The 49,177-nt window shown below is 70.4% G+C and carries 77 protein-coding genes and 2 tRNA genes (2 of these 79 only partly in view); 17 read left to right on the forward strand and 62 right to left on the reverse strand.

The window, feature by feature from the left end:
* Window positions 1-949, forward strand: partial view of a hypothetical protein gene (locus tag PATMI_RS0120785; RefSeq protein WP_026912287.1) — the end only. Its footprint begins 5,282 nt before the window's first position; the window shows 949 of its 6,231 coding nt (coding positions 5,283-6,231); its start codon lies beyond the left edge, outside the window; the stop codon is at window positions 947-949.
* A gap of 95 nt (window positions 950-1,044) precedes the next feature.
* Here PATMI_RS0120785 and argC read toward each other — a convergent pair whose 3' ends face one another.
* The 3 genes from argC to pheS are packed head-to-tail and all read right to left on the reverse strand — an operon-like array spanning window position 1,045 to window position 5,769.
* Window positions 1,045-2,130, reverse strand: a complete 1,086-nt coding sequence (gene argC / locus PATMI_RS0120790; RefSeq protein WP_084270131.1) for an N-acetyl-gamma-glutamyl-phosphate reductase — start codon at window positions 2,128-2,130, stop codon at window positions 1,045-1,047.
* A gap of 56 nt (window positions 2,131-2,186) precedes the next feature.
* A complete protein-coding gene (gene pheT / locus PATMI_RS0120795) occupies window positions 2,187-4,679 on the reverse strand; it encodes a phenylalanine--tRNA ligase subunit beta (protein ID WP_026912289.1) in 2,493 nt (830 codons plus the stop codon).
* A gap of 16 nt (window positions 4,680-4,695) precedes the next feature.
* Window positions 4,696-5,769 carry a phenylalanine--tRNA ligase subunit alpha gene (gene pheS, locus PATMI_RS0120800; protein WP_026912290.1) on the reverse strand — a complete coding sequence of 358 codons (1,074 nt, stop codon included), beginning with the start codon at window positions 5,767-5,769 and terminating at the stop codon, window positions 4,696-4,698.
* 248 nt (window positions 5,770-6,017) lie between these two features.
* On the opposite strand from pheS, the gene PATMI_RS0120805 reads away from it, so the two are divergent.
* On the forward strand, window positions 6,018-7,481 hold the full coding sequence (locus PATMI_RS0120805; protein ID WP_026912291.1) for a hypothetical protein: 1,464 nt from the start codon (window positions 6,018-6,020) through the stop codon (window positions 7,479-7,481).
* A gap of 87 nt (window positions 7,482-7,568) precedes the next feature.
* Here the strand turns inward: PATMI_RS0120805 and PATMI_RS0120810 are convergent, their stop codons facing one another.
* The 4 genes from PATMI_RS0120810 to infC form a co-directional block, all read right to left on the reverse strand.
* Window positions 7,569-8,297, reverse strand: a complete 729-nt coding sequence (locus PATMI_RS0120810) for a TrmH family RNA methyltransferase (RefSeq protein WP_026912292.1) — start codon at window positions 8,295-8,297, stop codon at window positions 7,569-7,571.
* 141 nt (window positions 8,298-8,438) lie between these two features.
* On the reverse strand, window positions 8,439-8,810 hold the full coding sequence (rplT, locus tag PATMI_RS0120815) for a 50S ribosomal protein L20 (RefSeq protein WP_026912293.1): 372 nt from the start codon (window positions 8,808-8,810) through the stop codon (window positions 8,439-8,441).
* Window positions 8,810-9,007 carry a 50S ribosomal protein L35 gene (rpmI, locus tag PATMI_RS0120820; protein ID WP_026912294.1) on the reverse strand — a complete coding sequence of 66 codons (198 nt, stop codon included), beginning with the start codon at window positions 9,005-9,007 and terminating at the stop codon, window positions 8,810-8,812. The genes rplT and rpmI overlap by 1 nt, the downstream gene beginning before the upstream one ends.
* A 303-nt stretch (window positions 9,008-9,310) precedes the next feature.
* Window positions 9,311-10,012, reverse strand: coding sequence for a translation initiation factor IF-3 (infC, locus tag PATMI_RS32110; protein WP_245604243.1), 702 nt, complete (start codon window positions 10,010-10,012; stop codon window positions 9,311-9,313).
* A gap of 206 nt (window positions 10,013-10,218) precedes the next feature.
* On the opposite strand from infC, the gene PATMI_RS0120830 reads away from it, so the two are divergent.
* Window positions 10,219-10,695 (forward strand): low molecular weight protein-tyrosine-phosphatase, encoded by a 477-nt coding sequence (locus tag PATMI_RS0120830; protein ID WP_026912295.1) that lies wholly within the window; start codon window positions 10,219-10,221, stop codon window positions 10,693-10,695.
* A 30-nt stretch (window positions 10,696-10,725) separates the two neighbouring features.
* On the opposite strand, the gene thrS is transcribed toward PATMI_RS0120830, so the two are convergent.
* Complete coding sequence (gene thrS / locus PATMI_RS0120835; protein WP_026912296.1) at window positions 10,726-12,744, reverse strand: threonine--tRNA ligase; 2,019 nt, start codon at window positions 12,742-12,744, stop codon at window positions 10,726-10,728.
* 146 nt (window positions 12,745-12,890) lie between these two features.
* Here thrS and PATMI_RS0120840 point away from each other — a divergent pair, with 146 nt between their 5' ends.
* Complete coding sequence (locus PATMI_RS0120840; protein ID WP_026912297.1) at window positions 12,891-13,976, forward strand: aminotransferase class V-fold PLP-dependent enzyme; 1,086 nt, start codon at window positions 12,891-12,893, stop codon at window positions 13,974-13,976.
* A gap of 15 nt (window positions 13,977-13,991) precedes the next feature.
* On the opposite strand, the gene PATMI_RS35200 is transcribed toward PATMI_RS0120840, so the two are convergent.
* Entirely contained in the window at window positions 13,992-14,669 is a 678-nt protein-coding gene (locus PATMI_RS35200) for a hypothetical protein (protein ID WP_026912298.1), read from the reverse strand.
* 83 nt (window positions 14,670-14,752) lie between these two features.
* Here PATMI_RS35200 and PATMI_RS0120850 point away from each other — a divergent pair, with 83 nt between their 5' ends.
* Window positions 14,753-16,168, forward strand: coding sequence for an ArnT family glycosyltransferase (locus tag PATMI_RS0120850; protein WP_026912299.1), 1,416 nt, complete (start codon window positions 14,753-14,755; stop codon window positions 16,166-16,168).
* A 20-nt stretch (window positions 16,169-16,188) separates the two neighbouring features.
* Here the strand turns inward: PATMI_RS0120850 and PATMI_RS0120855 are convergent.
* Window positions 16,189-16,259 (reverse strand) — tRNA-Cys (locus PATMI_RS0120855).
* Window positions 16,260-16,363: 104 nt separating this feature from the next.
* Between PATMI_RS0120855 and PATMI_RS0120860 the strand changes: the two genes are divergently transcribed.
* Window positions 16,364-16,437: transfer RNA gene (locus tag PATMI_RS0120860), tRNA-Val, on the forward strand.
* Window positions 16,438-16,485: 48 nt separating this feature from the next.
* On the opposite strand, the gene PATMI_RS0120865 is transcribed toward PATMI_RS0120860, so the two are convergent.
* The 27 genes from PATMI_RS0120865 to PATMI_RS36925 are packed head-to-tail and all read right to left on the reverse strand — an operon-like array spanning window position 16,486 to window position 25,956.
* On the reverse strand, window positions 16,486-17,661 hold the full coding sequence (locus PATMI_RS0120865; RefSeq protein ID WP_026912300.1) for a tyrosine-type recombinase/integrase: 1,176 nt from the start codon (window positions 17,659-17,661) through the stop codon (window positions 16,486-16,488).
* Window positions 17,658-18,017 (reverse strand): helix-turn-helix domain-containing protein, encoded by a 360-nt coding sequence (locus tag PATMI_RS36910; protein ID WP_036726223.1) that lies wholly within the window; start codon window positions 18,015-18,017, stop codon window positions 17,658-17,660. The genes PATMI_RS0120865 and PATMI_RS36910 overlap by 4 nt, the downstream gene beginning before the upstream one ends.
* A complete protein-coding gene (locus PATMI_RS36915) occupies window positions 18,014-18,235 on the reverse strand; it encodes a hypothetical protein (protein ID WP_026912301.1) in 222 nt (73 codons plus the stop codon). Before PATMI_RS36915 ends, PATMI_RS36910 begins: the two co-directional genes overlap by 4 nt.
* Window positions 18,232-18,447, reverse strand: a complete 216-nt coding sequence (locus PATMI_RS36920) for a hypothetical protein (RefSeq protein WP_157260889.1) — start codon at window positions 18,445-18,447, stop codon at window positions 18,232-18,234. Before PATMI_RS36920 ends, PATMI_RS36915 begins: the two co-directional genes overlap by 4 nt.
* On the reverse strand, window positions 18,440-18,886 hold the full coding sequence (locus tag PATMI_RS0120880) for a hypothetical protein (RefSeq protein ID WP_026912302.1): 447 nt from the start codon (window positions 18,884-18,886) through the stop codon (window positions 18,440-18,442). The genes PATMI_RS36920 and PATMI_RS0120880 overlap by 8 nt, the downstream gene beginning before the upstream one ends.
* Window positions 18,873-19,061 carry a hypothetical protein gene (locus PATMI_RS0120885; RefSeq protein ID WP_026912303.1) on the reverse strand — a complete coding sequence of 63 codons (189 nt, stop codon included), beginning with the start codon at window positions 19,059-19,061 and terminating at the stop codon, window positions 18,873-18,875. The genes PATMI_RS0120880 and PATMI_RS0120885 overlap by 14 nt, the downstream gene beginning before the upstream one ends.
* Complete coding sequence (locus PATMI_RS0120890; RefSeq protein WP_026912304.1) at window positions 19,058-19,282, reverse strand: hypothetical protein; 225 nt, start codon at window positions 19,280-19,282, stop codon at window positions 19,058-19,060. The genes PATMI_RS0120885 and PATMI_RS0120890 overlap by 4 nt, the downstream gene beginning before the upstream one ends.
* A 57-nt stretch (window positions 19,283-19,339) precedes the next feature.
* Window positions 19,340-19,531 (reverse strand): hypothetical protein, encoded by a 192-nt coding sequence (locus PATMI_RS0120895; RefSeq protein ID WP_026912305.1) that lies wholly within the window; start codon window positions 19,529-19,531, stop codon window positions 19,340-19,342.
* Window positions 19,528-19,938, reverse strand: coding sequence for an HNH endonuclease (locus PATMI_RS36155; protein WP_084270134.1), 411 nt, complete (start codon window positions 19,936-19,938; stop codon window positions 19,528-19,530). Before PATMI_RS36155 ends, PATMI_RS0120895 begins: the two co-directional genes overlap by 4 nt.
* The gene (locus PATMI_RS0120900) at window positions 19,935-20,231 is read right to left on the reverse strand and encodes a hypothetical protein (RefSeq protein ID WP_026912306.1); all 297 of its coding nucleotides are present in this window, start codon (window positions 20,229-20,231) and stop codon (window positions 19,935-19,937) included. Before PATMI_RS0120900 ends, PATMI_RS36155 begins: the two co-directional genes overlap by 4 nt.
* Window positions 20,232-20,456: a hypothetical protein gene (locus PATMI_RS0120905; RefSeq protein ID WP_026912307.1), complete on the reverse strand. Its 225-nt coding sequence runs from the start codon at window positions 20,454-20,456 to the stop codon at window positions 20,232-20,234.
* Window positions 20,453-20,785, reverse strand: coding sequence for a hypothetical protein (locus PATMI_RS0120910; protein WP_026912308.1), 333 nt, complete (start codon window positions 20,783-20,785; stop codon window positions 20,453-20,455). Before PATMI_RS0120910 ends, PATMI_RS0120905 begins: the two co-directional genes overlap by 4 nt.
* Window positions 20,775-21,053, reverse strand: a complete 279-nt coding sequence (locus tag PATMI_RS0120915) for a hypothetical protein (RefSeq protein ID WP_026912309.1) — start codon at window positions 21,051-21,053, stop codon at window positions 20,775-20,777. Before PATMI_RS0120915 ends, PATMI_RS0120910 begins: the two co-directional genes overlap by 11 nt.
* Window positions 21,050-21,928 (reverse strand): hypothetical protein, encoded by an 879-nt coding sequence (locus PATMI_RS35205; RefSeq protein ID WP_026912310.1) that lies wholly within the window; start codon window positions 21,926-21,928, stop codon window positions 21,050-21,052. The genes PATMI_RS0120915 and PATMI_RS35205 overlap by 4 nt, the downstream gene beginning before the upstream one ends.
* Window positions 21,925-22,296 (reverse strand): hypothetical protein, encoded by a 372-nt coding sequence (locus tag PATMI_RS0120925; RefSeq protein ID WP_026912311.1) that lies wholly within the window; start codon window positions 22,294-22,296, stop codon window positions 21,925-21,927. Before PATMI_RS0120925 ends, PATMI_RS35205 begins: the two co-directional genes overlap by 4 nt.
* Window positions 22,293-22,565 (reverse strand): hypothetical protein, encoded by a 273-nt coding sequence (locus tag PATMI_RS0120930; RefSeq protein ID WP_026912312.1) that lies wholly within the window; start codon window positions 22,563-22,565, stop codon window positions 22,293-22,295. The genes PATMI_RS0120925 and PATMI_RS0120930 overlap by 4 nt, the downstream gene beginning before the upstream one ends.
* Entirely contained in the window at window positions 22,562-22,840 is a 279-nt protein-coding gene (locus tag PATMI_RS0120935; RefSeq protein WP_026912313.1) for a helix-turn-helix domain-containing protein, read from the reverse strand. Before PATMI_RS0120935 ends, PATMI_RS0120930 begins: the two co-directional genes overlap by 4 nt.
* Complete coding sequence (locus PATMI_RS0120940) at window positions 22,837-23,127, reverse strand: hypothetical protein (protein WP_157260890.1); 291 nt, start codon at window positions 23,125-23,127, stop codon at window positions 22,837-22,839. The genes PATMI_RS0120935 and PATMI_RS0120940 overlap by 4 nt, the downstream gene beginning before the upstream one ends.
* Entirely contained in the window at window positions 23,124-23,315 is a 192-nt protein-coding gene (locus PATMI_RS0120945) for a hypothetical protein (RefSeq protein ID WP_026912315.1), read from the reverse strand. Before PATMI_RS0120945 ends, PATMI_RS0120940 begins: the two co-directional genes overlap by 4 nt.
* Window positions 23,312-24,067: an AAA family ATPase gene (locus PATMI_RS0120950; protein ID WP_026912316.1), complete on the reverse strand. Its 756-nt coding sequence runs from the start codon at window positions 24,065-24,067 to the stop codon at window positions 23,312-23,314. The genes PATMI_RS0120945 and PATMI_RS0120950 overlap by 4 nt, the downstream gene beginning before the upstream one ends.
* Window positions 24,064-24,231 (reverse strand): hypothetical protein, encoded by a 168-nt coding sequence (locus PATMI_RS37680; protein WP_169738404.1) that lies wholly within the window; start codon window positions 24,229-24,231, stop codon window positions 24,064-24,066. The genes PATMI_RS0120950 and PATMI_RS37680 overlap by 4 nt, the downstream gene beginning before the upstream one ends.
* Window positions 24,228-24,542, reverse strand: coding sequence for a hypothetical protein (locus PATMI_RS37685; protein ID WP_026912317.1), 315 nt, complete (start codon window positions 24,540-24,542; stop codon window positions 24,228-24,230). The genes PATMI_RS37680 and PATMI_RS37685 overlap by 4 nt, the downstream gene beginning before the upstream one ends.
* A gap of 28 nt (window positions 24,543-24,570) precedes the next feature.
* Window positions 24,571-24,771: a hypothetical protein gene (locus PATMI_RS0120965; protein ID WP_026912318.1), complete on the reverse strand. Its 201-nt coding sequence runs from the start codon at window positions 24,769-24,771 to the stop codon at window positions 24,571-24,573.
* Between the two features lie 6 nt (window positions 24,772-24,777).
* On the reverse strand, window positions 24,778-25,248 hold the full coding sequence (locus PATMI_RS0120970; protein WP_026912319.1) for a single-stranded DNA-binding protein: 471 nt from the start codon (window positions 25,246-25,248) through the stop codon (window positions 24,778-24,780).
* 2 nt (window positions 25,249-25,250) lie between these two features.
* Window positions 25,251-25,496 (reverse strand): hypothetical protein, encoded by a 246-nt coding sequence (locus PATMI_RS0120975; protein ID WP_026912320.1) that lies wholly within the window; start codon window positions 25,494-25,496, stop codon window positions 25,251-25,253.
* Window positions 25,493-25,708, reverse strand: a complete 216-nt coding sequence (locus PATMI_RS0120980) for a helix-turn-helix domain-containing protein (protein WP_026912321.1) — start codon at window positions 25,706-25,708, stop codon at window positions 25,493-25,495. The genes PATMI_RS0120975 and PATMI_RS0120980 overlap by 4 nt, the downstream gene beginning before the upstream one ends.
* On the reverse strand, window positions 25,705-25,956 hold the full coding sequence (locus tag PATMI_RS36925) for a helix-turn-helix transcriptional regulator (RefSeq protein WP_157260891.1): 252 nt from the start codon (window positions 25,954-25,956) through the stop codon (window positions 25,705-25,707). Before PATMI_RS36925 ends, PATMI_RS0120980 begins: the two co-directional genes overlap by 4 nt.
* A gap of 82 nt (window positions 25,957-26,038) precedes the next feature.
* On the opposite strand from PATMI_RS36925, the gene PATMI_RS0120990 reads away from it, so the two are divergent.
* The gene (locus PATMI_RS0120990) at window positions 26,039-26,395 is read left to right on the forward strand and encodes a helix-turn-helix domain-containing protein (RefSeq protein ID WP_157260892.1); all 357 of its coding nucleotides are present in this window, start codon (window positions 26,039-26,041) and stop codon (window positions 26,393-26,395) included.
* Here PATMI_RS0120990 and PATMI_RS36930 read toward each other — a convergent pair.
* The gene (locus tag PATMI_RS36930; RefSeq protein ID WP_157260893.1) at window positions 26,331-26,729 is read right to left on the reverse strand and encodes a hypothetical protein; all 399 of its coding nucleotides are present in this window, start codon (window positions 26,727-26,729) and stop codon (window positions 26,331-26,333) included. The two genes, PATMI_RS0120990 and PATMI_RS36930, sit on opposite strands and share 65 nt — an antisense overlap.
* 367 nt (window positions 26,730-27,096) lie before the next feature.
* Here PATMI_RS36930 and PATMI_RS0120995 point away from each other — a divergent pair, with 367 nt between their 5' ends.
* Both PATMI_RS0120995 and PATMI_RS0121000 read left to right on the forward strand, forming a co-directional pair.
* Entirely contained in the window at window positions 27,097-27,468 is a 372-nt protein-coding gene (locus PATMI_RS0120995; RefSeq protein WP_026912323.1) for a hypothetical protein, read from the forward strand.
* A gap of 2 nt (window positions 27,469-27,470) precedes the next feature.
* The gene (locus PATMI_RS0121000; RefSeq protein WP_036726228.1) at window positions 27,471-27,974 is read left to right on the forward strand and encodes a hypothetical protein; all 504 of its coding nucleotides are present in this window, start codon (window positions 27,471-27,473) and stop codon (window positions 27,972-27,974) included.
* A 15-nt stretch (window positions 27,975-27,989) separates the two neighbouring features.
* Here PATMI_RS0121000 and PATMI_RS38825 read toward each other — a convergent pair whose 3' ends face one another.
* The 13 genes from PATMI_RS38825 to PATMI_RS0121065 all read right to left on the reverse strand — a co-directional run bounded on the left by PATMI_RS38825 (window position 27,990) and on the right by PATMI_RS0121065 (window position 34,977).
* Complete coding sequence (locus PATMI_RS38825; RefSeq protein WP_425415944.1) at window positions 27,990-28,526, reverse strand: RusA family crossover junction endodeoxyribonuclease; 537 nt, start codon at window positions 28,524-28,526, stop codon at window positions 27,990-27,992.
* Window positions 28,469-29,134: a lysozyme gene (locus PATMI_RS32135; RefSeq protein WP_084270136.1), complete on the reverse strand. Its 666-nt coding sequence runs from the start codon at window positions 29,132-29,134 to the stop codon at window positions 28,469-28,471. The genes PATMI_RS38825 and PATMI_RS32135 overlap by 58 nt, the downstream gene beginning before the upstream one ends.
* Complete coding sequence (locus tag PATMI_RS0121015; RefSeq protein ID WP_026912325.1) at window positions 29,131-29,439, reverse strand: hypothetical protein; 309 nt, start codon at window positions 29,437-29,439, stop codon at window positions 29,131-29,133. The genes PATMI_RS32135 and PATMI_RS0121015 overlap by 4 nt, the downstream gene beginning before the upstream one ends.
* 8 nt (window positions 29,440-29,447) lie before the next feature.
* Window positions 29,448-30,068, reverse strand: a complete 621-nt coding sequence (locus PATMI_RS37690) for a M15 family metallopeptidase (protein ID WP_026912326.1) — start codon at window positions 30,066-30,068, stop codon at window positions 29,448-29,450.
* A 115-nt stretch (window positions 30,069-30,183) separates the two neighbouring features.
* Window positions 30,184-30,855 carry a collagen-like domain-containing protein gene (locus PATMI_RS38595; protein WP_051472112.1) on the reverse strand — a complete coding sequence of 224 codons (672 nt, stop codon included), beginning with the start codon at window positions 30,853-30,855 and terminating at the stop codon, window positions 30,184-30,186.
* Window positions 30,852-31,100: a hypothetical protein gene (locus PATMI_RS0121030; RefSeq protein WP_026912327.1), complete on the reverse strand. Its 249-nt coding sequence runs from the start codon at window positions 31,098-31,100 to the stop codon at window positions 30,852-30,854. Before PATMI_RS0121030 ends, PATMI_RS38595 begins: the two co-directional genes overlap by 4 nt.
* Window position 31,101: 1 nt before the next feature.
* Window positions 31,102-31,458, reverse strand: a complete 357-nt coding sequence (locus PATMI_RS0121035; protein WP_026912328.1) for a hypothetical protein — start codon at window positions 31,456-31,458, stop codon at window positions 31,102-31,104.
* Window positions 31,455-31,709, reverse strand: coding sequence for a hypothetical protein (locus PATMI_RS0121040; RefSeq protein ID WP_026912329.1), 255 nt, complete (start codon window positions 31,707-31,709; stop codon window positions 31,455-31,457). The genes PATMI_RS0121035 and PATMI_RS0121040 overlap by 4 nt, the downstream gene beginning before the upstream one ends.
* Window positions 31,710-31,714: 5 nt before the next feature.
* The gene (locus PATMI_RS0121045) at window positions 31,715-32,518 is read right to left on the reverse strand and encodes a hypothetical protein (protein WP_157260896.1); all 804 of its coding nucleotides are present in this window, start codon (window positions 32,516-32,518) and stop codon (window positions 31,715-31,717) included.
* 8 nt (window positions 32,519-32,526) lie between these two features.
* Entirely contained in the window at window positions 32,527-33,210 is a 684-nt protein-coding gene (locus tag PATMI_RS0121050) for a hypothetical protein (RefSeq protein ID WP_026912331.1), read from the reverse strand.
* Window positions 33,207-34,379 (reverse strand): hypothetical protein, encoded by a 1,173-nt coding sequence (locus PATMI_RS0121055; protein WP_026912332.1) that lies wholly within the window; start codon window positions 34,377-34,379, stop codon window positions 33,207-33,209. The genes PATMI_RS0121050 and PATMI_RS0121055 overlap by 4 nt, the downstream gene beginning before the upstream one ends.
* Window positions 34,379-34,705 (reverse strand): hypothetical protein, encoded by a 327-nt coding sequence (locus tag PATMI_RS0121060; RefSeq protein ID WP_157260898.1) that lies wholly within the window; start codon window positions 34,703-34,705, stop codon window positions 34,379-34,381. Before PATMI_RS0121060 ends, PATMI_RS0121055 begins: the two co-directional genes overlap by 1 nt.
* The gene (locus tag PATMI_RS0121065; RefSeq protein ID WP_026912334.1) at window positions 34,705-34,977 is read right to left on the reverse strand and encodes a hypothetical protein; all 273 of its coding nucleotides are present in this window, start codon (window positions 34,975-34,977) and stop codon (window positions 34,705-34,707) included. The genes PATMI_RS0121060 and PATMI_RS0121065 overlap by 1 nt, the downstream gene beginning before the upstream one ends.
* 99 nt (window positions 34,978-35,076) lie before the next feature.
* On the opposite strand from PATMI_RS0121065, the gene PATMI_RS0121070 reads away from it, so the two are divergent.
* Window positions 35,077-35,406: a hypothetical protein gene (locus PATMI_RS0121070; RefSeq protein WP_026912335.1), complete on the forward strand. Its 330-nt coding sequence runs from the start codon at window positions 35,077-35,079 to the stop codon at window positions 35,404-35,406.
* On the opposite strand, the gene PATMI_RS0121075 is transcribed toward PATMI_RS0121070, so the two are convergent.
* Genes PATMI_RS0121075 through PATMI_RS0121110 form a run of 8 tightly spaced genes read right to left on the reverse strand, consistent with a single transcriptional unit; the run spans window position 35,403 to window position 43,149 of the window.
* Window positions 35,403-37,406, reverse strand: a complete 2,004-nt coding sequence (locus tag PATMI_RS0121075; RefSeq protein WP_157260899.1) for a hypothetical protein — start codon at window positions 37,404-37,406, stop codon at window positions 35,403-35,405. The genes PATMI_RS0121070 and PATMI_RS0121075 overlap by 4 nt on opposite strands.
* A gap of 16 nt (window positions 37,407-37,422) precedes the next feature.
* Window positions 37,423-38,202 (reverse strand): LysM peptidoglycan-binding domain-containing protein, encoded by a 780-nt coding sequence (locus PATMI_RS0121080; protein ID WP_026912337.1) that lies wholly within the window; start codon window positions 38,200-38,202, stop codon window positions 37,423-37,425.
* The gene (locus tag PATMI_RS37700; RefSeq protein ID WP_169738406.1) at window positions 38,199-40,310 is read right to left on the reverse strand and encodes a phage tail tape measure protein; all 2,112 of its coding nucleotides are present in this window, start codon (window positions 40,308-40,310) and stop codon (window positions 38,199-38,201) included. The genes PATMI_RS0121080 and PATMI_RS37700 overlap by 4 nt, the downstream gene beginning before the upstream one ends.
* Window positions 40,310-40,462: a hypothetical protein gene (locus PATMI_RS36940; RefSeq protein ID WP_157260900.1), complete on the reverse strand. Its 153-nt coding sequence runs from the start codon at window positions 40,460-40,462 to the stop codon at window positions 40,310-40,312. Before PATMI_RS36940 ends, PATMI_RS37700 begins: the two co-directional genes overlap by 1 nt.
* A gap of 29 nt (window positions 40,463-40,491) precedes the next feature.
* A complete protein-coding gene (locus PATMI_RS0121095) occupies window positions 40,492-41,052 on the reverse strand; it encodes a hypothetical protein (protein ID WP_026912339.1) in 561 nt (186 codons plus the stop codon).
* On the reverse strand, window positions 41,049-41,465 hold the full coding sequence (locus PATMI_RS0121100; RefSeq protein WP_026912340.1) for a hypothetical protein: 417 nt from the start codon (window positions 41,463-41,465) through the stop codon (window positions 41,049-41,051). The genes PATMI_RS0121095 and PATMI_RS0121100 overlap by 4 nt, the downstream gene beginning before the upstream one ends.
* Window positions 41,466-41,484: 19 nt before the next feature.
* A complete protein-coding gene (locus PATMI_RS0121105; RefSeq protein ID WP_026912341.1) occupies window positions 41,485-42,933 on the reverse strand; it encodes a hypothetical protein in 1,449 nt (482 codons plus the stop codon).
* A 3-nt stretch (window positions 42,934-42,936) separates the two neighbouring features.
* Window positions 42,937-43,149: a hypothetical protein gene (locus tag PATMI_RS0121110; RefSeq protein ID WP_026912342.1), complete on the reverse strand. Its 213-nt coding sequence runs from the start codon at window positions 43,147-43,149 to the stop codon at window positions 42,937-42,939.
* Between the two features lie 104 nt (window positions 43,150-43,253).
* Here PATMI_RS0121110 and PATMI_RS0121115 point away from each other — a divergent pair, with 104 nt between their 5' ends.
* From PATMI_RS0121115 to PATMI_RS36945, 7 genes are read left to right on the forward strand one after another with little or no spacing between them, the layout of a single operon-like run.
* Window positions 43,254-43,616 (forward strand): helix-turn-helix domain-containing protein, encoded by a 363-nt coding sequence (locus tag PATMI_RS0121115; protein WP_026912343.1) that lies wholly within the window; start codon window positions 43,254-43,256, stop codon window positions 43,614-43,616.
* A 47-nt stretch (window positions 43,617-43,663) separates the two neighbouring features.
* The gene (locus tag PATMI_RS0121120) at window positions 43,664-43,900 is read left to right on the forward strand and encodes a hypothetical protein (protein WP_157260901.1); all 237 of its coding nucleotides are present in this window, start codon (window positions 43,664-43,666) and stop codon (window positions 43,898-43,900) included.
* Entirely contained in the window at window positions 43,897-44,172 is a 276-nt protein-coding gene (locus PATMI_RS0121125) for a hypothetical protein (RefSeq protein ID WP_026912345.1), read from the forward strand. The genes PATMI_RS0121120 and PATMI_RS0121125 overlap by 4 nt, the downstream gene beginning before the upstream one ends.
* Entirely contained in the window at window positions 44,162-44,650 is a 489-nt protein-coding gene (locus PATMI_RS0121130; protein WP_157260902.1) for a DnaJ-like cysteine-rich domain-containing protein, read from the forward strand. Before PATMI_RS0121125 ends, PATMI_RS0121130 begins: the two co-directional genes overlap by 11 nt.
* On the forward strand, window positions 44,643-45,179 hold the full coding sequence (locus PATMI_RS35220; RefSeq protein ID WP_051472113.1) for an HNH endonuclease signature motif containing protein: 537 nt from the start codon (window positions 44,643-44,645) through the stop codon (window positions 45,177-45,179). The genes PATMI_RS0121130 and PATMI_RS35220 overlap by 8 nt, the downstream gene beginning before the upstream one ends.
* Before the next feature lie 30 nt (window positions 45,180-45,209).
* Window positions 45,210-45,506 (forward strand): hypothetical protein, encoded by a 297-nt coding sequence (locus tag PATMI_RS0121140; protein ID WP_157260903.1) that lies wholly within the window; start codon window positions 45,210-45,212, stop codon window positions 45,504-45,506.
* 40 nt (window positions 45,507-45,546) lie between these two features.
* Window positions 45,547-45,723 carry a hypothetical protein gene (locus PATMI_RS36945; RefSeq protein WP_157260904.1) on the forward strand — a complete coding sequence of 59 codons (177 nt, stop codon included), beginning with the start codon at window positions 45,547-45,549 and terminating at the stop codon, window positions 45,721-45,723.
* Window positions 45,724-45,747: 24 nt separating this feature from the next.
* Here PATMI_RS36945 and PATMI_RS36950 read toward each other — a convergent pair whose 3' ends face one another.
* The 3 genes in view from PATMI_RS36950 to PATMI_RS0121160 are tightly spaced (each overlapping or abutting the next) and all read right to left on the reverse strand, a layout consistent with a single transcriptional unit that may run on beyond the window.
* Complete coding sequence (locus PATMI_RS36950; RefSeq protein WP_157260905.1) at window positions 45,748-45,894, reverse strand: hypothetical protein; 147 nt, start codon at window positions 45,892-45,894, stop codon at window positions 45,748-45,750.
* Window positions 45,891-49,106, reverse strand: a complete 3,216-nt coding sequence (locus PATMI_RS0121155) for a glycosyl hydrolase family 28-related protein (RefSeq protein WP_084270139.1) — start codon at window positions 49,104-49,106, stop codon at window positions 45,891-45,893. Before PATMI_RS0121155 ends, PATMI_RS36950 begins: the two co-directional genes overlap by 4 nt.
* On the reverse strand, window positions 49,099-49,177 hold the end of the coding sequence (locus PATMI_RS0121160; protein ID WP_157260906.1) for a hypothetical protein. It continues 539 nt past the right edge of the window; 79 of the gene's 618 nt are visible here — the last part of the coding sequence; the start codon falls outside the window, past its right edge — the gene reads right to left on this strand; its stop codon occupies window positions 49,099-49,101. Before PATMI_RS0121160 ends, PATMI_RS0121155 begins: the two co-directional genes overlap by 8 nt.

Below are 49,177 nucleotides of genomic sequence, written 5' to 3' on the forward strand. Positions count from 1 at the left end.
TCCTGCGGAGGGGACCACCACAGTCGTGGAGTTCGATGCGCGAGTCTCACCGGGTGCCCCTGCCGGGACCCGCTCGATCACCTCGACGCTGCGCTCGGACGCCCTCGCCTCGACTCAGCGGCGCACCGATGCGCTGACGATCGCGCGACCGGCGTTGTCCGACGTCACGCCGGCGACGTTCAAGAACGACGCTCCGGCCGAGATCGCCTTCCACGGTTCGGTCCTGCGTGCCGCCGACGACCTCGTGCTCGAGCGCGGTGGGCTCCGGCTCACCGGCACCGGAGCTTCGGGAGATGATCGGGAGGTCACGGCCACGTTCGACCCGAGGGGCGCACCCGCGGGGGACTACGACGCGGTCGTCCTACGCCGGGACGGCTCGACGTTGAGGCTGTCGCGGGCCGTCGCGATCACCGGTGACCCGGGGCCGACGACCCATGAGCCCCCGAGCACGACGACGGCCACCGGCCCGACGTCGACTGCCACGCCAGGGGGCGGAACGTCCGGCCCGACGGTTCCGCCGGCCGACGTCGCTGGACTGCTGGAGACCCTCGGTTTCCGGCCACCGGCACCCGTGCTCCCCGTGACTGCCCCTCCCCACACCACCGGGACGCTGCGATTCGTGGGCACCCCCCGTCCGCCACGGGCGGCGGCCCTCGTCCGCTCCGGCTGGTCGGTCCGGGTTCGTGTCCCCGCGGTGACCGGGATCCGGGCCGCGATGCTCGCCGACGCTGTTTCCGCCCGCCGCCTCAAGGTCCGCACCGGGACGATCCTGGCGACCTCGGCTGTCGGGCCGCGACGGGCCGGCGAGCACCGCCTGCGCCTTCGGGTCCCCGCCGCGCTCCGAGCGAAGGTCAGACGCTCGCCGCGGACGGCCGGAACGCTCCGGATCCTGACGACGGCCGAGGACGGTACGGCGTTCGTCTCGAGGCGGGTGATCGTCCGGCGCTGAGTTCCGACGGGCACCGGAGGCGGCGAGCGACGGGCGACACCGTCCGGTGCGGCCCGCGGCTCGCCGTGTCGACGTGGCGCGGACAGCGCACCCCCTCAGCCCGTGAGCCCCTCGTCCTCCGGCCGTCCGAACGCCGCGTTCAGCGCCTGGACGGCCTGGCTCGAGGTGCCCTTCCAGAGGTTGTCGATCGTCGCGAAGACCAGGACGTGGCCCGAGCGGGGATCGACGGTGGTGCGGATGCGGGCGACGTTGGACGCCTGGACGTCGCGCATGCCGGGCTCGGCGGTCGTCAGCTCGACGAACGGCTCGCCCTCGTAGGCCTCGCGGAAGAGGTCGGCGACCTCGTCGGCCGTGACGGGGCGGGTCGCCCGCACGTAGGCGGAGATCAGCTCGCCCTGGTCGACCGGCACGAGGTGCGGGACGAACACGGGCTGCACCGACTCCCCCATGCCCAATGCGCCGAGCTCCTGGCGGATCTCCGGCTGGTGCCGGTGGCCTGCGACGCCGTAGGCGTGCACGTTCTCGGACACGTCGACGTAGTGCGTCGTCCGCGCGAGCTTACGGCCGGCGCCGGAGACGCCGGTCTTCGCGTCGACGATCACGTCCTGGAGCAGTCCGGCGCGGGCCAACGGCGCGAGGCCGAGGATCGTCGCGGTCGGGAAGCAGCCGGGCATCGCGATGATCCGCCCGCCCTCGCGGACGCCGGCGAGCGCCTCGCGGTGGAGCTCGGGCAGGCCGTAGACCGCGGTCCCGAAGAGCTCGGGTGCGACGTGGACGTCGCCGTACCACTCGCGGTACGTCGCGGGATCGCGCAGCCGGAAATCGGCCGACAGGTCGACGACGACGAGGCCCTGCGCGTGCATGGCGGCGACGGCCTCCGACGACGCGCCGTGCGGGTAGCCGACGATCGCGACGTCGTGGGTCGACCCGATCCGGTCGAGGTCGGGCTCCGTCAGCGCGATCGGCACGCGGTGGTGCGGGTAGAGCTCGTCCAGCCGCATCCCGGCCTCGGCCCGGGCGGTGATCTCCCCGAGCGCGAAGTACGGGTGGCGGTGCACGAGCCGCGCCGCGAGCGCGCCGGCGAACCCGGACGCGCCGAGCACGGCGACGCGCGGGCGCGCCGCTCCGCGGGCGGGCGGCGTCCCGTCGTAGGCGACCCCGAAGGCCACGTTGTCAGCCACGGTCCGTCCCCGTGACCGTCACGGGCGGCGACGCCGCGACCCGGGTCCCGACGCGCTCAGCCACGGAGCACCCCGCCGACCTGCTCCGCCAGCGCGGCCACGATCTGCTCGCGGGCGCCACCGATCTCCTCGTCCGTCAGCGTCCGGTCGGCCGCCCGCAGGCGGACGTGCAGCGCCAGCGACACCTGACCCTCGGGGACGCCCTTGCCGCGGTAGCTGTCGAAGACGCGGACGTCCTCGAGCAGCGCGCCGCCGGCCTTGCGGGCGACGGCGACGACCTTCGCGGCCGTGACGTCGTCGGCCACCAGCACGGCGAGGTCGAAGCGGGCGTCCGGGAACGCACCCACGGGACGGAAGGTCCGGGCGTCGGGCACGAGCGGCAGGAGCCGGTCGAGGTCGATCAGGAACGTCGCGACGCGCGGGAGGTCCCAGCGGTCCGCCACGCGCGGGTGGACCTCGCCCAGCAAGCCGATCGTCGGGGCGTCGTCGCCGGCGCCGACGGTGATCCGGGCGGCGCGGCCGGGGTGCAGGAACTGGACCTCGTCGGTGGCGTGCAGCGCCCAGTCGTCGATGCGCAGGGCACCGAGCAGGGCCTCGAGCAGGCCCTTGGCCGCGAAGACGTCGTCCTGCACCAGCGCGGCGACCGCGAGGTGCTCGTACGGCATGTCGGCGCGCACCGGGTCCGGCGCGTCGCGGAAGACGGTGCCGGTCTCGAAGATGCGCAGGTCGTCGACGCCGCGCGTGCGGTTGTGCCGGGCGATGTCGAGCAGCGACACGAGCATCGACGGCCGCAGCACGGCCTGGTCCTCGCTCAGCGGGTTGTCGAGCACGACGGCCGCGGCGCGCGGGTCGCCCTCGGGCAGCTCGAGGCGCCCGGCGGCGCCGGCGTCGGTGAACGACCAGCCGACGACCTCCTGCAGCCCGCGGCCGACGAGGACGTCCTCGACCCGGCGGCGCGCGCGCTGGGCGGGCGTCAGGCGGGCCGCGGCCGCACGACGACGGGTCGGCAGGGTGGGCTCGAGGTCGGCGACGACGCCCAATCGGGCGATCTCCTCGATCAGGTCGACCTCGCGCGTGACGTCGGCGCGGCGCTCGGCCGGGACGACGACCTGCAGCGTGCCGGTGCCGGCGGGCGCATCGGGCTCGGCGTCGGTGACCCCGAAGCCGAGGGCGTCGAGGAGCTCGGTCTGGCGCGGACGCGACACGGCGGTGCCGAGCAGCCGCTCGACGCGCGACTCGCGCACGGCCAGCGGCGGCTGGACGACCGCGGAGTTCCAGGTGCCGGCCGACAGCGTGCCGCCGACGCGCGTGGCGCCGACGGTCTCGCGCAGCAGACGGGAGGCCAGGGCCTGCGCCCAGTCGACCTGCTCGGGCGCGAGGCCCTTGGCGTTCCGCGACGCTGCCTCGCTGAAGAGGTCCAGCCGGTGGGCCGTCCTGTGGATCGTCGGGCCGTCCCAGGAGGCGACCTCGAGCAGCACGCGCGTGGTGCCCTCGTGGACCTCCGAGCGCGCGCCGCCCATCACGGCCGCCAGCGACGTCGGGCCGTCGGCGTCGTCGATCACGAGCTCGCCGGCCTTCAGGGTCCGCGTGGTGCCGTCGAGCGTCTCGAGCTGCTCCCCGTCGACGGCCTCGCGGATCGTCAGCGACCCGCCGGCGACGCGGTCGGCGTCGAAGGCGTGCAGCGGCTGGCCGGTCACGAGCATCACGTAGTTCGTGATGTCGACGACGTTGTTGATCGGCCGCTGGCCCGCGGCCGACAGGCGCGCCTGGATCCACAGCGGCGACGGTCCGACGACGACGTCCTGGAAGAGCCGGAGCGTGAAGCGCGGGCACCGGGTGGTCGTGACCTCGAGCGAGAAGCCGTCGATGGCCTCGCCGCGCGGGTCGACCGCCGCGGCGTCCTCGCCCTCCTCCGCCGTCGAGCCCTGCTCGGCGGCACCGGCGGCCGTCCACGGGGCCGGCCGCAGCGAGGCGCCGGTGGCTGCGGCGACCTCGCGGGCGATGCCGTAGAGCCCGAGGCAGTCGGGGCGGTTCGGCGTGATCTCGAGGTCGAGCACGTCGTCGGCGTGCGCGAGGACGTCGGTCAGCGGCGTGCCGGGCGCGACGTCGGCGGCGCCGGGCAGGACGGTCTCCAGCGCGAGGATGCCGTCGTGCTCCTCCCCGATCCCGAGCTCGCGGGCGGAGCAGATCATCCCGACGGACGCCTGGCCGCGGAGCTTCGCCTTCTTGATCTTCATGCCGCCCGGCATGACGGCGCCGACGGTCGCGACGCCCACCGTCTGGCCCGCGGCGACGTTCGGCGCGCCGCAGACGATCTGCGACGGCTCCTCGGCGCCGATGTCGACCGTCGTCACGCGGAGGCGGTCGGCGTCGGGGTGCGGCTCGCAGGTCAGGACGCGGCCGACGACGATCTTCTCGGGCGTCTCGACGCCGTGGTGGACCAGCCGGTCGAGCTCCGTGCCGGTGACGTTCAGGCGCGCCGCGACCTCCGTCGCGTCGCGGCCGTCGAGCGCGACGTACTCGCCGAGCCACCTGATTGGAACCCTCATGCCCACCCCTTCGCCTTCATGCGTACTGCTCCAGCAGTCGGACGTCGTTCTCGTACAGCGGGCGCAGGTCGGAGAGGCCGTAGCGCAGCATCGCGATGCGCTCGATCCCCATGCCGAACGCGAAGCCCTGGACCTTCTCCGGGTCGAACTCCGGGCGGCCGACCGCGGCAAGGACGTTCGGGTCGACCATCCCGGAGCCCAGGATCTCGATCCAGCCCGTGCCCTTGCAGAGCGGGCAGCGCGAGCGGTCCTTCAGCGTGCCGGTGCCGCCGCAGAGGTGGCAGGAGACGTCGATCTCGACGCTCGGCTCGGTGAACGGGAAGAAGTGCGGGCGCAGGCGGATCTCGCGGTCCGGACCGAAGATCGCCCGCGCGAAGCTCAGCAGCACGCCCTTGAGGTCGGCCAGCGTGGTGTCGGTGTCGATCCAGAGACCCTCGACCTGGTGGAACTGCGGCGTGTGCGTCGCGTCGCTGTCGGGGCGGTAGACGCGGCCGGGGACGACGATCGCCACCGGCGGCTCGGCCCGCTCCATGTGCCGGACCTGCATCGGCGAGGTGTGCGTCCGCAGGAGGCGCTGGACGTCGCCGTCGAGATGCGGCGACGGCGCGAGGTAGAACGTGTCGGCGCGGTCGCGCGCCGGGTGGTTCTCGGCGTGGTTCAGGGCGTCGAAGTTGTAGTGGACCGTCTCGGTCTCCGGGCCCTCGACGATGTCGAACCCGAGCCCCAGGAAGATGTCCTCGATGTCGCGCCGGACGCGCGTCAGGAGGTGCAGCCCGCCGACGGGCTCGGCCTTCCCGGGGAGCGTGATGTCGACGCGGTCGGCGATCAGCTGCGCGTCGAGCTCCGACGCCTTCAGCTCGGCCACCCGCGCGTCGATCGCGGCCTGCAGCGCCTGACGCGCCTGGTTGGCCGCCTTGCCGACGATCCCGCGCTCCGCGGGCTCCAGCTTCGAGACGTCGCGCAGCAGGTTCGGGAGCTCCGCCTTGCGGCCGAGGTGCGCCACGCGGAGCTCCTCGAGCTCGTCCGTCGTGGTGGCCGCGGCGACGGCGGCTTCCCCCGCAGCGCGGAGCTCGGCGATCCGTTCTTGCATCGCGGGCAAGCGTATCGATGCGTTCCCGGAATCCCGGGCTCCCCCGGGAGCGTCGGGACGGTGGGGTTCGAACCGCGGAGGTCCCGACCCGGTCCCGCGTCCGGGCGACGATCCCCCTCCACCGCTGGCGATCGCGCCCGCGCCCGTCGTGGCGCACCGAATATCGGTGCTGGCCCCGACGCGGCCGACGCCGTACACGGGTTGACTTGGGGACACCACCTCCTCCCCGACCCGCGCTAGGAACCCCGATGTCCCGTTCATCGCTCGCCGCACCGCTCGCCGCCACCGTCGTCTGTCTCGCCGCCGCCCCCGCTGTCGCGGGCGCGTCGGTGCCCGTCGGACCCGGCCTGAACGCCGGAGGCGCGACCGTCGACGTGCTCGTCGACCCCTCCGGCACCGCCGCCGACGTCGCGTGGCGCGCACCGGACACGACCGGGGCGGCCGACCGGTACGCCTTCAACGCCTGTCGCGTGACGCTCACCCGCACGCCACTGCGCTGCGACAGGACGCCCCAGCGCCTCGGATCGATCCTCGACGCCAACGGGGCGGCGAAGAGCCTCGGCCCCGTCCGCCTCCTGCGCCAGGCCGACGGCCGCACCTACGTCGTGACCGACCAGGCGGGCAAGTGGCTGTGGGAGCGGCCCACCGGCGCCACGAGCTTCGGCCCCGTGCGGCAGCTCTCCGCCCAGGGCGGGACGACCGAGCGCACGACGCCCGTCCTCACCCGCGACGGCGCGTCGATCCTCTTCCCGGCCTGGGGCTCGTTCGGCGCGTCCGTGTCGTCCGCGCCGATCGCCGGCGACGCGGCCCTGACCTCGAACACGATCCTCGACCGCACCGCGGCGAACGGGGCCGCCAACCCGGCGAGCAACGACGTCGCCCCGCTCGCCGACGGCTCCACGATCGCGGTGGTCTCGGGCGCCGGCGGCAACCCCCACCTCTACCGGCTCCCCGCGGGCGGCGACCCGAACCTGACGACGGCGTGGGGCACCGCGGCGCGGGTCCCGGGTGTGACCGGGCGCTCGGCCCTCGGCGCGAACGCCGGCACGGCCTTCCTCGCCACCCGGACGTCCGGTGGGCTCGAGGTGCGGAAGACGACGGGCGCCACGTTCGGCCCCCCGGTCACGACCGCGACGGGGGCGACCCCGAACCTGCAGGTCGACGTCTCCCCGGGCGCCCGCGCGCTCGTCGTCGGCACCCTGGGCAGCAGCAGCCTGCGCGCCGTGGTGTCGAGGACCGCCGGCGCATCGTTCTCGACCTCGCAGGTCGCGGCGGACGAGCCGATCGGGCAGCCCGCCCTGTCGGTCGGCGACGACGGCCGCGGCCTGGCGGTCTGGACCGGCCGGGGCGGCGAGGTCCGGATGGCGCCGATCGCCCCGGGCCCGCAGCTGGTCCGTCGCGGCGGCTTCGGACTCGAGGTCCCCGCCGGCTGCCTCAGCGGCGCCGCGCTGACGCAGCTGCGCCTGAGCACCGTCCGGCGCCTGCGGAGCGGTTCGCGGATCAGGAGCGTCGAGTTCCTCGTCGACGGCCGGCGCGTCGGGACCGACCGGCGCGCCCCCTACTCGCTGTCGTTCAAGCTGCCCGCGTCCGCGAAGGCCAAGGCGAAGGCGAAGATCACCGCGCGCATCACGGTCGTGCGCAGGGACCGCACGACCAGCCGGACGACGGTGCTCGCGAACGTCGCGCCGTGCGGAGCGCCGTCGGGCTCGTAGCCCGCCGCGGTGCCGCACCACGGTGCGGGACCGTGTCCGGCCGACGCGGCCGCGCCGACGCCCGACCGGCGCCGGCGCGCGGCCGCGCTACCCGCGCGCCGTGCGCGCCAGCTCGTAGAGCGCGACCGTGGCGGCCATCGCCGCGTTCAGCGACTCCGCCCCGGCGATCGGCACGTGCGCCGTCCGGTCGCACGCGGCGACCACGTCGTCGGGGAGCCCCTCGCGCTCGGCGCCCACGAGCAGGCTCAGGCCGTCGGCGTCCGCGCCGTCGACGAGGTCGGGCCGCAGCACCTCGCCGGCGCGGAGCACCAGCGCGACGGTCGTGCCGGGCAGCTCGGCCGGTCCGTCCGCGCGCGCCAGCGGCACGGCGAAGACCGAGCCCATGCTCGCGCGCACGGCCTTCGGGGCGTACGGGTCGGCCGTGTCGGGACCGATCGACACGCAGGACGCGCCGAGGGCGTGGGCGGCCCGGATCGCGGTGCCGACGTTGCCCGGGTCCTTCAGGCCGTGCAGGTGCAGGCAGCGCGGCCCGACGGCCGTCCCGAGCCACCGCTGCCGGTAGATCCCGATCGCGCGGGTGCCCGACCCGAGCGACGACGCACCGTCCAGGAGCGCGGGGTCCACCTCGGTGCCCTCCAGCCCCGATCCGGCGTGGACGAGGAGGTCCTCGGCGTCCCAGCCCGCCGCGGCGGCGGCACCCACGAGGTCCTCGCCCTCGGCGACGAACAGGCCCGTCCTCGCCCGCTCGCGCTTGCGGTTCAGGAGGACGCGCACCTGCTTGAGGCGCGCGTTCTGGTGCGAGTTGATGACGGACATGGCCTGTGGGTGCGGTGGTCGGGTACGAGCCGCGCTCGGCGGACCGGCGGGCCTGTCCGCCGACCCGGGACGCAGAACGGGCGCCCCGTGGGACGCCCGTTCAGGAAGCTCGGAGCCGACCCGTGGGACCGGCGGTGATCGCTAGGCCGCGGCCTTGGCGGCCAGCGCGTCCTTCGCGACGGCGGTGAAGGCCGAGAAGGCCTCCGGGTCGCGCACCGCGAGGTCGGCCAGGTTCTTGCGGTCGACCTCGACGCCGGCCAGGATCAGGCCGTGGACGAGGTTGCCATACGTCAGGTCGTTCAGACGCGCGGCGGCGTTGATGCGCGTGATCCACAGGCGACGGAAGTCGCGCTTGCGGTTGCGGCGGTCGCGGTACGCGTAGACGCCGGCCTTGAGCCCGGCCTCCTTGGACTCGCGGTACGTGTTGTTCGCGCGGCCGACGTAGCCCTTCGACCGCTCGAGGCTCGCGCGACGCTTCTTCTTCGCGTTGACAGAACGCTTGACGCGGGTCATCAGCCGTCTCCGAGGAGCCGCTTGACGCGAGACGTATCAGCCTCGGACAGGATGGCGGCGTTGGCGAACTTGCGCTTGCGCTTCTGCGACTTCTTTCCCAGGATGTGGGACTGCATCGCGTGACGGGCGGAGATCTTGCCGGTCCCGGTCCGCTTGAAGCGCTTCTTGGCGCCCGAGTGGGTCTTCTGCTTGGGCATGCGAATCGGTGATTGTGCCAGATGGCGGTGGGCCGTGCGTGGCGGTCAGGCGCACGTCCGGCAGGGCATCGCCCGGGGGCACCGGGCGGGACGGCGTGCGTCCCGCGACCCGGAGTCCGCGGCGTACGTGCCGACCGCGACCGAGGTCGCGGCGAGCACGGGTGGCGCTCGCGCGCCGCTGCGTCCATCTTGAACGACCTGCAATTCCCGTGCGTCGCGGCCCCCTCATCGGGGACCGCGGTCGGGCGCGGACGGCGTGCAGGACGCCGCTCCGGGGTCCGCCGGCGAGCGGCGGACCGACGCTCAGGACGCGGGAGCGTCCTCCGTCTGGGCGACGTCGGACGTCGCCTCGGCGTCGTCCGCCGGGCTCTCGGAATCCGCCTCCGCCTCGGCGGGGGCGTCCTCGGCCTCGGTGGCCGGGGCGTCGTCGGGATCGGCCGGGGCCTCGCCACCGACCACGATGCCGACGTTGTCGTCGGCCTCGGCCTCGGCGTCGAGCTCCTCCTGCGTCGGCGGCACCTTCGGCGTCCACGTGCCGTTGATGACCTCCTTCGACGGGCTGAGCATCATGGTCATGTTGCGGCCCTCGAGCGAAGGGCGCTGGTCGACCTGGCAGATGTCGTCGAGGTCGATGACCAGGCGCTCCAGGAGGTCGCGCCCGCGCTCGGGGTGCGTGACCTCACGGCCGCGGAACATGATCGTGACCTTGACCTTGTCCTTGCCCTTGAGGAACCGGATCACGTGCCCCTTCTTGGTGGCGTAGTCGTGATCGGCGATCTTGGGCCGGAACTTGATCTCCCGGGTGACGACCTGCGTCTGGTGCTTCTTGGCGACCTTCTTCTTCTGCGCCTGCTCGTACTTGTACTTCGAGTAGTCGAGCACGCGGCAGACCGGGGGTCGCGCGTTGGCGGCGACCTCGACCAGGTCGAGATCGCGCTGCTGGGCGTAGCGGAGGGCGTCCTCCGTCCGCATGACGCCGGCCTGGTTGCCGTTCTCGTCGATCACGCGGACTTCAGGGACCCTGATCCGGTCGTTGACACGAGTCGTGTCACGCTCCGGCGGTCGGCGGTCGAACCTGCGCGGAACCGGCACTAGGAGGAAATGGCCGCGAGGCGCAAGGGCTGCGCAAGCGGGGTATCGCGAGTAAACAAGAGCCCAACCATAGCGCAGAAGCGCCCGTGGGACAGGGTGGTTTGCCTAGGCTCTCCCCCGTGCGCCTCGTCTTCGTCTGTCTGGGGAACATCTGCCGGTCGCCGACCGCGGAGGGCGTGATGGCCGACCTGCTGGCCCGCGAGGGCCTCGCGGACCGCGTCGCGGTCGACTCCGCGGGCACCGGCGACTGGCACGTCGGGTCCCCGCCCGACGACCGCGCGACCGCCGCCGCGGCCGGCCGCGGCATCGCCCTGACCAGCCGCGGGCGGCAGGTGACGGTCGACGACTTCCGCACCGCGGACCTCCTCCTGGCCATGGACTCCCGGAACGCGCGCGACCTCCGGGCCCTCGCCCCAGACGACGCGGCGCGGGAGAAGGTCCGGCTGCTGCGGTCGTTCGACCCTGCGTCCGTCGGGACCGGCGACCTCGACGTCCCCGATCCGTACACGGGCGACGCCGACGGGTTCCAGCTGGTGCTCGACCAGGTCGAGGCCGCCTGCGCCGGCCTGCTCGAGGCGATCCGCCCGCAGCTGTAGCGCGGGCGGACGCCCGGTCCGGGGCGCCGGTCAGCCCGCCGCGGGCTCCCCGGCCTGCAGCGCCGTGCGCTCGCGGACCGCGGCACCGAGCCGCGACGCGACGTCGGCCACCGGCGCCGCCGGCTCCTCGCGCCCGCCGTGGTGGCGGAGCGTCAGCGTGTGCGCCTCGGCCTCCGTGTCGCCGATCACCGCCATCAGCGGGACCTTCGCGAGCTCGGTCTCCCGGATCTTGCGGCCGACGGTCTCGGTCCGCCCGTCGACGACGACCCGCAGGCCGGCGGTCTTCAGGTCCTTCGCGATCGCGTGCGCGGCGTCGGCGTGGCGGTCGGAGACCGTCAGCAGCGTCACATGCGCCGGCTGGAGCCAGAACGGCAGCTCGCCGCCCGTGTGCTCGAGGAGGATCCCGATGAACCGCTCGTACGAGCCCAGCAGCGCGCGATGCAGGACGACCGGCCGGTGGTCGGAGTTGTCGGCACCCGTGTAGACGAGGTCGAAGCGCTCGGGCGCCTGGTAGTCGATCTGGACCGTGCCGAGCTGCCACGAGCGGCCGAGCGAGTCGCGGAACTGGATGTCGATCTTCGGCCCGTAGAACGCGCCGTCGCCGTCGTGGACGACGTAGGGCAGGTCGTTGTTCTCGAGCGCGGTGCGCAGGTCGCCCTCGGCCTTGTCCCACATCTCGTCGGAGCCGAGGCGGTTCTCCGGCCGGGTCGACAGCTCGTACGTGAAGTCGGCGGCGTCGAACCCGAAGAGGTCGTACGTGTCCTGCGCGAACTTCAGGCAGGCCGTGACCTCGTCCTGGATCTGGTCCTCCATGACGAACAGGTGCGCGTCGTCCTGGCAGAACTGGCGGACCCGCATCAGGCCGTGGAGCGCGCCGGAGAGCTCGTTGCGGTGCAGCAGGCCGGGCTCCGAGAAGCGCACGGGCATGTCGCGCCAGCTCCAGCGGGTCTGGCGGTAGAGCTCATAGTGCCCCGGGCAGTTCATCGGCTTGAAGCCCATGGTGGGCTCGACCGCCTGACCGTCCTCGGGGTGGGCGGGGTCCGTGTCTCCGTGGTGGTCGTGCGTGGATGTGAGGAACATGTCGTCCCGGTACTTGTCCCAGTGGCCCGACGTCTTCCAGAGGGAGGCGTCGAACAGCTGCGGGGTCTTGACCTCGGTGTAGCCGCGGTCGTCGCCCATCTCACGGGACAGCGCCACCAGCTCGTTGAAGATCCGGGTGCCCGAGGGGGTCCAGAACGCGGATCCGGGAGCGGCCTCGCTGAAGTGGTAGAGCCCGAGCTCCTTGCCGAGCTTGCGGTGGTCGCGCTGGCGGGCGAGCTCGAGGCGCTCGAGGTGCGCCGTCAGCTCCTTCTTCTTGAAGAAGGCCGTGCCGTAGATCCGGACGAGCTGCTGGCGGTCCGAGTCGCCGCGCCAGTAGGCCCCGGCGAGCGACTGGAGCTTGAACGCGCCGATGCGCTTGGTGCCCGGGCCGTGCGGGCCGCGGCAGAGGTCCGTGAACGGGCCGTTCGTGTAGAGCGAGACCGTCTCCACCGGCGCGTCGGCCGGGGCGTTCCTCACGAGGTCCTCGATCAGCTCCACCTTGTAGGGCTGGTCCTCGGCCTTGAACCGCTCCAGGGCGACCTCGACGGAGACGTCCTCGCGCGCGAAGTGCTCGTCCGCCTTGACGTGCTCCTGCATCTTCGCCTCGATCGCCGCGAAGTCGCCGTCGTTCAGGACGACGCCCTCGGGGAACTCGAAGTCGTAGTAGAAGCCGTGCTCGATCGGCGGGCCGATCGCGATCTTCGTGCCGGGATAGAGGTCGAGGATCGCCGCGGCCAGCACGTGCGCCGTGTCGTGCCGGATCAGCTCGAGGGCCTCGTCGGAGCGCTCGGTGATGATCCCGATCTCCGCGCCGTCGTCGAGCGGCCGGTCGAGGTCCCGCTGCTCGCCGTCCACCGTGATCGCCAGCGCGGCCCGGGCCAGGCCGGGGCCGATCGCCAGGGCGGCGTCCGTGCCCGTCGCCCCGTCGGAGAGCTCGAGCACCTTGCCGTCGGGAAGCGTCACCTGCATGGGCCCCAGGGTATTCGAGGGGACGACGCGGCCGCCGGGCGCCCCTGCTCGCGACGTCGTCGCGGTTCGATCCCCGCGTCCCGGGCGCGGCGGGAGGCTGCCCGCGGGGTCCCGGGCGGCCGTGGACCCGTTCGTATGCTGGCCCGATGGACCACGAGCTGCTGCGCGCCGAGTTCCCCGTCCTCGCGGAGCTGACCTACCTGAACGCGGGGACCTGCGGTCCGCTCCCCCGTGCCGCCGGCGCCGCGACGACGGTCCTGCAGCACGAGGCGGAGACCCGCGGCCGCGCCGGCGAGCACTACGGCGCGCTCGTGCAGGCCCAGGAGGACCGCCGGGCGCGCTACGCCGGCCTGCTCGGCGCCGCGCCCGAGGACGTCGCCCTGACCTCGTCGACGACGGACGGGATCGTCCGCGTCCTGCAGGCGCTCGACTGGTCCGCCGGCGACGAGGTGCTGATCGCCGAGCAGGAGCACCCCGGGCTCCTCGGGCCGCTGGCGGCGCTCGTGGAGCAGCGGGGCGTCGTGGTGCGCACCGCGCCGCTCGAGCACCTCGTCGAGGCGGTCGACGGGACGACGCGGCTCGTCGCCTGCTCGCACGTCCGCTGGACCGACGGCACGCTCGCGCCCGCGGCGCTGGCCGAGCTCGGCGGACGGGTGCCGGTGCTGCTCGACGGCGCCCAGGGCGCCGGGGCGATCCCGGTCGACGTCACCGCGCTGGGGTGCGCGTACTACGCGGCGTCCGGGCAGAAGTGGCTCTGCGGACCGATCGGCACCGGCCTGCTGTGGATCGCCCCCGACCGGCGGGCCGACCTCCGCGTGCGCGCCCCCGGGTACGGGAACCTGCAGGTCCCCGCGGAGGGGCTCTCCGCCCACCCGTGGGACGACGCCCGCGCGTTCGACGCCCTCTCGATGTCGGCCGAGTCGTCCGTCGGCGCGGTGACCGCGATGGACGTGCTCGCCGGCGCCGGCTGGGACGACCTCCTGGAGCGGGCCGCCACCCTCGCGGCAGGCCTCGCGGAGCGGCTGACGGCGTCGGGGCGGACCGTCGCCCCGCGCGGCCGCACGACGCTGGTGTCGTGGCACGACGACCACGCCGTCGCGACGCGCGACCGGCTGGCCGCGGCGGGCGTCGTCGTCCGCGACCTGCCGGGCACCGACCTGCTGCGGGCCTCGGTCGGTGCCTGGAACGACGAGCGGGACCTCGACCGGCTGCTCGAGGTGCTCGCCGGCTGACGGCCGCCCGGGCCGTCAGTCCTTGTCGCGGCCCCGCGGCCCGCGCTCCGCGCGGCCGGTCATCAGCAGGTCGATCTCCCGCGAGTACGCCGCGCCGAGCACGCAGAGGAGCGCCGCGATCGCGAAGGTGACCCCGATCGCGGCGTGGTTCTCGACCGCCGCGAGGAACCCGAACGCGGCCGCGAACGCCGTGAGGAAGAACGGGCGGGTGTTCTCGATCAGGCTGGTCGTGCTCTGTGCGATCTCGTGGACGTCGGTGTCCCGGATCGCTTGCACCGTGGCCGAGGCGGCGCTGGACGCGCGGTCGGCCGCGACCTTGGCGCCCTCGGCGGTGCGCTCCGCGGCGCGGGCCCGGAGGCTCGGGCCCTCGGGGCCGGCGTCCCCGTGCGGCGCACCGTTCGGCGCGGCGGCGGGCGTCGGGTCCGCGTGCGACGGCTCGGCGCGTGCGGCCGCGGCCGCACGGCCCGCCTCGGCGGCGGCCGCCTGGGCCGCCGCGGCGGCAGCGGCCGCTGCGGCCGCCGCCTGCGCCGCCGCGGCCGCCGCACCGCCCTGCGGACGATCGCTCCGCGCGGCGTCGTGGGAGCCCGCCGGGGCCTCCGGCGCGACACCGACGCCCGCCGTGGCCACCGGGTCGACGCCCCCACGCACCTGCGTCGCGTCGTCGTCGGTCGCCCTGCGGAACTCGTCGGCCATGGGGGTCACGGTACCCGTGCGGTGCGGGCGCCAAGCCGCCACGCGGGGTCCCCGAGCGCGTGCACCCCGTATCGTGCCCGCCGATGCCCCGGCTGCGTTCGATCTCCCGCGGCGCCTGGCTGGCCTTCGTCGTCGTCCTGCTCGTCGGGGGCGGGATCCGGCTCTACCAGGCGCAGAACCCGCAGCCGAAGCTGAGCCAGGACGCCCTCTCGTACACGGGCATCGCCCAGAACATCGCCAAGCGCGGCGAGTACACCGGGCGGACCAAGCGGGGGCCGGTGCCGAAGGAGAGCAAGCGCACGGGCGCGGAGATCCGCAAGGACGCCGAGATCAAGGCGCTGCACTGGCCGCCGTTCACGCCGCACATGTTCGCCCTGGCCTACTCGATGGCGCCCGGGGACCATCCGAGCTCACGGGACGACACGCGCGTCCTGAACTACGCGCAGTGGGGGGTCTCGACCGCCACGATCGTCGTCGCGTTCGCCCTCGGCTGGTTGCTGATCGGCGCGTGGACCGGCGTCGCGTCGTCCGCCGTGGTCGCGCTGTACCCGCCGCTGGCGTGGGGCCCGAGCAGCCTGCTCTCCGAGCCGCTGGGAGCGTTCTTCGTCGCGTGCGCGTTCACCGCGTTGACCCTCGCGTGGCGCACCCGGCGGAGACCCTGGTGGGCGATGGCCGGCGCGCTCTTCGGCGCCGTCATCCTCACGCGCACCGACCTCCTCTTCGTGCCGCTGTTCTGCGCCCTGATGGGGCTCGTCATCATCGGCAACACCGTGAGCTGGAGGCTGGGTGCCCAGAGCGCCGGGCTCCTCCTGCTCACCGCGGCGATCGTCGTCGCCCCCTGGGCGATCTACGCGTCGAACAAGGCCGGGAAGTTCGTCTCGGTGACCACCGGCGGCGGCTCCGCGCTGTTCGTCGGCACCTACCTGCCGGGCAACGGCTCGACCTTCGACATGAAGTTCGCGCTGAAGGACGAGGTGGTCGAACGTCACCCGGACTACAAGGACCGGCACTACACCTCCATCCCGGCGCAGGTCGTCCTCGACGACGTCGCCGCGCGCCATCCGGAGCTCGAGCGCGACGCCGCGCTCGGCAAGGAGGCCCGGGAGAACCTGCGCAAGTACGCGCTCGGCGACCCCGTGAAGTTCGGGCAGATGATGGCCTTCAAGGCCGTGAAGATGTGGTCGCGCTACGCCCGCGGCGGCTTCGACCACACCAGCCCCTGGTGGACGGCGCTGCACGACCTGATCGTCGTCCTCAGCGCGATGGGGATCCTCTGGGGCGTCGTCCGCCGACGCGATCCCGCCATCGCCTCCGTCGGCCTCGGCATCCTGCTCGCCACCGGCGTCCACACGCTGGCGGTCGCGCACGGCCGCTACAACCTGCCGCTGATGCCGATCCTCATCTGCGCCGGGTGCGCCGGATGGACCCTCGCGATCCGGGAATGGCGCGCGCGACGGAGGTCGCGTCCGGGCCCGGAGACGGTGACGGCCCACGCCTGAGGCGCGGGCCGTCGTCCCAGAGGCACCGACCGGAATCGAACCGGTGTACACGGCTTTGCAGGCCGCTGCGTAGCCACTCCGCCACGGTGCCGGGACTCGGCAATGTAGCGCCTCGGCCCCCTTTCACGCGCGCTCCCGACCCGCACGCCACGTCCGGGGATCCGCTGCTAATCTGCTGCACCGCAGTACCGCAGCGCGCGATTAGCTCAGTTGGTTAGAGCGCACGCTTGACATGCGTGAGGTCACAAGTTCGAGTCTTGTATCGCGCACCTCGCAGAAGGCCCCGCCCCGGCGGGGCCTTCGTCGTTCCAGGGCATCTAGCCGGCCTCCAAGCGCCGACCGAGAAATGCACTCTCCGTGCACATGGAGGCCCCAGAGCGCCGGAATCGGGCCCCTAGAGAGATCCGGTGGCGAACGTCACGGGCGGCGAGGATCGTGGCCTCCGGGTCCAGGTTCGGCTGCCCCTCGAACTCGGCGATCACGTGCCCGTATGTCGACAGCACGAGCTTCGGGCTGTTTCGGAGCTGCTCGGACACGTAGTGGATCGTGTGGCCGGCCGCCAGGAGCAGCGACGCGAAGCTGTGCCGCAGGTCGTACGGGCGCTGGTACTCCACCCCCGCCCGCTCGAGTGCGTCGGTCCACTGGCGGGCGCGCCAGTTGTCCATCGCCGTCTTCGACGCGACGACCTTGTCCGGGCCGATCGGGAACACCAGCGCTCCGGGACGCGCACCAGGGTTCGCGCGCTTCCATGACTTCAGGTCGTCCGCCAAGGGCGCGAGCAGCTTGACGGGCATCACGTTCCCCGTCTTCGTGCGCTTCACCCCACCGATCCCGTCGACCGCCCGCTGGACCGTGATCGTCCGCAGGCCGATGTCCTGCCAGCGGAGCGCGAACGCCTCCCCCGGTCTCAGGCCCGCGTACGCCAACACCGACACCAGCGTCCGGTCACGCAGCTCGAGGCGGCTACGAACGAGCTCGACCGTTGCCGGCGCGAGAGGCTGAACGGCCTCGGTGGGATTCTTCACGACGGGGCGGACCAGGGCGACGGGGTTCGCGTCGAGCTCGCCGTCCTCCGCAGCGCGCTGCAGGATCATCCCGAGCAGCGATAGCGCCCGGTTCAGGTTGTGTGGCCCCGCCCCGGCCTTCAGGCGCTTGGACTGCCACTCCCGTATCCGCTTCGGCGTCAGCGACCGCAACGGGACCGGCCCGAGCTCGGTCAGGATGTGCGCGGACAGCAACTCGCGGTAGAACGCCTGCGTTCGGGGGGACTTCCGGGAGAAGTGGTCCGGGATCATCGTCTTCTCGACGAAGTCCGCGAGGCTGCTCTTTCCACTCTCGACACGGTGCAGCAGGCCGCGCTGCTTCAGGCGTCGCATCTCGCGGTCCCAGTCGTCCGCGTCCGCCTTGAGGTCGAACGTGCGACCGCGCTGCTTACCCTCCTCGTCGCGCCACCGAACGATCCACTTTCCGTTCGGCTGCTTGCCGACACTCATGCTGCTCGTCCTTTTCGCTGGGGCTTCATCGCGTCGAGGACCCGCGCGGACGCCGCGGCGTGTGGGCCGGCCTTGCGGTCGTACGCGCGCGCGGGCCCGTGATCTTTCTTGGCCTTCGGCTCGACCACCGCGTCCGCCGGGATCAGCCAGCGATGCCCGACCTTCGTCGCGGTCGGGATGCGGCCATCGCGGCACCACCGCTCCACCGTGCGCGGGTTCGCGTTCCATCGCTCCGCCATCTCGGCGGCGGTGAACCTGCGGTCCGGGTCGATCGCGGCGACCAGCAACCCCGCGACGCGCTCAGCGCCGGCGGGGTTCTGCTCGATCTCCGCGGCGAGCTGGTCGAGGAGGTTCATGCTGCTGCGGCGTACTTGTCGACGATCGGCGCGGTCGTCAGGTCGACCGTCAGCCAGTCGATGTCTTCCTGGTCTTCGACCCACACGTACCGGTCGATCGCCCAGACCTGGGCGCACCACTGCTCGCGTCGGATCGCCATGATCGACACGTCCAGCCCGGCTGTCTTGCAGAGCTCGGCTAGGACGGACCTGTCGCTGCGTAGTTCGTTGAGGTTCATGCTGCCTCGTGGTTGGCGTGGGTTCGAACGGCGACGTACTCGACGTGCCGCCAGCCGGCGCAGCAGCCTGCAAGAGCGGCGGCGCCTTCGGCATCTGGGGTGGCGTTGATGACGCCGTTGGGCCCGAGCACCACGTGAAGCCTCGGGTGGTCGTGGCGATCCAGCTTGGTGGGCTCGAGGCCCGCGACCGCACGGCCGGCGGGCTCATGCATCGGGGTTCTCCGGCTCATGGATTGCCCTCGATGTGGGGAACGCTCGCCCGAGGTCGGCAAGGCTGTAGATCGCGGTGTAGCCGTCGGGTGCCCAGCGCGTGTTCGACACGGAGGCGGGGTGCCGGGGCGGCCACTCGGGCTTGCCGCGCGTCTTGCCTGTGCGGACGGCGAGCAAGCCGCGGGTGCTGGGGTTCCCGGTCCAGTACGTGCCGACGATGAAGTCGAATCCCTCGTACTCGAAGCCGCAGAGCGCGCGCTCGAAGCGGGGCGACAGGACGGTCAGGTCTTCGATTCCGAGGTCGTCGTGGTCGATCTCCAGGATGCGCCTGGCGATCGGCAGGACGTCGAGGCGGGCGCGTCGGTCGCGATCGCGCGCCTCCTCCGCGTCGCGCGCGTCCTGCTCGCTCGCCTTCCGGCGTGCCCGATCAAGCAGCCCCATCGGGACCCTCCTTCTGACCAGCGGCAGCGCGGTGCCGATCGACGTGTTCGGCGATGCGTCGGGCCTTCGCGGTGTAGGTCGCTCGGTGCATCCCCTTGCCGGGGTCGTAGCCCCAGTTGCCACAGTCCTCGTAGTAGAGGACCTGGGCGATGGCGTGAATCTCCTTCTCGGTCATCGACCCTCCTTTTGACGTTCGGCCGGGTCGAACGGCTGCGGGTCGGAGTAGAGCGCCACGCGCTGCTCGGTCACGATGTCGTCGAACGGGGGGACCGCGTTCGCCATGTCGTTGATCTGCGCATCGAGCTTCGCGAAGTCCGTCGTCCAGTCACCGATGTCGCACGACGCCGGGTCCTTGCGGTCGACGCCGACGGCGCGGTACTGCTTCTCAGGCCACATCGGCGCCCTCCTCGGGCTCGTACTTCTGACGTTGCTCGGTGGCCCTCGTTGTGGGGTTCAGCATCGGCGGCCCTTCGCTCGGCGGGCGGCACGGCGGCGCTCGTCCGCGCGAACGTCGGCGGCGTCGGCGACGAACGCCCCGCGGCCAGGCCAGCGCCCGGCGTGGAGGTCCCCGCCCAACGGACCGAGCGGCGCCCTGGCGATGAACCCGAGGGACTTCTTGATCGTGACCTTCGTCCGGCGCTTCATCCCTGCTCCTGACGCTGCTCGGTAGCCCTCGAAGCACGAGCAGCACGGGCAGCCAGCGACGCAGTGCGATCGCGTGCGGCGCGGTCGCACTCCGAGGCCAGTCGCATCCACTCCTTCCGTGGCACGCCGGGCTGCGCCTCGTCATCGGAGGGAGCCAGCCGGGACGCGCGACGCTTTCGCCAAGCGTCGTGCAGCACATCGGGCACCGGCAGCGTGCCACGGGCGTTGTTGCATCCCGCGTGAGCCAGGCGCATGTTGTTGACGGAGTAGGTGCCGCCCTTGCTAGAGGGTCGAGCATGGTCGATCGTCGCCCTCTCGGGACCGTGCCCGGCAAGCGGAACGCGTTGTCCGCACAGCCAGCAGATCCCGTGATCTCGCTTGTAGGTCGCCCGCAGGTTCGTGCTCATCGCTCCTGCTCCTGACCAGCGGCAGGCACGTCGAGCAGCGACGGCTGCGCGTGCTTGCCCTTCTCGGGGCCCCAGCCGATCGGGCTGTGCGGGCACTTGGCCGGCAGGAAGTTCCCCAGGGCCTTGGCCTCGTCGAGCGATCCCAGGCGGAGGATGTCGCCACCGTCGGCGACGAACTTGGCGACCTCGCGCTTCTGCTCGCGGCCCATCAGGTGCGGCATGCAGTCGACGAGCGTGATGCACCCGCACGGCTCGCGGCCGATCAGGACCGTCTCTCGCGTCTCGGTGCTCATCTACTTGCCCTCCTGGGCGGCCTCGGCGAGCGTGTAGCCGTAGAAGCGCAGGACGTCGGTCAGGTCCTCGAGGTCGATCCAGACGCGCTCGCCGGAGTCGTTGATCCGGATGTGCAGGCCGGCGCCCTGGTCCAGGTCGATGACCGCCGGCAGGGTCACGAGATCCGTGTCCTCGTCGGGGCTGCTGGTGTAGCCGATGGTGGTCTTGATGCCTTCGATGCTCATGGTGTGGTGCCCTCCTGGGCGTCGGTGGTGGCGGGGCCGTCGAGTGCTTGCCGGGCAATCTCGTCGGGGTACTGCTTCTGGCGGGGGTCGCCGAACGTGCGCTCGATCTCAACCAGCGCGCGGCGGTACCGGTCGCGCTCGGCCTCCACGGCCTTCCGCTCCTTCACGAGCTCGTGGCCCAGCTCGAGCGCTTGGTGCTGGACGCCGCCGAGGATGTCGGCGCGGACGTACTCGACCGGCTCGCCGTCGTGGCCGTACGGCCGAAGCTGGCCGGCGACCTTGACCGTGGCGCCGTGTGTTTCGTGCAGCCAGATGCGGTCAGTCGACATCGCTGGCCTCCTCTCGAACAGTCAAGGATTCGTTGACAGTTGTCCGGGATTCCCGAACAACTCCTGGCGACTGGATCTCGCGCTCGTCGTTCTTCCCGGCCCAGAACGCGCCGCGCGCGAACTCGATCAGGTCGTAGGCCTGGTCCTCGGCGTTCTCAGCAGCGAGCAGCCGTACGGCGTCAAGCGCTGCGGTGTGGCGCGCGTCGAAGCCGTTGCTCATCTGCCCGGCGATCGCCCCGAGCGCTTCGATGCGATCCGCGCGGCTCATCGGTCGCCGCCGTTCCGCCCGGGAGTAGAAGCCAGCGGCGAGGCGAGCTCTTCGGCCTTCGCCGCCATCTCGCGGTAGCGCTGCGCTTGCCGCTGAAGGTGATCGCGAAGCCGGTCGACCTCCTCGCTCCCGGCCAAGACCGCGCGCAGCGCCTTCCCGACCTCCGTGGCCTGGCCGTCGGGACCGTGACGGTGCCAGCCGTTGATCGACACCCCTGCGGCGGCCTCGAACGCCTTGATCTCGGCGTCGAGTCGCGCGGCGTGGTTCTCCGCGCGTTCGATCGCGGCAGCGGCCATCCGGTTCGCGATCTCGTGCGTCTCGGCGTGCATCGCCGCGAGCTCTTCGTTCGTGACGCCCGACGTCTTCGTGGCCGCGCGCAGGAGCGCGGCGAGGAACGAGCGGTCGAGGCCCGGCGGGAGCGGCTGGACCTCGCCCTTCGTCCCGACCCACGGGCGCAGACGGGGCGCTTCGACCTTCTGGACCAGGCGGGCGGTGTCGCCGCCCCCCTGTGCGACGAGGAGCCCCCACGTCGGCGGGAGCTCGCCGTCCTTCACGATCGCGGCGTCGCCGACGACGAGCCAGAACCGATCTGCGCGCTCGCAGAACCCGTCGGCCTTCTGCGGGTCCTTGAGCTCGCGGAGCCAGTCCGAGCGAGAGCACTTGATCTCGAAGGCGTCAATCGTCAGCCCGCGGGACTTCCACAGGTGCATCGCGTAGCCGTCGATCGTCCGGCGCGCGTCAAAGCCTGCGGCGTCGCGGACGTGCGGGATGAAGGCGTAGGCGTCGCCGTTGCCCGAGGTCTGCTCGTGGCGGCGGCGGAGCATGGCGATCATCTCGCCCTCGGTCCGCTTCACGATGGCCTTCGCGGGGCTCACGAGCGATCTCCCTTCGTCCCAGTTGTAGGGGCCGGCGGCCACTCGCAGTTCGGGCAGCCCCGGCACGGCGCGGACAGCTCCGCCTGCGGGTCACCAGACGACGACGGGTTCCACGTGATCTCCCCGGACCCGTCACACGCCGGGTCCTCCTTGTTGTCCATCAGCTTCTCCACGCAGGAGTCGCAGCGAGCCCACGAGCCGTCATCCGTGACCAGGCCGTACCGGCCTTCCTGGTGCGCGACGATCGCGTCATCGGCGGTGAGGTACGGCGGCGTCTCGTCGTGGAACACCGACTCGCCGCAGTCCGCGCACCGGAGGTCGTAGTGGGTGGGTTCGGGGAACCGTCCCGCCAGGATCGCGATGCTCATGCTGCCGCCTCGTTCCGGTCGTCGTCCTCGTCCCAGTGCTCAAGCGCATCGGCGGGCACCATGTCCCCGTCGACCTCGAACACCCACCCCGCGGGCTCCGCGGGCTCGTCCTTCCGAGCCGGCCATCCGCCAAACCACTCGACGGACTCGACGACGTGCGGCGGCCAGCGGCTGTCGACGACAACCTTGTCGCCCACCGCGAACGACGGATTCCCGCGCCGGCGGTCCTCTTCGATCTCTCGGGCCTCGGCCCGACTCATCGCGCTCATGCCGCCTTCCCTTCCACCAGGGCCAGCTGGCCCGTCTCTTCTTCGGTGACGACCGCCAGGCGCTTCACGTACGTCGCGGTCCCGTTGCTCTCGAAGCGGGTGTCGATCACGACGCCGGCCTTTCGGAGCTCGTAGATCCGAGCCGCGACCCGCTGGATCGGCAGGCCGCCGTCCAGCACGTTCGGTGCCGCGAACTCGGTCTCGTTGAAGTAGCCGCGCTCGTCCAGCACCTTCTCGATGCGGGAGACCTGCGTCGGCTTGTTGTTCCGGCTCATGCCGCGTCCCTTCGCGGCACCGGAGCGGGCCGGATCGGCAGCCGCGTCACCGGGTCCTGCAACAGCGCCAGCTGGTTCTCGTTCTCCTCGAGCCACGCCAGGCGATCCGCCTCGCGCTCCTCCGCCGACTTCCGCACGAACCGCTCGCCCGGAGTGCGGCCGGTGAGCTCGCGGTACGTGGAGACCTCCTCGCCGCATGCCTTCTCGGACTGCAGGCGCGCGTCGAGGTCCTCCTCCATCGCGCGGTAGTACGACGGGTCGGGGCCGTGCATCCCGTACTGGCTCACCGGAACACCTCGGCATCCGACAGGGCCGATGCCAGTGCCGCGGCGGCCTCCGCGAGCTTCGCGGCCTTGCGCTGCGCCGCGTCGCGGGACAGCGGGGTCGCGGACTCCATCAGCAGCCGGTGCAGGTCCTGCACGTCCTCACCGGTCTGCACGACCTGCGGCAGGACGAGATCCCTCACCGCGGTCATGCGGGCACCTCAAGCTGCAGCCCCGCGGGCTCCTGCACCCCGCCGGCCATCAGCGCCTTGCGGTACGTGTCGAGCCACTCGGACAGGTCGAGTTGGCGGGATGTGCCGAGCCCACCGGACCGGTCGCCACCGATGCGTCCGTTGTGCTCGACGAGGACACCCATGTACTGCGGGCCGTCGTCCGTCTCGTGGCGACCGCAGTACGCGATCACGTCCGCTTCACCGCAGACCTTCGCGGTCGATGCGCCGCCGATCATCGGCTCGACGATCCGGTCGCCGGTGTCGGAGTCGGACACCTTCTGATGCGCCAAGAACACGACGTTGACGGGCAGGTCGCGCATCCCGACGACGAACCCCTCGACGATCTTCGCGATGTCTCCCCACTGCTGGATCGAGGGCTGCTTGCCGCGGCCGATGTTCCGGCCGAGCTGATCGCGGACCTTGCCGATGGTGTCGATGACGACGGTCTTGACCTTCGGTGCCATCCCGTCACGGACGTGGAGGTACACCTGGTCGAGGATCGGCTTGATCTGGTCGTCCTTCTCGACGCGGACCTCGTGGATGTCGGAGCCGCGGGAGGCGGCAACCTTGCGGGCGTAGCCGAGTGCGCCACCGCCCTCGAGGTTGACCCAGAGGATCGGTCCGGGAGCGGTGGCGGCTGCGGCGGTCTTCCCGCTCTTCGGGGGTCCGTAGAGGAGGACGTTGAAGGTGTCGGGCGCGTTCGGCGCGTCGACGAAGTTGAGGGGGCTCATCGGTGGACCTCGCGGTGCGGGGTGGACTTGATGCGGACCGTCGTGCCGATGACCGGCCGCCGGTTGATGCGCCGCGCGGAGTGACGCTGGAATCGGTCGAGGCCGATGACGATCGCGAGATTCACGAGGAACCAGACGGCAATGAACAGCCAGACCCAGGTCATGCCGCTCGCCCCCGGTCCAGGGCGTCGGCGAGGACGATCCCGTCCTCGGTGCCGCGCAGCGACTCGACGACGTGGTCGCCGCGATCGCGGTCGCGCTCCTGACGGAGACGAATGGCGGCCTCGATGAAGAGGTCGAGCGCATCGTCGGGAACCACGATCGAGGCCTTCGCGTACTCCGCGTCCATGAAGACCACCGACTCGTGGTTCTCGGTGACGCGCATGAACTTGATCTGCGAGTGGCAGCCCGGGGCGACGTGAAGCGAGTTCGCGAACGTGCCTTCGGTCAGCTTCGGGGTATCGTTGGTGTGCACCAGAGTTCTCCTGTACAGAGGGGTTTGGTCAGGCGGCCCGTTCCAGCGGGCCGTCGTTCGTGATCGGGGTGTTCGCGGGCACGACCCTGGTCTTGCGGCCGGCGCCGGGAAGGCGCAGCGACAGCAGGACGTGCGGGATGCCGCGGAACGTGCCGCCGGGCAGCGGCGGGTGTTCCAGCACCCAGCCGCCCGGGAGGCGCGAAGAGGTCGTGAGGGCCGCGGCGGTCATCCGGGCCTAGAAGGGGATGCTGTCCGCGTCATGGCCGCCGGCCGGGACGGGCTGGCGCTGCTGCTGCGGCGCCGGGGGCTGGTCGAAGTCGCCGCCGCCCCACCCACCGGACTGCTGGGAGGTCTGGCCTCCCCCGCCCTGCTCGTCGCGGCCGCCGATGAACTGGACGTCCTGCGCGACGATCTCGATCGCCTCGCGCCGGTTGCCGTCCTTGTCCTGGTACTCGCGCCAGCGCAGGCGTCCGTCGACGGCGACCTGGCGGCCCTTGGTCAGGAACTTCGCCGTGGCGTCGGCGGAGTTGCCGAAGACCGTGACGTTGAAGAAGTTCGGGACGTCGTCGTATGCGCCGGTCTGCTGGTTCTTGCGGCGCTCGTTGACGGCGACCCGCATGGAGCAGACAGAGCCGCCGGACGGGAGGCCGCGGAGCTCGGGATCGCGGGTCAGGTTTCCGACGATCGTGACGCTGTTGATGGGCATGTTCAGGCTGCCTTCGTGATGGGGTGGATGTCGGCGCCGGTCGCGGCTGCCGTACGGATGGATGTGGCGATCTGGTCGAACCAGGCCGCGGTCTGCTCGGGGGTGCCGCCGGCGATGCGAACGGACCCTTCGCCGAGGTCGAACGCGACGATGGTTCGTCCGTTCGGGTTGTCGGGGAGCAGGTAGGACGCGCCGACGATCACGCCGGGGTTGACGCGCAGCGGTACCGAGCCGGCGTTGCGGGTCATGCCGTCTGCTCCGTGACTGCGGCGAACTGCGGGAGGTCTGTGACGTTGACCCCGAGGTACTCGGCGATCGGAAGCGCGTGCTTGGGGTGCACTCCCTTGCCTCCCTCGAAGCGGCGGAGGACGGCTTCGGGCACGTCGATCTCGTCTGCGAGGCCGCGGCGGCTCTTGCCCTCTTGGAGGTACTTGATTCGGATGTCGAGGTTGAGAGTCATGCGGCCTCCCGCTGACGTTCGAAGGGGAATAGGAGGAACACGTCGGGCACCTCGAGGGCGTTCGCGATCGCGATCTGCGAGTGAGGGGTGACGTAGTCGCCGCGTTCGGCAGCGAGAACGGTGTTGCCGCTGACGCCGGCTCGCTTGCCGAGCGCGTTAGGCGTCATGCCCATCCGCAGCCGGGCGACGATCAGGTCGCGGTTCTGGCGGTGTGTCGGTGCGCGCCTTTTGGCGCTTGTTCGCGTCATGGGGCGTACCTTAGCATCATTACGCGTCATAGCGCGAACTTGTTGTGTTTCGCCGCGAATCGGCGCGTAATGTGGCGAGTCGATGGAACTCGACCGCTACGAAACGGCCCGCCGGATGCGCGCCCTCAGGGGCTACTCGCTCATGAGCCAGGCCGAGTTCGCTGAAGCGCTCGGGATCACCAAAGACGCCGCCGAGCGCTACATGCGCACCAAGGGGCCCACCCGCGCCCCCGACCAGGTCCTTCGCAACGCAGCCCGACTCGCCGGCCTCCGCGAAGACTTCGCCCTGGGCGAGTTCGGTGCCTCCGGACAAGACGGCAAGCCGCTCACCAGAGAGGACGTACTCGACCTGATCGAGCTCGAGGTCGCCTCAGCTATGCGCCGTGGCGGGAGTGAGCCCGAACAAGGGCTTCCCGAAACAGGCGACCCGGCAAGCTAAGGAAACGAGGATCGTGCCTCTCGCAGATCCGGCCCACGTCGTTCCACCACGAACGCTCGGGATCGAACTCAGCTTCCGCCCAGCCGTCAAGCGCAACAAGAATCGGCCGATCGCCATTGCTCTTCAACGGCCGGCGAGCATCCTCCGGCGCAGCCTGCAGCTGCGGACGGCCGAAGCCGTAGCGGCGAGCGTTGTGCTCACGGATACGGCGCGCGGCACGCTCGTACCCCTGCGACTCTGCGTAGGCCGCGGTCGCCTCGCGCTGTTCCGGCGAGATCTCATCCGACCGGCCGCGCTTCTCGAGCACAAGGTCGAACGTGTCGATGGTCTGCATGGTGCGGCTCTGGGTCCGGGCCGCCCGGTTCTGGAGAGGGGACATGGTGTCTCCCAGTCGTCGCTCTCTGCCTCCCGAAGGAGCTCCCCACCACACGCTGTGGTGAGCCGGCCCGAGGAGCGATCCCCATGTGCCTTGCCGCCAAGGTCGCAGGGTCCGCGGACGGAACTGACACCGCTCCGTGAAGTCGCTGCAAAAGCCCAAGATGCCCGCCCAGGTCGCCGTCAACACACCCAGAGTCGTAGCGAGAACCGCTCCTCACGCGAAGTAGAAGCGGGCCGCAAACGCTGTCGCCCACTAGCGATCCGCCCTACATAAAGATTTCCCCGCTTCTACTTTCCAACAGCCACTCCGTCGAAAGCACCCCATGCCCATCCCCTCCCCGACCATCGCCGAAGGCGTCGACAGGCGCATCCGCGCCGCCGCCGCCCACGCCGGCCTCACCATCGATGAACTCTCCGCCGCCGCCACAGAGCTACATCCCGACGTCATCGGCCTGCGATCCGCGAACATCCGCGGCCTCGGAGCCGCACGGCCCGCCCGCGTTGAGCAGCTCGAGGCGATCGCGAACGTCACCGGCATGCCGCTCTGGTACCTCGTCGCCGGCACCGACGCGTTCGACCAGGCCCACGAACCCCACGCGATCGACACCATCCCGTCCGAAACGCTCGCCGAGGTCCAGGCCATGCGTGCCGAGCTTCGCGAGCTGTCCGACCGAATCGCCAAGAAGGATGCGTAACCGTGCGCCCCACCCCCACCGTCCCCACCGTGCTCGTCGTGCTTGCAACGACCGGGCTGTTCGCCTGCGGCTCGGACTCGAGCAGCGATCCCGAACCTCCCAGCACGAAGACGGCGAGCACGGCAGCCAGTGCTGCGGAGCGCGTCACGGGCACGAAGGACGAACGAGCAATCAAGCGGCTCGTGATCGCGTACAACGACGCCACCACCAAGCTGCCCGCCGGCAGCGCGATCTGTAACCGGCTGTCCGGACGGTTGCAGTCCGTGATCTTGGTCGAGGTCAAGAAGGTCCAGAGCGACGCCCAGTCGTGCGGGGAGGCCGTGTCGTACCTGCAGACGTCCGAGCCGGGGTACTTCTCGAAGCTGAAGCTCTCGGGCTTGGCGGTCGAGAAGGGCGAAGGGATCGCGTCCGGCACTGACAAGGCCGCGAAGACCGATGTTCGTGCTGAGCTGCTGTTCGTGAAGGAAGGTGGCCGGTGGCTGATCGACAGCCTCGGGATCGACTGAGCGGGCCGCCGGTCGCTAACTCCGTGTCTTCGTACGCCCCGGACCGGCCCGCTCGACATGAAGACCCGCGAGCTCGGCGGTGTTCGCCCCCACAGCTTTAAATCTCACCGCGAACCCTGGGGTCTCGTGCGCTTCGGCGTACCGCTTGGACACACTGAGTCGAACGATCTGTGAGTCATCGGGCAGCACCCCGCCCTTCACGGCGGCGTCAAGCACGGACTTCGCGAGGTTGTCGACATCACCCGCACGGGCCGGCGGCCACCGGGGAGCACTCCGGGCAAGACCTCCGTTCCTCAACAGGTGGGACGGCTTGCGCGGAAGCACGACCGCCAGGTCAACGACCGTCTCGACGGCCGGAAGAGCGGGTACCTTCACGGCGAGGGTTCGCGCGAGCTCGGCGGCCTGGGAGGTGTACCAGCGTGGCATGAACGTGCCGTTCCGCGTGACGCGCGGCCGCGGCGACGGCCGCAGAACACACGGAACCCACACGTCGCTCACGACGAGCGGGCCAGCAGAGATCGGTACCGCTCGCGGCGCCACGCCTTCGCCCACCCATCGCGCTTCGCGGCGTGCCAGATCCGCTTTCGCTGAGCCCGCATGTACCGACGCAGCACCTTCCGGCGCTCGAGGTCACGGTCCTCGCGCCGCAGCTGGTCGTACTCCCTGATCCACCGCTTCTCGTCCGAGGCGTACCCGGCGAGCGCATCCTTCGGCCTGGCTGCCGACAGGAACAGCGCACGTTCGGCCTTACGCCGACGCGTCAGCCCCGCGAGAACCGACCCGCCCGCCTTGTTCCACAGCAGGAACCCGTCGGCCGCCGCGTGCATCCGGCCGGCCCGGAGCGCCCGCCCGACCGTCGACGACGCGACGATCGCGCCGGGCCCGCAGTTGTAGACCAGCGACACGAGCGCGTCGAACTGGTGCTGCGTCAGCTTCACCCCAGCGTTGACAAGGACGTTGACGTACGGGGCGTACTTGCGGTCCAGGTCCCGCGCGAGAAGCGCCTTCCCCTCCGCGAGTGTCAGATGCGGCGACGAAGGACCGACTCCCTCGATGTGGCCGTACCCGATCGTCCACACACCGACGGCGTCACGGTACGGGCGGCTGCTGAACCCCTCGAACTCCTTGATGAGTTCGACACCGGCGTCACTGATCTTCATGACGCGTCCTCGGGCGGGGCGTCGGGCGTGAGCCGCGAGTCGGGGCCCTGACCATCGGGTGCCTGCTGCATCTCGAGGTCGTCGGAGAGCTCGTCGTCGGGGTGGGCGTCCGGGGCAACCTGCGGGTCGGCGATGGTGACCGCCCCGGCCGGGGCGACATAGCCGGCGCCGAGCGTGCCGAGGCCGCCGACGATGGCGGTCAGTCCGATGGCCTTGTCGACGGCGAGCGCGACGATGATGCCGAGGATCACGAGGGCGACGGCGGGGATGAGCTTTGGCGAGAGGCCGATGGTGGTGGTGTTCACGGGGGCTCCTAGGTGCGGGCGGTGAGGCTGCGGTAGCGGGTTGTGCGGGCGGCCTTGGACCAGCCGTCCTTCTGGGCGGCTCGCCAGATCGACTTGCGGCGAGCCGTCATGCGACGCACCAGCGCGGCGCGGGTCTTCGCGCTGGGGTGCTTGTCGAACGCTCTGATCCAACGGCGTTCGTCAGCGGGGTACGCGGCGAGGGGGTCGAGCGCCTTGCCGATCGCTGTGTAAGTGCCGGGGCGCCACTTGAGATGCCACCACTCGGTCGGAGCGTCGCTCCACTTCTTCGCGAACCCGTACTTCGCGCCGATGTGATCAACGATCTGGCGCATCTGCGGGGTTGCGAGGTCGACCGCCAGGCCGAGCCCGTGGTTCGACGTTCCGGGGCGGGCAGCGAGGTTGCCGCGGCCAGAGCGGTACAGGGCCCAGAAGTACTCCTGGTCCTTCAGCGGCCGGTACGCGGTTCGTGCGGAGCTCGTGCGAAGCGTCACGCCGTAGCGGCGTTCGGACTCGGCGTTCATCGCAAGGAACGCCCGTGCGGCGTCGCGGCGGAGGGAGCACCGCTCGCCGTTCGTGGCGTGCGTGATCTCGCCGAGCTCCGACGACTTGAGTTGGCCGTTGGCGCTCATCGGTGGGCCTTTCGAGTGCGAAGGTGATGAACCGCTAGTCCGGTGCCGCAGAGAGCGAACCCAGCAAGGGCGAACGCACGGGTCGGCAGGACGATCAGGACGTGACCGAGAGCGCTCATGGCTGCCCCGGAGTCGTCGAGCTCGAATCGGCGGGGACCGTGACGGTCTCCACGACAGTGGTCGTGACGGTGTCCCCAGACGGGCCCTGCGGCCCGGCGGGGCCTGCAGGACCAGCCGGACCCTGCGGCCCGGTATCGCCCTTGTCGCCCGTGTCGCCCTTCGCGCCGCGATCGCCCTTCGCACCGGTCCTGCCGTCGTCGCCGGGGAGCCCGTTCGCTCCGGCCGCGCCAGCGGCGCCCGTGGTCCCGTCCTTCCCGGCCGCTCCGCTCGCGCCAGTGCGGCCCATCGCGCCGAGATAGCCCTGCGGACCGAGAAAGCCCCGCGGACCTCTCGGTCCGGCGGGGCCCTGGGCGCCAACCGGACCAATCGACCCATCGACACCGTTCGCGCCGCGTACACCGGGCAGGCCTTGCTTGCCCTGCAAGTAGCGAAGCTGATCTGTCGCGGACTTTTCTGCCTTCTTGGCCGTCGTCGAGACAGCGGCGATCTTCTGCCGGTTCGCCTCCCGCCGGCCGCTGGCCTGCGAAAACTGAAGCGTGAACGACCCGCCAATGGCGAGTGCCATGACCGCCACGACGGCCCACAGCGCACGGATGCGGCCGCGAAGCTTCACGATCTCCGCGACGGCGACCGGTGCCTGCGGATCAGGCTCGGCGTGACGGCTCACGGGTCAATCCCGTTCTCGCGCAGCTTCCGGCGCAGCGCGTCGATCTCGGCCTCGGCAGCGGCGAGTCGCTGACGGAGGTCCTTCTCGCGCAGTTCAGCGGAGTCCGCGCGCTCGACGGCCTTGTCGGTGTTCATGTTCGCTGTCTCCACGGCTTCGCGGGCGTCTTTTCGATTGAGCTGGTACGCGCCGAAAAGGAGCCCCAGGAAGACCGCGAAGAACCCCGGGCCGAGCCACTGCTCGAGCACTTCAGCCAGCCCATGGGAGGAGTGACGGGTAGGGGTACGCCTGCTGGCACTCGAGGCGCGGCGGAAGGCGCGCAGCGAGCTCGATCGTGCGGTCGTCGGCGCGGCGGGCGATCCGGAGGTACCGGTCCGCAGTCCGAGTGTTCCCATCGGCGCGGCGTGCGACGGAGGCGTCGCCAGCAAAGCTGCTCACGTCGGTGTTCAGCGCGGCGAGGCCTCGGCGGTCGAGCTGAGAACGCTCGCAGCCGCGAACGGCGTCGTTTCGGAGCTTCACGCGACCGCCGTACGACTGAGCCACGATCGCGCACGCCAGCACAACGCCTGCGAGGACCAGGAGCCACAAGGAGCGCTTGCGGATCATGCTGCCTCAAGCCATCCGTACGGGATCGGGAGCGGCCCGATCTGGTCCTTGCCGTCCGGGAACGAGACCGTCAGAACGCAGCTGTCGCCCTGCTTTTTCGCGCGAACGGTTATGTCGTCGTTGTCGGTCCAGTTGACCTCGAGCAGCGTTGCGCCGGCGGTCTCGAGGCCGGTGAGGCGGGTGTGCGCTGTGGCGAACGCGGCGAGCATCCACGTCTGTGTGCGGGCGGGGTTCGGTGCGGAGTCGGTCATGAGGTTCAGCCGGTGACCGTGAGCGGTCGGACGTTGGCGACGAGGCCGTAGGCCTGCCAGCCGGGGTTGGACGTGCCGTTCGTGGTGACTGCGAGACCGACTCGCGCATTTGCGGAGGGCGTCGCGACGCGGCCGCCGAGCGCACCGCCGGATGCAGCGTTCGAGCCGGACGGTCGGGTCAGGACGACGTTCTCCGGCGCGTACCGCGAAACGGTTCCGGTGCTTCCGTCGTCGCGAGCTGCCGCATGGAAGCGGATGTCGGTGACTGCGCCGCCGTACGCGACGGACTGAACCCACCCGTCGACGTCGTAGGTGCCCGCGAACGGGACGATCACGGACGCTGCGGTGATCCGAACGTCGCCGTTCTGGCCGGGCTGGGTGCCGGTGTCGGCGGTCAGCGACGTTCGCCACGCCGCGCCCTCCGTGAGGACCCATTGGCTGTTCTGGCGTTCGAACTCCCACCGCACCCATGGCTGGTTCGAGATGTCGGGCCGGAACGCGAAGCGCTGCCCCTCGAACAACGCCGTCGGGACGGATGTCAGAACCGGGGTCTGCGCCGCGACCAGAACCCACGTGGAGCCGTCGCAGTAGAACCACGCCTTGCCGTCCGTGGCGTAGTAGAGGTAGCCCTTGTGGTCCGCGTTCGCGGGCAGCGACGAGCCGCCGAGATCGGCATAGGCGCCCTGGTCGAAGAACGTTGCTCCGACCCCGAGGACCTGCGCGAGGTCCTTCTGCTGGTCCATGCCGGCGGGGATGTCGCCGCCGGCGTAGTACGGGAGGCCTCCGCGGCTGGTCGTTGCTCGAGTCATGGGTTACCTCAGCCGGCGACGGCGTCGTTCCAGGTCGGGTAGGCGGTGACCGTGGCGTTCCACGACGACCGCTCGTCGACGAGGTCGTCCCACGTCTGGTCGTCGGCGATCACGATGTGCGCGATCAGCCGTACCGGCTTCGCGGCGAGGACGTCCCTGACGATCAGGTCGTTGTGCCCCGGTAGGACATCCGACGCACGGATGCGCACCTGGAAGTGGTACGGCGCGTCGACGGACGCCCCGAGCGCGGGGTCGTACCGCTCGCGCAGGGTCACCGCACCTCCGGGGGCCATGTGCCGGCGCGCTGCGGCGATGATCGTGTCGGGATGCCCACGCCGCCACCGCGGGCGGCTCGCGATCTCTTGCCGCCACGCCGACTCGATCGCCGCGGTCGGGCGCTCGAACGGCTGCAGCCGCGGGAGGAGCCGCACCCCGTACGCCTGGCCGCACCACCGCAGTGCCCACCACGGGCAGCGAGCGGGGTCCAGGAGCGCTTCGTATCCGACGCGTGCGACCTCGTCGACCCACCCGGCGACGGATGTGATTGCGTCGACGAGAGCGGCGAGCGCGAACCCGTTGTCGGCGTCCGGGTACGTCCACGGCCCGAGGCGGCGGTACACGAGCTCGGCCATCGTGGTCATCTCCCACGGCGGCAGCACGATCTCTCGCGGGCGCGTCACCGAGGTGCTCATGGCACGCGCTCCACGACCGTCACGGTCATCGTGCCGGCGCGCGTCAGAGGCGCGAGGCCGCTGAGCGTGAGGTCAGCCGCGGTGCCCTGGATCTTTGGGGTGCCGGTCACGACGTACGCGATCGCTTCGCAGCTTCGGGCGACCGCGACAGCCTCAGTGAGGCGGACGTGCTTGGACGGCACCCACCATTCCGCTTCGACGTCTTCCGGCGGCTGCGCCCACGACAACGGCGACAGCCACTGCTGCAGCGCCGCGACGACCTGTGCCTGAGCGACCCCGAGGTACGCGGGGTATGCCGCAACGGTCATCTCGACGTTGACGGTCGTGTACGTGTAGTCCGCGATGAACAGCCCAAAGTTCGTTTCGCGACGTGACGCGATGTCCGCGGCGATCGTGGTCTTCGCACCCGACGAGAGAGGCTCGCCGGCGAGGTCGCGAACGAACGCGGTCATCGCGTTTGCGGTCTCGACTCCGGGGTGGGCGGGGTCGAGAAGATCGACGATGGAGACGCCCCCGACCGCGGGGTTCGACTGGATGCGTCCTGCGAAGTCGCCGGGCACGATGACCTGCGACGAGTTCAGTTCCATCTCGGTCGTCGTCTTGTTCAGGAACGCGTCGTCGTCCTCGCCATCGGTGCCGTCGACGGTCGGTCCCTCGAGCGTCATGCTGTTCAGCCACACGTACGCCTGGTCGGGGTCGACCGGGCCGGTCAGGCCGTTGCTGTCGGTGCCCTCGTCGGTGGCGCGGACCGGGATGCCGGTCACAGTGACCGTTGCGCCCGGTGTGGAAGCGGCCGCGAACACGGCGTCCTGCTCGGTGACGAACTGGTAGCGCGACTGGTCCGCGGCGACCGCTGTGAGCTGCGCGCCGGCGGGCAGAAGGTAGGGCTGTAGCCCGTCGCTGACGGCGGTCGCGGTACCTGTTGCTGGCTGCGCGGCTTCTTGAACCAGCCCGGACCGTACGCCGATCTCGTTCACGATCGTGTCGAGGACGTCCGACAGGATCTCGATGCCGGTCGCGTACTCCTCCGCGGTTGCGGTCAGGAGCGCTCCTTCGAGCGTGTCGTCTGCCGCCTCGGCGCTCGGCACGATCTCCGCGAGCCGGGCCCGCATCGACGTGACGATCCCTTGCGGGTCAGCCTCCAGCTCGGTGAAGATGCGCTCGCCCATCAACTGGCCTCTCCGGCAAGGCCGACAGCGATGTCGAGACCTTCGAGGCCCTGATCGGTCTGCGGCACGCGATTGACCGTCACGGCGGCACGTGGCTCTTGCGACTCGATGAGCTGCTGCAGCTCACCCGGCGACGGGCGGGTGCTGCGTAGTTCGAACGACGGCAGGCCGAGGTTCGGGAAGTCCGGGAGTTCGCCGAGCTCGAGCTGGCAGATGCGGCTGACGGACTGCGTGACCGCTTCGAGGGAGTCCGCTTCGACGACCGAGTACGTGCCGTCGCTGATTGAGACAGGCCATGCGAGGGTGGGTGTGTCGACGGTCGCCATCAGGCGGACGGGGTCCACTTCATGAGCCAGAGGTCGCCGGTGTTGTCGACGATCACCAGTCCGGTGTCGCCGTCCATCGGAAGATCGGGGCCGCGGAGCTCCCAGTTCGTGCAGGTCCAGCGGTTCTCAGGCGACAGGGCGGGGATGACCAGCTTCAGCGGGTCGTTCTCGCTGGCGGGGTTCGATCGGATCGTGGCTCGGTACCCGCCGTTCCTCAGGCCGGTGCTGCGCGTTTGGCGGTGCGCTCGGACCTGTTCGTCGGCTAGGGCCACTCCGTGAGCGTACTAGCGTTCTCGGATGGTATTTCGTCGCATGACGATGTCGACGGATAGGCGACGGCTCCCGGCGTCGACGGGACCTACGATCACGTGATGCGTCGTGTTGCTTTGCCCCTCCCCCTTGTCCTGGCGTTCGCGTTTGCCGCACCAGCTGGAGCAGCGTCGTCGAAGAGGTGCAAGATCCAGCCACCCGACGGGGCCGGGTTCTACGGGCTCAAGGTCAAAGGCGTCAGCTGCGCCACCGGCAAAAGGGTGCTGATCAAGGTGCGGAACGACCAGACCGAGTCGCTCGGCGAGTACCGCAGCCGCGTCAGGGTCGGCCGGCTGACGTTCACGTGCCGCACCACGTTCCCGGGGTACGAGCAAGCGCTGGACACATGCAAGAGCGGCAGCCGGCGGGTCTACCTTCGAAGCGGCGCCTAGCCCTTCGCGAGACCGAAGTGGACGTGGTTGTAGTGGTTGCCACCGGTCGTTGACCGGTAGATGAGCTGCAGCCGGTAGCCGCTGAGCGTGCCGTTGGAGATCTGCTTCGACCCGCCGGTTGATGTCATGTCCAGGCGCTTCAGGCCGAACATGTCCGCGAGCTCGTTCGCGAGCGCGTCCATCTGCGGCGTGGGGTGCTCCCCGTTGGACATGTCCGCCGCCCAAGCGACCGACGGCGGCCCCTGGTGCATCGACCGGGTCCCGTTCACCGTCGGCCCATGGCGGCCGTTCGCGGCCGTCACGGAAGCGGCGGACACATTGATGCCGTGCTTTCTCGCGACCGGCAGCACGATCGTGTCGATGATCGACTTCGGGGTTCCCGAGATCGAAGTCAGCTTGCCGCGCTTGCCGGTGTATGACGCCGCACCGCCGATTGTGGCCTTCTTCGACGCCTTGTCCTTCACCTCGCGCTGAACGATCACCGACGCCGGCTCAAGCGATTTCGCGTTCCGCCTGCGCAGCGTCACCTCGGCGATCCCACCGCCGGTCAATGGCGAGTCGCTGATCTTCTCCACGATCCACCGGCCGTCGACTGGCGATTCGTCGTCGACCATCACCGTCATGCCGGGCAGTAGCTGCCACTCGTCCGCCAAGGCCAGGGTGACGGTGATCTCTGCAGCTTCGCGGCGAACGTCCCACGTCCACGGCATCGCCTTCACTTCCTCCATGTCCCTGGAGAGGTGAAGGACCGGGTTGCCGCGGATCAGTTCGTCGTCGGACGCGTACCCGAACGTGTTGCCGGCAGCCCACCGGTGCCACTTGACATCGTCGGCGAGCTGGCCGGTGGCGTCCCACCAGTTGACGTTCTCGTCGTTGTCGGACGTCTTGAACGCGAACTGCTGGGTGTACGTCTCGACCTTTGTTGAAGCCGCATCCGTCGTCGACGTCGCGTTCGGGTTCCGACCAAGCCACAGGTCAACCGTCTTCGTCGCCTCGCCCTCCCACTGTCCGAACGCAGAAGGCGTCCCTGCAACCTGGACCTGGTCGATCATCTGCCCCAGATTCCCGGCCGCGCTGTGCAGCGACCCGTGCTTCTGTTTCCACCCCGGAATGCCATGAACACCGAGCAAGAACGCCCGGGCCGCTTTCCTGGTGTCGAGCACGTCGGCGTCTGAGCCGTAGCTCGGGGACTGCTGGAACGGGCCGCGGTGCGTCACGCCGGCCGCCAGGGCGTTGGAGCGCGTGTACTGCGGCAGCCCGGCCACCGTTTCCTGGGTCACGCACATGACCATCGCGATCATCACGCGACGCGAAGCACCGACCGCTGCTGCCTCGGTCAGCGCCAGATCGAGGCAGCGCAGCTGTGTGCTGTTTGCAGACGCGCGCTTCACCTTCACCTTCGACCCGGCGGACCCCCACCCCGAACCACCCGACGACGACTCGACAGCCTTTGCCTTCCGCTTCGCGGTCGTGATCGACTCAGGCTCTTCGGCCTTCGCGATCTTCTGCTTGTCCTTCAGCTCTGGGATGTACACCGGGATGCCACCGCCGGCTTTCACCGAAAGGACCAGCTGGTAGATGAACGCAGCCCGGGTCTGCTTGTTCCGTGACGCCTTCATCGGCCGCTTGTGCTGCCGCAGGTACGCCGCCGCACGGTCCTCAGCGATCACGGACCACCCGTCATCGGACCGCTCGAGCCTCACGATCCGCCACCACACCGACCCCCAACGGATGTCGATGCCGTCGAGGAGCTCGTCCTCGTTCTGGTCGATCAGTTCGAACTCTGCGAGATCCCCGACGGGGTCGAGGACGTCGATGGTGATCGTGCCGGCGTCATCGAGGCCAAGGTCACGCCGCAGGTCCCGGACACGGCCGGTGATGTCCGCGACCTGGTCCTTCGTGTACAGCCGGACGGTCTGCTCGATCGTCGCTTCCGGGCGGGCCGGCAGCTTCAACCACGGCGCCAGGGGGGTCTTCTTCTTGGCCTTCTTGGCCTTCACGGTCGCGGGCATCTGGTCAGTCCTGCGGCATCTTCAGCTTCTCGCCGACCTTGACGTCCGTCGGCGACCGGCGAGGCGTCTTCTTCTTGCCCTTCTTGTGCGGGTTCAGCTTCGCGATGTCCTTCCACCGCTTCGACTGGCCGAGCACGTCCTGGGCGATCGACGTCAGCGTCTCGCCCTTCTTGACGGTGTGATCCTTCCGGCGCTTCAGCTTGCCGTTCTTCGCCCGCGTGTTCTTTCGCGACCCGGCCGTCAGCTTCGACAGGTCATGCGACTCCTGGAACGAGATCGTGAGGTGCTGCCTGATCCGGCGGTTGCGGTCCCAGATCGCCTTCGTCTGCGTGATCCCCGTCATCAGCCACAGCTGGTCGGTGCCTGGCAGCTGCCCGGCCACCTGGACTGCTTTTGGGCCACCGGACGCGCGCCCTTCCCGGCGGGGCGCCATCATCACCTCGATCTCGTCGATCGCGGCCTCGACGCTCTTGTTCGGGAATCCGTCGACGATGATCTGGATCTCGAGGGTGTCCGCAGCATGACCGGCCCAGTACGTCGACTGTGTCCGCCAGGGGCCGTCAACGGTCTGGAAGTTCGGGGCGCCGCGGGTGAGGACGGGCTCCGTTTCGTCGAACATGACGGTGATCGCGTACTTCATGTCGACCGTCCGGAGCGTCACGAACCCCTGCGGGGGGACGACAAGCTTCGGGGCGTACCCGCCGGGCGGCGGAGGCTTGACCCAGCTGATGCCGCCGCCCAGGACCATGCCCTTGTCGGGAACGAACTCGGTGCGGCGGCTCATTTCTTCAACGCCTGACGCTCGGTCTCTTCGGAAACGGCTTCGTAGATCAGACGCTGTCCGATGAACACGGGAACGCGGATCGTCGGCCGCTGTTCGTACCCGCGGCGGCTCCCGCCGGTGGGCCCGCTCGATGCCTGCGCTCTGGCGGACTCGGCGGCGGCTCGTGACCATGGATGCCCGGCGGTCAAGACCTGGGTGCCGGACGGCAGGACCGCGAGCTCGGGGCCGTGCTCGTTCATCTGCGTGGTCTCGCCACGCCCCACAACCCCGCCCGTTGCACGCTTCTTGCGGTTCGCCTTGTAGTACTTCGAGTTGAAGTCTCCGGGGTAGTCGGAGTCCTTCAGCTCCTTCTCGTACCGGCGGTACTTGGCCGTCCCGCGCTCACCGATCTCCTTCGGATCAGCGCGCTTCCACTTCGCCGCCAAGGCCGGGTGATCCCGCGCCCACGCATCGAACGCCGATTCGGAGCCAGCGTCGCCGCCGACTCGCTGCTTCTCGCGCTTGCCCTTCCGGCGGTACTTGCCGACAGTCGGGTCCTTATCCTCCGCGCCAGCCGCCTCGATCGTGTCGTCGACGTTCTTGTTCACGTTGTCCAGCGCGAGCTTGACCGCGTAGGCCGCAAGTGCAGCGCCGGCCGCGATGCCCATGACCTTGCCCATCGCGCCACCGGCCTTCGAGAACCGGCCCTTCCGCTTGTTCATCTCCGGCCCGATGTTCTTCCCCGCCGACCGGCCCGCCGACGACGCATAGGTCTCTCCCGCTGCAGCACCAGCCTCGTTCGCGAGCTTCGCGGACGTGCGCATCTTCCACAGCAGCTTGAGGACCTTGTTGATTCCCGTGACGTTTCCCGCGAGCTTCAGCCCCTTCGCGGCCGTGGTGACCGCAACAAAGCCCGCAGCCACCTTGATCAACTCGGGATGCTTGCCGACGAACTTCGTGACGACATCGACCACCTTCTCGGTGGTGTTCACCACCGGAGTGATCTGCTTCTTGACCTCCGGCCACGCCTTGTTGGCCTTCTTCGCCATATCGACCGTCAGGTCAGCAGCCTTCGCGTACAGCGGCAGAAGTACCGTGCCGAGCTGCACCTGGATGCCGAGCATCGCGATCTTCTGCTCACGCTGTTTCTTCGCGTGTTCCGCCAGCGAATCGGTCGACCCGGCAACGTTCGCGCCGTACTCATCGACCAGGTTCAGCTGCTCCTTCAAACCCTCCGAGCCCTTCGACAGCAACGGCCGGAGGGTCTGCCAGCCCTTCCCGAACAACGACATCGCGAGCGCCGACCGGTTCGTTCCCGGCCCGAGCTTCTCGTAGCCGTCCGCGACCTTCATCAGGAACCCGTACATGTCGGTGTTCGCCGACGCAGCGTCCTCCGATGACAGCCCAAACTTCTTCAGCGCCTCGGCCTGCTTGCCCAAGCTCTTCGACGACAGGTCGCTTCGCTTGACGTCGCCGGTCGCGAGGATCTTCGCGATCGTCGCCTCGCGCTTCTGCGCGTTGGTGATGTTCTCTGCGGCCGCGAGCTTCTGTTGCTGCGTTCGCGACAGCTTGCTCATCGCAGCGCGCTGCTTGTCGACAGCCGGCGCGACCGCCGACACGTTCTTCGCCAACGTGCCGAACGACTGGTTCAGCGCCTTCGGGGCAAGGTTCCTGACCTTCGCAAGCGCGGCCCAACGGCCGGCCTGCTTCTCCGACATCCCGAAGTTGCCAGACAGCCCCATCGCGGCCGTGCCGAGCTCCTCGAGCGTGTCGACGGACTCGTTCGCGTACTTGATCGACAGGAACGCCGCACCCGCAGCCGCGGCACGCTTCGCGAGGGTGCCGATCGGCGACGCTGCCTTCCGGAACTTCGGGGCAGCCTGTTCGATCTCGTCGCCGGACCGCTTCGCGCCACGGCGCATCTTCGTGAACGACGTGTCGGCCTGGTCCCCCGTCTTGCGGACCTGCCGCTCAACCTGCCCCAGCGCCGAGTCGGCCTGCTTTCCCGACTTCTGGGTGTCCGGCCCCAACCCGCGGACGTCAGAGCGAAGCTCTTTGACTTCCTTCGACGCAGCCGCTCGTCCCGCGATCTCGATCGCGAGAACGATCTGGTCCTTCGATGCTGCCATCAGGGCACCAGCCGGTTCAGGTCGTCACGGTTCACGGCGATCTGTTGCGCCCCGATCACCCGGTCGATCCACCACTGCAGAACGCCGGGGTCTTGGCGTTCTGCAAGACGGACCGCGACCTCTCCCGCCCCCATCGCGATAGCGATTTCCACGGCGGAATCGATCTCCGGACGGCCGGGGCCTAGGGCCCCGAGATAGGGTCGCCGTCTTCCTCGGCACCGCTCATCGCCCACACGCGGTACGACCTAGCCATCGACGCAACAGCCTGAACGTTCACCTCGGGCGGGTCGGACAGCGTGAACAGCTGCTGCAACGCCGGGGTGTCGTGTTCGAACGGCTCGAGGTCCGGGTCGCCTTCCATCGCGCGAGCGTGCATCGTCGCCAGGTCTTGGAGCGTGTAGCCCTCAACAGGCGCCCACTTGCCCTCGACGCGCTGAACGACGCAGAGGATTCGGTGCGCCAAGAACTCGAGCTGCGAGTAGTTGTCGACCGTTCCCTCTTCGTCGTCGTAGATCGTGATTGATGCGTCCCTGGGGATGCCAAGGCGGATGCCGAAGTCAATCGGCCCCTCGAGATCGAGCGGGAAGTTGAGGAAGCGCTTGCGGCGGGCCTTACGGCCGGCCTGCGCAATCGCGTCCGCGACGGACCCCGGCTCGGGCGCGGCCACAGACGGGGCCGGTGCCTCCTCCGGCTCGTCACCTGCCGCCCGGACCGTGGGGCCCGTGATGGGGGTGTCGGTCACTGCGTCACCGATCCGACCGTGACGGTCCACGTCTGGCCGGTCACGGACTCGCTGTCGCGCTGCGGGTACCCGACAGCCTTGATGACCCCGGAGAACGAGTCGGGCGTTCCGATCGCGTTCTTCTTCGAGTCGAGGTCCTGCACGACGACACGGGCGGCTGCGCCGTCCTTCGCGTTGCGGACGAGGGCACGCCGGATCGTCTGGTCGCGGATCGGGTCGTACTCGCGGGTGAGGACGATGTCCTCGTAGTCGTCGAGGCCGGCGAGTGGGACGGCATCGGCCATGCCGCCGGGCCGGATCTTGCCGGTCTCGGTGGTCAGGTTGCCGCCCTCGAACTTCATCCACGCGTCCCGAACAGCGGCGCTGTCGGACGTGAGGTTGATGAGGTGGTTGCGTTCGGTGAGTACCGGCATCGTTCAGTTCCTGTTCGGGTCAGGCGCCGGTGACGGTGCCGCCGGGCACCTGGACGGCGAGGTTCAGTCGGATGCGCTCGGCGACCTCGGGGGGCCGGATCTCGGCGTCTGCGCGAATCCACCCGTCGGCACGGGACTGCTCGGTGTTGAGCTGATCGCCGACGTCGATGCGGTAAGCGGCTTCGGGGAGGTCCTGGTCGCCGCCGTCGAGGTTGCCGGCCTTGCGCTCTTCCTCGGCGAGGGCGGTGAGGTCGTTGCCGAGCTGCAGGCGGACGGTCTTGGTGTTGCGGCGCAGGACCCTGGACTCGAGGACCTTGTCGCCGAGGGCCTTGAAGCGCATGACGACGCGGGCGGACGTCAGCCACTTGTAGGCGGGGTGCAGGGTGGTGTTCGCGAGCGACCGTGCGCCGTACAGGCGCGGGGCGCCGCCGATGCGGACGATGCAGACGCCGCCGGCGGTGTTGAGGAGCCCGCGCTCGGTGTCGCTGTAGGTGTCTTCGACGTCGAGGATGTAGGGGTGCTCGCCGTACTCCTCGCCGGCGGGCGCCTGGCCGGCGCCTGCTGCGGCGTCGGTGTAGGCGGCGCGGCCGCACCAGAAGCCGGAGCCGGACACCCAGCGGGTGCCGCCGTCGGTGGTGCGGACGAGGACGCGGGACACGATGCCGGTGCCGCACTGGCTGGTCGCGGACTTCAGGCTGTTGAGGTACGCCGTCTTCTGCGACGCGGTCATCGTCGGGTCGAGGTCGAGGACCGCGAACCGCGGGGTCTTGTCGTCGTTCGCCTTCGCCAGGAGTGCCAGGTGAACGGTCTGGGTGAAGATGCCCGGGGCGGACAGGTTGCCGGTCCCGTGCTCCGGCGTGAACTTGTTGAGCGCACCGACGATCGCGGCGCTGTCGATCGCGTTGCGGTTCGACAGGCCACCGGTCAGCGACGATGCGGCGGCGGCCGGCGGGAGGCCGGAGCCGGACCCGGCGATCAGCTTGCCGTATGTGCCGACGTACCCCACGAAGTCGGCGAGGGTGGACGACGCGGGGGTCTGCTCGAGGACGTTGCCGGTGACGCTGTCGATGAACGACACGATCCGCTGGCTGGCGTCGCCGCTCGGAGCGGTGATGGAGACCTGCAGCTGGTTGCCCCAGTCGCCGGTGCTGGTCGCGACGGCCTTGAGGCTGTTGCCGGTGGTGCCAGCGATGTCCTTGGACGCGGCGACAGCGGTCGACGCGGTGATGCGGGAGATGACGGCGCGGGTGCCGCCGGTGTTGAAGAAGGCGTCGAGGGCGTCGTGGCCGACACCGAACGTCTGGCGTGGCCCGAAGATGAGGTCGCGTTCGGCGACGCTGCCGACTTCGACGGGGGTGTCGGGGCCGCGGAGCGTTTCCATGATCACCAGGGCGAGGCTGGTGTCGGTGTCGCTGCCGGGCGGCTGGATGCTGTCGACGCGGGCGGTTTCGATTCCGGGGGTCGGCATGGATCAGCCCTTGTCGGTCTTGGTGGGTGTGCGACGGGCCGGTGTCTTCGGCTCCGGCTCGATGGCGACGGCGGCGCCGGCCTGGATGAGGCGGTCGGCTTCGTCTTGCTCGAGGTCGTCGGGCACGTGGAGCTCGTCTCCGAACGCGACGGGGCGTCCGGACGGCAGGTAGTGCGGGTCGTGCTTGCCGACGAATCGAACGCTGTCTGCGGTCATGGGGTCCTCACGCGTAGGTGGAAGCGGAGATCACCCGGTGAGCGTACTAGCAGATACGGATGGTATTTCGACGCTGTCAGCTAGTTTTCCGGTAGGCTTGCTGTATGAGTGAGATGACGGCCCTTGAGGTCGAACGCAAAAAGCAGGGGATGTCGCGGGATCAGTTGGCGGCGCGGTCGGGGATCACGACGCGGACGATCCAGAACCACGAGCGGTACGGCATGACGCCGCACTGGGCGGTGAAGAGGGCGCTGGCGGAAGGGCTCGGGTGCGACGTGGGTCGCGCCTTCCCGTCGCCTACCGCTGGTCAGGAGCAGGGTCGGTGCGCGGGCTGCGGCGCGGCGGGCGAACCGCTCGAACAGGTCACGACCACGACCGCGCCGATCGAGACGTTCCGGATGTGCGTCGACAACTTCGCGTGCCGCGACCGCCGCCGCGCTGGTCAGATGCAGGAGCCGGGCGCATGATCGGCCGGTGGCGCTCGTGGAGGGCGTGGCGAGAGGAGCGGCGCATCATGGACGAGGTCCTGGAGCTGCGGGTCGCTGAGCGTGACGAAGCGCGCCGTGAGCGCGACGACGCGCTGGCGGACCTTGCGACGCTGCTGTCCTGGGCCGACGAAGCCCGGGCTCAGATCGGGCCGATCCAAGTGGCGATCGACGTTCAGAAGGGGTTGCTCTGCCATCCGGCGATCAAGCTCAACGAGCGCCGCCGGCGGGCTTCCGCTTCGAGGGCGGAGGGTGTCGACCGATGAGCGCCTACGTCCTGGGGATCGGCGACTACTTCGCTGCTCGTCGCCCCGATGGCGTGGTGCTCGACGGCTCCCGAGTTCGAGTCGTGTGGGCCGACGGCGAGATGCGGGTCCAGCGGTACGCGTCCGCATCGTCGAGCAGCGGCGAGGGGTGGGGCGACTACCTGCTGGCCTCGTCCGACGGACCCGCCCAAGCGCTCATCGACCTGATCGCGCGCGCTTCCACATCGAGGGCTACCGAGCAAGGTCAGAAACAGGGTCCCGATGTCGACTGATCCGCCCGTGATCTGGGTCGTCGTCGGCAACGACGGGCGCCCTGGCTACATCGCTGACGAAGGCGACCAGGCCGAGTACGACATCGGCCCGAACCTCGCCGCCGAGCTTCGTGAGCGCGACGCACGGCTCGTCCGCTACGCGCCTACTCCGAGGGCGGAGCCGGTCTGCCCCGACTGCGACGGAACAGGCAAGTACACGTTCAGCGACGGCGGCGCGGGACCGGACATGACCGACACCTGCGAGTCGTGCGACGGCACCGGCCGCGCCGCTACTTCGAGGGCGGAGCCTGAGGGGATCGACGACGGCGGCGAGGGCGCAGTGCACCGCCGCGAGAACTGCGACCGCTGCGGCAACTCGGGAGAGGTCCCCGGTCGTCGGGTTCCCGGCGACGACCCTCGCTACCGGCTCCCGTGCCCCGACTGCCGCGCCGATGCGTGGAACCCCGCTTCGAGGGCGAAGGACGTTCCTGATGCGTGAGCCGAACGGTCGCCAAGCCGCCGCCCTCTACCTCGACCGCAACCGCCTCGAATCCGAGTACCCCGAACTCATCGGCCGCCGCAAGCTCCAAGGCCCCGACTGGACCGTCGAGGATCGCGGCTACCGGACGCCATGCCACATCTGGGCCCGCCACCTGACCAAGGGCGGATACGGCAAGACGACCGACCCGACTCGGCGCAACCGGCAGCAGTACACGCACATCCTCAGGTGGGAAGCCGTCAACGGGCCCGTCCCCCAGGGCCTCCACATCGACCACCTGTGCCGCAACCGCGCGTGCTGCAACCCGGAGCACCTCGAGCCGGTCACTCCGGCGGAGAACAGCAGGCGCGGCGAGGGCGGCGGACACGCTCAACGAGGGCGTACGCACTGCCCGCAGGGGCACCCGCTGTCCGGCGACAACCTCTACGTGAACAGCGGACGACGTCACTGCAAGGAGTGCCGGCGGCAAGAGGTCCGGGCACGACGCGCTCGGCAGGCCGAGGCAGAAGAGGGCCAGGCCGCCGCCTAACCGCCCCGCCTCATGCGAACATTTGTTCGTATGGGGCAGGCAGAGCAGCGGCAAGTACGGACCGGAGTCGCGGACCGCGTGAAGCGGGAGCAGCAGATCCGCGACATGCAGGACCGCCGGCTCTGGGAGATCGGCCAACGCGTCCGCGCGCTCGACGAGCACGACCGCCGGCGCGCGGGCCTCGAGCGGGCACTGCGGTGCGATGTCGGCCTGGCGATCCTGAACGCCGATCCACCGTCGGACGAGGAGGTCGCGGCGAAGGCCCGCTGGTCGGTCGCCGATGTTGAGCGGCTCCGTCAGGACATCAAGGACGCCGACCCGAAGTAGCGACGCTTGGGTTTTTGGGTCCGATGTGCATGCTGGGCCGATGTTCGAGCTTGAGACCCATGTGACGCACCTCTTCGACTGGCCCGGGTGGGTCGGGGTGGTGCAGGACTACCACGGCGACGGCCGGTACCGCGTCCGCTGGGAGAAGCGCGGCAAGCTGGCCGTGATTCGGACGGTGCGAGAGGAGGAACTGGTGCCCGCTCCCGCGCCGTCCTGACCTAGATTTCCCCAGACCTAGGGGCTAGGTCTCGTCGTCAGCCGGCGGCTGCTCGCCCGCGAGGACCTTACGGGCGAGCTCCGCGACTTCGTCCCAGGCGGGGTCACCGTCGTACCAGCCCTCCTGGTGGCCGACGAGGAAGAGGCGCGCAAGCTCAGCCGCGGCGCTCATCGCGGCTTCGTAGTCGGGGTCGGCGTGCCGGTGTAGGCCACCGTCACCACGTCCCCAGGATCGCGAGGCACGGCGAACGGTCCGGAGCTCGCGACCGTGGTTCCGTTCAGCCTCACGTCCGTGATCGTCCCGCCGGTCAGGAACAGCCAATCCGGGATCACGGCCGCCGTGTTCGCGACGCCCGTCGCCGCGAGCGTGAACGTCGCCGGCGCGACGGCCGGAAACCCGCGGTTCTGGCCGTACCGCGTCGTGGCCGAGACGGCGGTGGCGAACAGCGCGCCGCCGGTCGCCATCCCGCGCGCCTCGTTGTTGCTGATCGACCCGCCCGTGTACGACGCGCCGCTGAACGTGAGGCCGTACCGGGCCGTCGGGGTGCCGGTGTCGTCGACGAACTCGTTGTCGTCGATCGCGACGTTGTCGCACGCGACGGTCATCTTCACGCCCTCGCGGTCCGTGCCCGTTCCGATCGTCCCGATGTTCCGGAGCCGGTTGCGCTTCACGGAGCTGTTGCGGAGGATCTTCACGCCGGAGTTGTACGAGAAGTAGATCCCCGACTTGCTGGTCCCCTCGATCACGTTGTCGTCGATCCCGAGGCCGTACACGTCGTAGTTCTTCAGGATCACCTGGATCGCGTAGGTGCCGCCCGTGATGCGGTTGCGGCGGATCAGGATGTGCCCGAGCTCGGTGCCCGTCGGGCCCGACGCGGTCCCCGACCCCGACGTGTCGTAGAGGATGCCGGTCGGGCACGCGTCGATCTCGTTGTCGACGACGCGGATCTTGTAGCCCGGCAGCGTCGACACCGTGCCGCCGTTGATGCCCATCCCCGCGATCGACGCGCCGGTGACCGTGTTGTGGTCCCAGATCGTTCGCGAGTTGCCGCAGTCGCCCAGGCCGTACTGGCCGCCCTCCGTGTGGCAGTGGTGGACCTTCGTGAACAGCGCGGTCTGCGAGACGTTCGTCTGCTTCTCGACGAAGATGTTGTAGCGGCCCGAGTTCTTCGCGATGCAGTGCCCGACGACGATGCTCTCGATCGCGAACCCGCCGGTGCCGAGGCCTATGCCGTTGCCGCCCGGGCCCGTCCCGCCGTTCAGGCGCCCACAGTTGTCGACGTGGACCCGCTCGATCGAGCACTCCTGGAAGTGGTCGACGCCGAGGCCCGTCGCCGGGGTGTCGTGGATGTACAGGTCGCGCCAGTGGCAGCGACGGTGGAACTGCGAGAACAACCCCTTCGTCCCCGACACGTAGCCAGCCGACTGCGTCTGCGCGCTACCGTCGACCTGGAAGCTCGCGAACGTGCAGCCGACCATCGGCGCCGCGGCCGTCTTGATGTTCTTCAGGAACGACTCGTCCGCGAACGTCGGCTTGAAGATCGTGAGCGCCGGGCCGTCACCGATCAGCGACACGTTGTTCGGCCACGACGTGATCGAGCTCAGCGTCTTGTAGGTGCCGGCCGGGGCGTAGACGATGCCGCCGCCCGCAGCGCTCGCCGCAGCAGCAGCCGCCACGATCGCCGAGGTCGAGTCTGCCGCACCGGTCTTGTCCGCGCCGTAGGCGTTGACGTTGTAGCGGGTGTCGGAGCTGCCACCAGACCCGCCGAGCGTGATGAAAGACCCGGGCCACGTCCCGCCGGCCTTCGGGCCGTACAGCCGCGGCGGGGACGCAGCCGTGTCGACGTAGCTGTCGCCGTTCTGGCCGACCCCGGAGCCCGGGGCGCCCGTGCCGTACTCGATGTTCCCGTCGGGCGTCAGCAGCGCGATCTGCGCCGCCAGGTCCTCCGCCCGCTGATACGTCGCCGCGCCTCCCGCGGCGCCGAGCTTCGCGATGCCGGCCGCGGTCGTCGTGGCGAGGTCGGTCTTGGAAACCACCGAACCCACGAGCGCCAGCGCACCCGTCGCCGGGAACGACCGGGCGGCCGAGACGAGCAGCGCACCGATGGCGCGGTTCCCGGCGATCGAGAGGTGCGTCTGGTCGGCGACGAGGTTCGGGCGCTGCTTGCCGATCAGCTGCTCGGTCGGCAGGAACATCACGTGCGGCGGGAACTCCGCCACCACGTTCGCGACCGCGGTGTTGATCGTGTCGATCACCGCGTCCGTCGGTATGAACGGCGTCGACGCGTAGATCGCGTACGTCGGCAGGCGGTACTGCCCGAGCACCTGCACCAGGCGCGGGGCCGCGGACTCGACCTGGTACCCGTAGGTGTACGTGGCGCCGACGACGTTCGTGACGGCCATCGTGACCGTCGTCGCGTCCAGCGGGATGTACTTCCGGACGCACGTGAAGACCTGCGCCGAGCTCGTCACCGGCGCCGCCGGGTACAGCCCGCGGGTATCGAGCACCGCCGGGGTACCGTCGGTGCTCGAGTTCGTCGTGACCGTGTGGACCGCGCCGGCGTCCTGGACGGCGGCGACGTTGAACGCCACGATCCGGCCACGCCACCCGGACGGCACGGTGAGGGTCTGCGACCCGTTTCCAGCGATCGCCTTGAACGCCCCACCCAGCGACGACCACGACCCCGTCAGCGAGATCGACGCGTCGTCGTACGGCTTCACGTCACCCGGGTCGGTGAGGATGCGCGAGATCAGCTCCCGGTGCGCGGCGGCGACCGCCGGTGCGCAGTTCGGGCCGAAGTACGCGGGGTCGTTGACGATCCAGTCGATGACCGCCGCCTCAGCCGCGGGCGTCCCGGTGGAGCGGGCGAGCGCACCGTTCAGCTGCACCGGCAGGTTGCCGATGATCGTGCTGCCACCGACACCGTTGTTCTGCTCCGTCGCTTGCAGCGCATCCGCCAGGACCCGCAGGAACCGGGCCGTGGGCGTGGACTCCGTGCCCTCGCCTGCAACGAGGCTGTTGCCATACCCGTCGACCTTCGTGATCAGGCCGCGACCGGGGAGCGTGATCGCCTTCGGGATCGTCGCGCCGGCAAGCGCATCGACCGCGTCGTAGGACGCCGCGCCACCCGACGCCCCAACCGTCGTCTTGCCCTTGATCGTCGTCGTGGCATCCGGAACCGAGCCGCCGCTACCCGGCGGGATCGAGATCAGGTTCCCGTCCGAGTCCTTCGACGGCACCTCCCCCACCTGGATGCCGTTGAGCAACTCCCCCAGGCCCGACGGGCCCGGGTCGCCCTTCGCGCCTTTGTCGCCCTGGATGCCGCGTGTGGTGCCGGGCGGCAACGCATCGCTGATCACTGTGCTGGTGCCGGGGTCAGGCATCTTCGATCTCCAGAGAGGGATGGACCGTCAGGTCGGTCTGCGTGATCACGGGGCTGTCGCCGGGATCGGCC

Source organism: Patulibacter minatonensis DSM 18081, from assembly GCF_000519325.1.
Taxonomy (GTDB): Bacteria; Actinomycetota; Thermoleophilia; order Solirubrobacterales; family Solirubrobacteraceae; genus Patulibacter; species Patulibacter minatonensis.

Coding starts and splice junctions, on each gene's coding strand:
- pheS (WP_026912290.1), bottom strand. CDS start 5,769: ATGCAAGAACGGATCGCCGAGCTCCGCGCTGCGGGGGAAGCCGCCGTC.
- PATMI_RS0121140 (WP_157260903.1), top strand. CDS start 45,210: ATGGGGCAGGCAGAGCAGCGGCAAGTACGGACCGGAGTCGCGGACCGC.
- PATMI_RS0120900 (WP_026912306.1), bottom strand. CDS start 20,231: ATGAGCACCGAGACGCGAGAGACGGTCCTGATCGGCCGCGAGCCGTGC.
- PATMI_RS0121080 (WP_026912337.1), bottom strand. CDS start 38,202: ATGAGCCGCCGCACCGAGTTCGTTCCCGACAAGGGCATGGTCCTGGGC.
- PATMI_RS36155 (WP_084270134.1), bottom strand. CDS start 19,938: ATGAGCACGAACCTGCGGGCGACCTACAAGCGAGATCACGGGATCTGC.
- rplT (WP_026912293.1), bottom strand. CDS start 8,810: ATGACCCGCGTCAAGCGTTCTGTCAACGCGAAGAAGAAGCGTCGCGCG.
- PATMI_RS0120840 (WP_026912297.1), top strand. CDS start 12,891: ATGGACCACGAGCTGCTGCGCGCCGAGTTCCCCGTCCTCGCGGAGCTG.
- PATMI_RS37680 (WP_169738404.1), bottom strand. CDS start 24,231: ATGACCTGGGTCTGGCTGTTCATTGCCGTCTGGTTCCTCGTGAATCTC.
- PATMI_RS36915 (WP_026912301.1), bottom strand. CDS start 18,235: ATGAACCTCAACGAACTACGCAGCGACAGGTCCGTCCTAGCCGAGCTC.
- PATMI_RS0120910 (WP_026912308.1), bottom strand. CDS start 20,785: ATGTCGACTGACCGCATCTGGCTGCACGAAACACACGGCGCCACGGTC.
- PATMI_RS0120970 (WP_026912319.1), bottom strand. CDS start 25,248: ATGCCCATCAACAGCGTCACGATCGTCGGAAACCTGACCCGCGATCCC.
- PATMI_RS0120895 (WP_026912305.1), bottom strand. CDS start 19,531: ATGAAGCGCCGGACGAAGGTCACGATCAAGAAGTCCCTCGGGTTCATC.
- PATMI_RS0121045 (WP_157260896.1), bottom strand. CDS start 32,518: ATGACTCGAGCAACGACCAGCCGCGGAGGCCTCCCGTACTACGCCGGC.
- PATMI_RS0120995 (WP_026912323.1), top strand. CDS start 27,097: ATGCCCATCCCCTCCCCGACCATCGCCGAAGGCGTCGACAGGCGCATC.
- PATMI_RS36920 (WP_157260889.1), bottom strand. CDS start 18,447: ATGCATGAGCCCGCCGGCCGTGCGGTCGCGGGCCTCGAGCCCACCAAG.
- PATMI_RS37690 (WP_026912326.1), bottom strand. CDS start 30,068: ATGAGCGCCAACGGCCAACTCAAGTCGTCGGAGCTCGGCGAGATCACG.
- PATMI_RS0120950 (WP_026912316.1), bottom strand. CDS start 24,067: ATGAGCCCCCTCAACTTCGTCGACGCGCCGAACGCGCCCGACACCTTC.
- PATMI_RS0120930 (WP_026912312.1), bottom strand. CDS start 22,565: ATGAGCGCGATGAGTCGGGCCGAGGCCCGAGAGATCGAAGAGGACCGC.
- PATMI_RS0121110 (WP_026912342.1), bottom strand. CDS start 43,149: ATGACCGCAGACAGCGTTCGATTCGTCGGCAAGCACGACCCGCACTAC.
- PATMI_RS37700 (WP_169738406.1), bottom strand. CDS start 40,310: ATGGCAGCATCGAAGGACCAGATCGTTCTCGCGATCGAGATCGCGGGA.
- PATMI_RS0120905 (WP_026912307.1), bottom strand. CDS start 20,456: ATGAGCATCGAAGGCATCAAGACCACCATCGGCTACACCAGCAGCCCC.
- PATMI_RS0120865 (WP_026912300.1), bottom strand. CDS start 17,661: ATGAGTGTCGGCAAGCAGCCGAACGGAAAGTGGATCGTTCGGTGGCGC.
- PATMI_RS0121105 (WP_026912341.1), bottom strand. CDS start 42,933: ATGCCGACCCCCGGAATCGAAACCGCCCGCGTCGACAGCATCCAGCCG.
- PATMI_RS36925 (WP_157260891.1), bottom strand. CDS start 25,956: ATGACGCGAACAAGCGCCAAAAGGCGCGCACCGACACACCGCCAGAAC.
- rpmI (WP_026912294.1), bottom strand. CDS start 9,007: ATGCCCAAGCAGAAGACCCACTCGGGCGCCAAGAAGCGCTTCAAGCGG.
- PATMI_RS0120980 (WP_026912321.1), bottom strand. CDS start 25,708: ATGACTCTCAACCTCGACATCCGAATCAAGTACCTCCAAGAGGGCAAG.
- PATMI_RS32135 (WP_084270136.1), bottom strand. CDS start 29,134: ATGAAGATCAGTGACGCCGGTGTCGAACTCATCAAGGAGTTCGAGGGG.
- PATMI_RS0120945 (WP_026912315.1), bottom strand. CDS start 23,315: ATGACCGCGGTGAGGGATCTCGTCCTGCCGCAGGTCGTGCAGACCGGT.
- PATMI_RS36930 (WP_157260893.1), bottom strand. CDS start 26,729: ATGCAGACCATCGACACGTTCGACCTTGTGCTCGAGAAGCGCGGCCGG.
- PATMI_RS0121055 (WP_026912332.1), bottom strand. CDS start 34,379: ATGGGCGAGCGCATCTTCACCGAGCTGGAGGCTGACCCGCAAGGGATC.
- PATMI_RS0120965 (WP_026912318.1), bottom strand. CDS start 24,771: ATGACCGCCGCGGCCCTCACGACCTCTTCGCGCCTCCCGGGCGGCTGG.
- PATMI_RS0121040 (WP_026912329.1), bottom strand. CDS start 31,709: ATGACCGACTCCGCACCGAACCCCGCCCGCACACAGACGTGGATGCTC.
- PATMI_RS36950 (WP_157260905.1), bottom strand. CDS start 45,894: ATGAGCGCCGCGGCTGAGCTTGCGCGCCTCTTCCTCGTCGGCCACCAG.
- PATMI_RS36945 (WP_157260904.1), top strand. CDS start 45,547: ATGTTCGAGCTTGAGACCCATGTGACGCACCTCTTCGACTGGCCCGGG.
- PATMI_RS0121060 (WP_157260898.1), bottom strand. CDS start 34,705: ATGGCGACCGTCGACACACCCACCCTCGCATGGCCTGTCTCAATCAGC.
- PATMI_RS0121125 (WP_026912345.1), top strand. CDS start 43,897: ATGAGCGCCTACGTCCTGGGGATCGGCGACTACTTCGCTGCTCGTCGC.
- PATMI_RS0121050 (WP_026912331.1), bottom strand. CDS start 33,210: ATGAGCACCTCGGTGACGCGCCCGCGAGAGATCGTGCTGCCGCCGTGG.
- PATMI_RS0120850 (WP_026912299.1), top strand. CDS start 14,753: ATGCCCCGGCTGCGTTCGATCTCCCGCGGCGCCTGGCTGGCCTTCGTC.
- PATMI_RS0120935 (WP_026912313.1), bottom strand. CDS start 22,840: ATGAGCCGGAACAACAAGCCGACGCAGGTCTCCCGCATCGAGAAGGTG.
- PATMI_RS0120810 (WP_026912292.1), bottom strand. CDS start 8,297: ATGTCCGTCATCAACTCGCACCAGAACGCGCGCCTCAAGCAGGTGCGC.
- PATMI_RS0121130 (WP_157260902.1), top strand. CDS start 44,162: ATGTCGACTGATCCGCCCGTGATCTGGGTCGTCGTCGGCAACGACGGG.
- pheT (WP_026912289.1), bottom strand. CDS start 4,679: ATGAGGGTTCCAATCAGGTGGCTCGGCGAGTACGTCGCGCTCGACGGC.
- PATMI_RS0120885 (WP_026912303.1), bottom strand. CDS start 19,061: ATGACCGAGAAGGAGATTCACGCCATCGCCCAGGTCCTCTACTACGAG.
- PATMI_RS0120890 (WP_026912304.1), bottom strand. CDS start 19,282: ATGTGGCCTGAGAAGCAGTACCGCGCCGTCGGCGTCGACCGCAAGGAC.
- PATMI_RS0120925 (WP_026912311.1), bottom strand. CDS start 22,296: ATGAGCATCGCGATCCTGGCGGGACGGTTCCCCGAACCCACCCACTAC.
- PATMI_RS35220 (WP_051472113.1), top strand. CDS start 44,643: ATGCGTGAGCCGAACGGTCGCCAAGCCGCCGCCCTCTACCTCGACCGC.
- PATMI_RS0121155 (WP_084270139.1), bottom strand. CDS start 49,106: ATGCCTGACCCCGGCACCAGCACAGTGATCAGCGATGCGTTGCCGCCC.
- PATMI_RS0120990 (WP_157260892.1), top strand. CDS start 26,039: ATGGAACTCGACCGCTACGAAACGGCCCGCCGGATGCGCGCCCTCAGG.
- PATMI_RS0120805 (WP_026912291.1), top strand. CDS start 6,018: ATGTCCCGTTCATCGCTCGCCGCACCGCTCGCCGCCACCGTCGTCTGT.
- PATMI_RS0121115 (WP_026912343.1), top strand. CDS start 43,254: ATGAGTGAGATGACGGCCCTTGAGGTCGAACGCAAAAAGCAGGGGATG.
- PATMI_RS35200 (WP_026912298.1), bottom strand. CDS start 14,669: ATGGCCGACGAGTTCCGCAGGGCGACCGACGACGACGCGACGCAGGTG.
- PATMI_RS0120915 (WP_026912309.1), bottom strand. CDS start 21,053: ATGAGCCGCGCGGATCGCATCGAAGCGCTCGGGGCGATCGCCGGGCAG.
- PATMI_RS0121070 (WP_026912335.1), top strand. CDS start 35,077: ATGCGTCGTGTTGCTTTGCCCCTCCCCCTTGTCCTGGCGTTCGCGTTT.
- PATMI_RS0120975 (WP_026912320.1), bottom strand. CDS start 25,496: ATGACCCGCAACGCCGGCTCGGTACCGCTGCGCGTCAACCCCGGCGTG.
- PATMI_RS0121120 (WP_157260901.1), top strand. CDS start 43,664: ATGGACGAGGTCCTGGAGCTGCGGGTCGCTGAGCGTGACGAAGCGCGC.
- PATMI_RS36910 (WP_036726223.1), bottom strand. CDS start 18,017: ATGAACCTCCTCGACCAGCTCGCCGCGGAGATCGAGCAGAACCCCGCC.
- thrS (WP_026912296.1), bottom strand. CDS start 12,744: ATGCAGGTGACGCTTCCCGACGGCAAGGTGCTCGAGCTCTCCGACGGG.
- PATMI_RS0120880 (WP_026912302.1), bottom strand. CDS start 18,886: ATGGGGCTGCTTGATCGGGCACGCCGGAAGGCGAGCGAGCAGGACGCG.
- PATMI_RS0121035 (WP_026912328.1), bottom strand. CDS start 31,458: ATGATCCGCAAGCGCTCCTTGTGGCTCCTGGTCCTCGCAGGCGTTGTG.
- PATMI_RS0121100 (WP_026912340.1), bottom strand. CDS start 41,465: ATGCCGGTACTCACCGAACGCAACCACCTCATCAACCTCACGTCCGAC.